Annotated in this window: 55 protein-coding genes and 3 pseudogenes (2 of these 58 running past the window's edge); 34 read left to right on the forward strand and 24 right to left on the reverse strand. The window is 73.0% G+C overall.

Annotated elements, in window-relative coordinates; translation table 11 throughout:
- Positions 1–35, forward strand: the 3' portion of a protein-coding gene (locus ACQP0N_RS14960; RefSeq protein ID WP_433120893.1) for an SDR family NAD(P)-dependent oxidoreductase. It extends 880 nt beyond the left edge of the window; the window shows 35 of its 915 coding nt (coding positions 881–915); the start codon falls outside the window, past its left edge; it ends in the stop codon at positions 33–35.
- 115 nt (positions 36–150) lie between these two features.
- Here ACQP0N_RS14960 and ACQP0N_RS14965 read toward each other — a convergent pair whose 3' ends face one another.
- Complete coding sequence (locus tag ACQP0N_RS14965; RefSeq protein WP_433120895.1) at positions 151–822, reverse strand: DUF4396 domain-containing protein; 672 nt, start codon at positions 820–822, stop codon at positions 151–153.
- A 253-nt stretch (positions 823–1,075) separates the two neighbouring features.
- Here ACQP0N_RS14965 and ACQP0N_RS14970 point away from each other — a divergent pair, with 253 nt between their 5' ends.
- Positions 1,076–1,645, forward strand: a complete 570-nt coding sequence (locus ACQP0N_RS14970; RefSeq protein WP_433120897.1) for a hypothetical protein — start codon at positions 1,076–1,078, stop codon at positions 1,643–1,645.
- Positions 1,646–1,657: 12 nt separating this feature from the next.
- Here the strand turns inward: ACQP0N_RS14970 and ACQP0N_RS14975 are convergent, their stop codons facing one another.
- Positions 1,658–2,749, reverse strand: a complete 1,092-nt coding sequence (locus tag ACQP0N_RS14975) for a winged helix DNA-binding domain-containing protein (RefSeq protein ID WP_433120899.1) — start codon at positions 2,747–2,749, stop codon at positions 1,658–1,660.
- A gap of 76 nt (positions 2,750–2,825) precedes the next feature.
- Here ACQP0N_RS14975 and ACQP0N_RS14980 point away from each other — a divergent pair, with 76 nt between their 5' ends.
- The gene (locus ACQP0N_RS14980) at positions 2,826–3,269 is read left to right on the forward strand and encodes a DUF5990 family protein (RefSeq protein ID WP_433120901.1); all 444 of its coding nucleotides are present in this window, start codon (positions 2,826–2,828) and stop codon (positions 3,267–3,269) included.
- Positions 3,270–3,311: 42 nt separating this feature from the next.
- Here ACQP0N_RS14980 and ACQP0N_RS14985 read toward each other — a convergent pair whose 3' ends face one another.
- The 3 genes from ACQP0N_RS14985 to ACQP0N_RS14995 all read right to left on the reverse strand — a co-directional run bounded on the left by ACQP0N_RS14985 (position 3,312) and on the right by ACQP0N_RS14995 (position 5,710).
- Entirely contained in the window at positions 3,312–4,031 is a 720-nt protein-coding gene (locus ACQP0N_RS14985) for a carbonic anhydrase (RefSeq protein ID WP_433120903.1), read from the reverse strand.
- Positions 4,032–4,161: 130 nt separating this feature from the next.
- Positions 4,162–4,980: an alpha/beta fold hydrolase gene (locus ACQP0N_RS14990; protein WP_433120905.1), complete on the reverse strand. Its 819-nt coding sequence runs from the start codon at positions 4,978–4,980 to the stop codon at positions 4,162–4,164.
- A gap of 28 nt (positions 4,981–5,008) precedes the next feature.
- Entirely contained in the window at positions 5,009–5,710 is a 702-nt protein-coding gene (locus tag ACQP0N_RS14995; RefSeq protein WP_433120907.1) for a DUF4097 family beta strand repeat-containing protein, read from the reverse strand.
- Between the two features lie 196 nt (positions 5,711–5,906).
- On the opposite strand from ACQP0N_RS14995, the gene ACQP0N_RS15000 reads away from it, so the two are divergent.
- A complete protein-coding gene (locus ACQP0N_RS15000) occupies positions 5,907–6,614 on the forward strand; it encodes a helix-turn-helix domain-containing protein (RefSeq protein ID WP_433121633.1) in 708 nt (235 codons plus the stop codon).
- Here the strand turns inward: ACQP0N_RS15000 and ACQP0N_RS15005 are convergent.
- Positions 6,611–8,653: an amylo-alpha-1,6-glucosidase gene (locus ACQP0N_RS15005; RefSeq protein ID WP_433121635.1), complete on the reverse strand. Its 2,043-nt coding sequence runs from the start codon at positions 8,651–8,653 to the stop codon at positions 6,611–6,613. The two genes, ACQP0N_RS15000 and ACQP0N_RS15005, sit on opposite strands and share 4 nt — an antisense overlap.
- Positions 8,654–8,658: 5 nt before the next feature.
- Positions 8,659–9,033 carry an SCP2 sterol-binding domain-containing protein gene (locus tag ACQP0N_RS15010; RefSeq protein WP_433120908.1) on the reverse strand — a complete coding sequence of 125 codons (375 nt, stop codon included), beginning with the start codon at positions 9,031–9,033 and terminating at the stop codon, positions 8,659–8,661.
- A gap of 117 nt (positions 9,034–9,150) precedes the next feature.
- Here ACQP0N_RS15010 and ACQP0N_RS15015 point away from each other — a divergent pair, with 117 nt between their 5' ends.
- On the forward strand, positions 9,151–9,651 hold the full coding sequence (locus ACQP0N_RS15015; protein ID WP_433120910.1) for a DUF6584 family protein: 501 nt from the start codon (positions 9,151–9,153) through the stop codon (positions 9,649–9,651).
- Here ACQP0N_RS15015 and ACQP0N_RS15020 read toward each other — a convergent pair.
- A complete protein-coding gene (locus tag ACQP0N_RS15020; RefSeq protein ID WP_433120912.1) occupies positions 9,648–10,661 on the reverse strand; it encodes a carboxypeptidase regulatory-like domain-containing protein in 1,014 nt (337 codons plus the stop codon). The genes ACQP0N_RS15015 and ACQP0N_RS15020 overlap by 4 nt on opposite strands.
- 224 nt (positions 10,662–10,885) lie before the next feature.
- On the opposite strand from ACQP0N_RS15020, the gene ACQP0N_RS15025 reads away from it, so the two are divergent.
- From ACQP0N_RS15025 to ACQP0N_RS15035, 3 genes are all read left to right on the forward strand, one after another.
- The gene (locus tag ACQP0N_RS15025; RefSeq protein WP_433120914.1) at positions 10,886–11,836 is read left to right on the forward strand and encodes an SRPBCC family protein; all 951 of its coding nucleotides are present in this window, start codon (positions 10,886–10,888) and stop codon (positions 11,834–11,836) included.
- Positions 11,837–11,861: 25 nt separating this feature from the next.
- On the forward strand, positions 11,862–13,034 hold the full coding sequence (locus tag ACQP0N_RS15030) for a zinc-dependent alcohol dehydrogenase (RefSeq protein WP_433120916.1): 1,173 nt from the start codon (positions 11,862–11,864) through the stop codon (positions 13,032–13,034).
- Between the two features lie 167 nt (positions 13,035–13,201).
- Complete coding sequence (locus ACQP0N_RS15035; RefSeq protein WP_355052410.1) at positions 13,202–13,588, forward strand: DUF2267 domain-containing protein; 387 nt, start codon at positions 13,202–13,204, stop codon at positions 13,586–13,588.
- Positions 13,589–13,602: 14 nt separating this feature from the next.
- Here the strand turns inward: ACQP0N_RS15035 and ACQP0N_RS15040 are convergent, their stop codons facing one another.
- On the reverse strand, positions 13,603–14,625 hold the full coding sequence (locus tag ACQP0N_RS15040) for a S66 peptidase family protein (protein ID WP_433120918.1): 1,023 nt from the start codon (positions 14,623–14,625) through the stop codon (positions 13,603–13,605).
- A gap of 164 nt (positions 14,626–14,789) precedes the next feature.
- Positions 14,790–16,268, reverse strand: a complete 1,479-nt coding sequence (locus tag ACQP0N_RS15045) for a glutamate--cysteine ligase (RefSeq protein ID WP_433120920.1) — start codon at positions 16,266–16,268, stop codon at positions 14,790–14,792.
- 163 nt (positions 16,269–16,431) lie between these two features.
- On the opposite strand from ACQP0N_RS15045, the gene ACQP0N_RS15050 reads away from it, so the two are divergent.
- Positions 16,432–16,770 (forward strand): DUF3817 domain-containing protein, encoded by a 339-nt coding sequence (locus ACQP0N_RS15050; protein ID WP_433120922.1) that lies wholly within the window; start codon positions 16,432–16,434, stop codon positions 16,768–16,770.
- A gap of 4 nt (positions 16,771–16,774) precedes the next feature.
- Here the strand turns inward: ACQP0N_RS15050 and ACQP0N_RS15055 are convergent, their stop codons facing one another.
- Both ACQP0N_RS15055 and ACQP0N_RS15060 read right to left on the reverse strand, forming a co-directional pair.
- The gene (locus tag ACQP0N_RS15055; protein WP_433120924.1) at positions 16,775–17,635 is read right to left on the reverse strand and encodes an alpha/beta fold hydrolase; all 861 of its coding nucleotides are present in this window, start codon (positions 17,633–17,635) and stop codon (positions 16,775–16,777) included.
- A 48-nt stretch (positions 17,636–17,683) separates the two neighbouring features.
- Positions 17,684–18,232 (reverse strand): hypothetical protein, encoded by a 549-nt coding sequence (locus ACQP0N_RS15060; protein WP_433121637.1) that lies wholly within the window; start codon positions 18,230–18,232, stop codon positions 17,684–17,686.
- A gap of 142 nt (positions 18,233–18,374) precedes the next feature.
- Between ACQP0N_RS15060 and ACQP0N_RS15065 the strand changes: the two genes are divergently transcribed.
- Genes ACQP0N_RS15065 through ACQP0N_RS15075 form a run of 3 tightly spaced genes read left to right on the forward strand, consistent with a single transcriptional unit; the run spans position 18,375 to position 22,435 of the window.
- Positions 18,375–19,499 carry a Vms1/Ankzf1 family peptidyl-tRNA hydrolase gene (locus ACQP0N_RS15065; protein WP_357122008.1) on the forward strand — a complete coding sequence of 375 codons (1,125 nt, stop codon included), beginning with the start codon at positions 18,375–18,377 and terminating at the stop codon, positions 19,497–19,499.
- The gene (locus ACQP0N_RS15070; RefSeq protein ID WP_433120926.1) at positions 19,492–21,246 is read left to right on the forward strand and encodes a thiamine pyrophosphate-binding protein; all 1,755 of its coding nucleotides are present in this window, start codon (positions 19,492–19,494) and stop codon (positions 21,244–21,246) included. Before ACQP0N_RS15065 ends, ACQP0N_RS15070 begins: the two co-directional genes overlap by 8 nt.
- 49 nt (positions 21,247–21,295) lie before the next feature.
- Positions 21,296–22,435 carry an iron-containing redox enzyme family protein gene (locus ACQP0N_RS15075; protein WP_433120928.1) on the forward strand — a complete coding sequence of 380 codons (1,140 nt, stop codon included), beginning with the start codon at positions 21,296–21,298 and terminating at the stop codon, positions 22,433–22,435.
- Positions 22,436–22,738: 303 nt separating this feature from the next.
- Here the strand turns inward: ACQP0N_RS15075 and ACQP0N_RS15080 are convergent, their stop codons facing one another.
- Positions 22,739–22,969, reverse strand: a complete 231-nt coding sequence (locus ACQP0N_RS15080) for a CDGSH iron-sulfur domain-containing protein (RefSeq protein ID WP_433120930.1) — start codon at positions 22,967–22,969, stop codon at positions 22,739–22,741.
- 176 nt (positions 22,970–23,145) lie between these two features.
- Between ACQP0N_RS15080 and ACQP0N_RS15085 the strand changes: the two are divergent.
- Positions 23,146–24,557: pseudogene (locus ACQP0N_RS15085) on the forward strand (hypothetical protein).
- A 222-nt stretch (positions 24,558–24,779) separates the two neighbouring features.
- Positions 24,780–25,922 carry a SigB/SigF/SigG family RNA polymerase sigma factor gene (locus ACQP0N_RS15090; RefSeq protein ID WP_355052419.1) on the forward strand — a complete coding sequence of 381 codons (1,143 nt, stop codon included), beginning with the start codon at positions 24,780–24,782 and terminating at the stop codon, positions 25,920–25,922.
- Positions 25,923–25,985: 63 nt separating this feature from the next.
- Here ACQP0N_RS15090 and ctaD read toward each other — a convergent pair whose 3' ends face one another.
- The 5 genes from ctaD to ACQP0N_RS15115 all read right to left on the reverse strand — a co-directional run bounded on the left by ctaD (position 25,986) and on the right by ACQP0N_RS15115 (position 31,659).
- Positions 25,986–27,977 carry an aa3-type cytochrome oxidase subunit I gene (gene ctaD / locus ACQP0N_RS15095; protein ID WP_433120933.1) on the reverse strand — a complete coding sequence of 664 codons (1,992 nt, stop codon included), beginning with the start codon at positions 27,975–27,977 and terminating at the stop codon, positions 25,986–25,988.
- Positions 27,978–28,101: 124 nt separating this feature from the next.
- Positions 28,102–28,830, reverse strand: a complete 729-nt coding sequence (locus ACQP0N_RS15100; protein ID WP_433120935.1) for an STAS domain-containing protein — start codon at positions 28,828–28,830, stop codon at positions 28,102–28,104.
- A 92-nt stretch (positions 28,831–28,922) separates the two neighbouring features.
- A complete protein-coding gene (locus tag ACQP0N_RS15105) occupies positions 28,923–29,384 on the reverse strand; it encodes a DUF4383 domain-containing protein (protein WP_396833310.1) in 462 nt (153 codons plus the stop codon).
- A gap of 84 nt (positions 29,385–29,468) precedes the next feature.
- Complete coding sequence (locus ACQP0N_RS15110) at positions 29,469–30,626, reverse strand: glycosyltransferase (RefSeq protein WP_433120937.1); 1,158 nt, start codon at positions 30,624–30,626, stop codon at positions 29,469–29,471.
- Positions 30,627–30,675: 49 nt separating this feature from the next.
- A complete protein-coding gene (locus tag ACQP0N_RS15115) occupies positions 30,676–31,659 on the reverse strand; it encodes a glucosyl-3-phosphoglycerate synthase (RefSeq protein WP_357122207.1) in 984 nt (327 codons plus the stop codon).
- Positions 31,660–31,881: 222 nt separating this feature from the next.
- Between ACQP0N_RS15115 and ACQP0N_RS15120 the strand changes: the two genes are divergently transcribed.
- From ACQP0N_RS15120 to ACQP0N_RS15155, 8 genes are all read left to right on the forward strand, one after another.
- Complete coding sequence (locus ACQP0N_RS15120) at positions 31,882–32,892, forward strand: Gfo/Idh/MocA family protein (RefSeq protein ID WP_433120939.1); 1,011 nt, start codon at positions 31,882–31,884, stop codon at positions 32,890–32,892.
- Complete coding sequence (locus tag ACQP0N_RS15125) at positions 32,885–33,973, forward strand: zinc-binding dehydrogenase (protein WP_433120941.1); 1,089 nt, start codon at positions 32,885–32,887, stop codon at positions 33,971–33,973. Before ACQP0N_RS15120 ends, ACQP0N_RS15125 begins: the two co-directional genes overlap by 8 nt.
- Positions 33,974–34,014: 41 nt before the next feature.
- Positions 34,015–35,628: an ABC transporter ATP-binding protein gene (locus ACQP0N_RS15130; protein ID WP_433120943.1), complete on the forward strand. Its 1,614-nt coding sequence runs from the start codon at positions 34,015–34,017 to the stop codon at positions 35,626–35,628.
- A 2-nt stretch (positions 35,629–35,630) separates the two neighbouring features.
- Positions 35,631–35,780 (forward strand): hypothetical protein, encoded by a 150-nt coding sequence (locus ACQP0N_RS15135; RefSeq protein WP_433120945.1) that lies wholly within the window; start codon positions 35,631–35,633, stop codon positions 35,778–35,780.
- Between the two features lie 66 nt (positions 35,781–35,846).
- Positions 35,847–38,138, forward strand: coding sequence for an accessory Sec system translocase SecA2 (secA2, locus tag ACQP0N_RS15140; RefSeq protein ID WP_433120947.1), 2,292 nt, complete (start codon positions 35,847–35,849; stop codon positions 38,136–38,138).
- Positions 38,139–38,317: 179 nt separating this feature from the next.
- On the forward strand, positions 38,318–39,058 hold the full coding sequence (locus ACQP0N_RS15145) for a GAF and ANTAR domain-containing protein (protein WP_433121640.1): 741 nt from the start codon (positions 38,318–38,320) through the stop codon (positions 39,056–39,058).
- Between the two features lie 128 nt (positions 39,059–39,186).
- A complete protein-coding gene (locus tag ACQP0N_RS15150; protein ID WP_433120949.1) occupies positions 39,187–39,678 on the forward strand; it encodes a DUF2231 domain-containing protein in 492 nt (163 codons plus the stop codon).
- A 147-nt stretch (positions 39,679–39,825) separates the two neighbouring features.
- Positions 39,826–40,584: a class I SAM-dependent methyltransferase gene (locus tag ACQP0N_RS15155; protein WP_433120951.1), complete on the forward strand. Its 759-nt coding sequence runs from the start codon at positions 39,826–39,828 to the stop codon at positions 40,582–40,584.
- Between the two features lie 267 nt (positions 40,585–40,851).
- Here ACQP0N_RS15155 and ACQP0N_RS15160 read toward each other — a convergent pair whose 3' ends face one another.
- Together ACQP0N_RS15160 and ACQP0N_RS15165 are read right to left on the reverse strand one after the other, a co-directional pair.
- Positions 40,852–41,802, reverse strand: a complete 951-nt coding sequence (locus tag ACQP0N_RS15160) for a DUF3500 domain-containing protein (protein WP_355052429.1) — start codon at positions 41,800–41,802, stop codon at positions 40,852–40,854.
- A 15-nt stretch (positions 41,803–41,817) separates the two neighbouring features.
- Entirely contained in the window at positions 41,818–42,210 is a 393-nt protein-coding gene (locus ACQP0N_RS15165) for an ankyrin repeat domain-containing protein (protein WP_355052430.1), read from the reverse strand.
- Positions 42,211–42,347: 137 nt separating this feature from the next.
- Between ACQP0N_RS15165 and ACQP0N_RS15170 the strand changes: the two genes are divergently transcribed.
- The 7 genes from ACQP0N_RS15170 (at position 42,348) to ACQP0N_RS15200 (ending at position 46,966) form a co-directional block, all read left to right on the forward strand.
- Positions 42,348–42,803: a cysteine dioxygenase gene (locus ACQP0N_RS15170; RefSeq protein ID WP_433120953.1), complete on the forward strand. Its 456-nt coding sequence runs from the start codon at positions 42,348–42,350 to the stop codon at positions 42,801–42,803.
- A gap of 37 nt (positions 42,804–42,840) precedes the next feature.
- Complete coding sequence (locus ACQP0N_RS15175) at positions 42,841–43,326, forward strand: rhodanese-like domain-containing protein (protein ID WP_433120955.1); 486 nt, start codon at positions 42,841–42,843, stop codon at positions 43,324–43,326.
- A 49-nt stretch (positions 43,327–43,375) separates the two neighbouring features.
- A complete protein-coding gene (locus ACQP0N_RS15180) occupies positions 43,376–43,942 on the forward strand; it encodes a winged helix-turn-helix domain-containing protein (protein ID WP_433120957.1) in 567 nt (188 codons plus the stop codon).
- A gap of 258 nt (positions 43,943–44,200) precedes the next feature.
- Positions 44,201–44,806, forward strand: a complete 606-nt coding sequence (locus ACQP0N_RS15185) for a winged helix-turn-helix domain-containing protein (RefSeq protein ID WP_357122068.1) — start codon at positions 44,201–44,203, stop codon at positions 44,804–44,806.
- 44 nt (positions 44,807–44,850) lie between these two features.
- Complete coding sequence (locus tag ACQP0N_RS15190; RefSeq protein WP_433120959.1) at positions 44,851–45,498, forward strand: uridine kinase; 648 nt, start codon at positions 44,851–44,853, stop codon at positions 45,496–45,498.
- Positions 45,499–45,649: 151 nt separating this feature from the next.
- Positions 45,650–46,048, forward strand: a complete 399-nt coding sequence (locus tag ACQP0N_RS15195) for a TraR/DksA family transcriptional regulator (protein ID WP_355052436.1) — start codon at positions 45,650–45,652, stop codon at positions 46,046–46,048.
- Positions 46,049–46,096: 48 nt separating this feature from the next.
- Positions 46,097–46,966, forward strand: coding sequence for a DUF72 domain-containing protein (locus ACQP0N_RS15200; protein WP_433120961.1), 870 nt, complete (start codon positions 46,097–46,099; stop codon positions 46,964–46,966).
- A gap of 38 nt (positions 46,967–47,004) precedes the next feature.
- Here the strand turns inward: ACQP0N_RS15200 and ACQP0N_RS15205 are convergent, their stop codons facing one another.
- Positions 47,005–47,808, reverse strand: a complete 804-nt coding sequence (locus ACQP0N_RS15205; protein ID WP_433120963.1) for an alpha/beta fold hydrolase — start codon at positions 47,806–47,808, stop codon at positions 47,005–47,007.
- 115 nt (positions 47,809–47,923) lie between these two features.
- On the opposite strand from ACQP0N_RS15205, the gene ACQP0N_RS15210 reads away from it, so the two are divergent.
- From ACQP0N_RS15210 to ACQP0N_RS15230, 5 genes are all read left to right on the forward strand, one after another.
- Complete coding sequence (locus ACQP0N_RS15210; protein ID WP_433120965.1) at positions 47,924–48,373, forward strand: MarR family winged helix-turn-helix transcriptional regulator; 450 nt, start codon at positions 47,924–47,926, stop codon at positions 48,371–48,373.
- 137 nt (positions 48,374–48,510) lie between these two features.
- Complete coding sequence (locus tag ACQP0N_RS15215; RefSeq protein ID WP_357398192.1) at positions 48,511–48,696, forward strand: hypothetical protein; 186 nt, start codon at positions 48,511–48,513, stop codon at positions 48,694–48,696.
- Positions 48,689–49,117 carry a DUF2267 domain-containing protein gene (locus ACQP0N_RS15220; RefSeq protein WP_357398195.1) on the forward strand — a complete coding sequence of 143 codons (429 nt, stop codon included), beginning with the start codon at positions 48,689–48,691 and terminating at the stop codon, positions 49,115–49,117. Before ACQP0N_RS15215 ends, ACQP0N_RS15220 begins: the two co-directional genes overlap by 8 nt.
- Positions 49,118–49,482: 365 nt before the next feature.
- On the forward strand, positions 49,483–49,788 hold the full coding sequence (locus tag ACQP0N_RS15225; RefSeq protein ID WP_396799393.1) for a hypothetical protein: 306 nt from the start codon (positions 49,483–49,485) through the stop codon (positions 49,786–49,788).
- Positions 49,789–49,797: 9 nt separating this feature from the next.
- Positions 49,798–51,084, forward strand: coding sequence for a cupin domain-containing protein (locus ACQP0N_RS15230; protein WP_433120968.1), 1,287 nt, complete (start codon positions 49,798–49,800; stop codon positions 51,082–51,084).
- Between the two features lie 95 nt (positions 51,085–51,179).
- Here ACQP0N_RS15230 and ACQP0N_RS15235 read toward each other — a convergent pair whose 3' ends face one another.
- From ACQP0N_RS15235 to ACQP0N_RS15245, 3 genes and pseudogenes are all read right to left on the reverse strand, one after another.
- Complete coding sequence (locus tag ACQP0N_RS15235; protein WP_433120970.1) at positions 51,180–51,842, reverse strand: hypothetical protein; 663 nt, start codon at positions 51,840–51,842, stop codon at positions 51,180–51,182.
- Positions 51,839–54,513 (reverse strand): annotated as a pseudogene (locus ACQP0N_RS15240) (FtsK/SpoIIIE domain-containing protein). The gene ACQP0N_RS15235 and the pseudogene ACQP0N_RS15240 overlap by 4 nt, the downstream one beginning before the upstream one ends.
- A 248-nt stretch (positions 54,514–54,761) precedes the next feature.
- Positions 54,762–54,824 (reverse strand): annotated as a pseudogene (locus ACQP0N_RS15245) (hypothetical protein) (its annotated part continues 778 nt past the right edge of the window); the annotation flags it as partial.

The raw sequence follows: 54,824 nt of genomic DNA on the forward strand, positions 1-54,824 counted from the left end.
GGTTCCCGGTTGGCCAGGCGGCCGCCGCGGCGTGACCGCGCCCACCAGGCAGGTGATCCGGTAGCGGCGGCGCCGCTACCGGACACCGTCGGCTACGGGTGGCGGCCCGGTTGTTTGAGTCCGCCACCAGCCCCGCCACCGTGCTGGAGGTCAGCGGGTCCCGCCGCTCAGCCCACGGCCGACCTGCCAGGAAGCGGCGGGCCAGGCCGTGACGAAGCCGGCGATCAGCCCGATCTGGCCGGCGAACCAGAACGTGGGGCTGTCGAGCCGCAGGGGTGACTCCGGGAAGACCATGTGGTGCGCCAGCGTCAGCCACACGAACAGCGCCGCCTCGAACGCGGTGATGGTCACCAGTTCCACCTTCACGACGGTCGCCAGCGCACGCCAGACCTCCGCGAGGCTGCGACGAGGGCCCTCGAAGAGCCGGAAGAGGACGGCGATCGTCACCGCCGCCAGATAGTCGCCCGCGTAGCCGATCCACAGCGCGCCCCGGGAGAGATCGAATCCGTACAGGGCGACCTCGGCGACGACGAAGCCGAGGGCGCAGTGCGCGCCACAACGGGACACCTGGGTCACGATGATGCCCCGGTGGGGTCGATCCGTCCGCGGCGACGGTGTGAGCGCCTCGGGCCGGCCCCAGTTCCAGTAGAGGCGGACGGCTGCCGGACCGACGTAGAGGACGGTCACCAGCCAGACGATCTCCATGACCCTGACCGGCTGACGGTGCCCGTAGAGGTACGTGTCGACGAGGACGACCGCGAAGCTGACGACACCGACCGCGAGTGAGACCCAGGAGAGCGTCGGGAGCCAGGTCGGCTGCATCCTCGCCCCCCTTTTCCACCCGACGCCCCGGCGCTTGGCGCGGCCGAACGTGGAGGGGGGTCAACTGATTGCCGACGGCAGCTCACAGTCTCCCAGCTCGCAGCCGCCCGCATCGGTGGATTGGGGCGTTCGTCGTGCGGGCCGCGCCCCCGGGCACGGGGACCCAGCTCCCTCTGCGCGGGGATCCGCCAGGCACGCCGGCAGCGCAGCGTGGGACCGGAGGAAACCCCCGCATCGATACGGAGTGACGATCGTGAACCAGAGCGCCGAAGCATCGAAGCTGCCGCCGTGGGCGCGCCGAGCCGGTCACGTGGCGTGGATCGCGCCCGTTCTGGGCTTCATCCCGCTGCACGTTCCCTGGATCCTCGGCATCCCGCTGTTCGCACACGCCGAACCGTTCGAGGAGTGGTACCACGGTCGCGGGCCCGGCGTCGGGGACCACCCCGTCGACGGGTTCCTGGGCCTGCCGGCCGGCGCGTTCTACCTGGGCCTGCTGTGCGTCCTCGCCGGGCTCGGGGGAGTGCTGGCGCTCGGCCTGATCAGCGACTGGGGGCGGACGTTTCCCCGGTGGGTGCCGTGGCTTCGCGGCCACCGGGTGCCGCCGTGGGTGCCGCTCACGCCGACGGTGCTGGGGTCCGCCCTGATGATCGGCTATGCGGCGACCCTGCCCTGGCAGTTCGCCACTGACCTCTCCGAATCCAGCGCGCAGGACATCTTCACCCCGACGGGTGTCCTGATCGGCCTTCCGCTGCTCCTGGCCTGGGCGATCGCGTTGCCGTTGGCCGGGTGGTCCTACTACCGGCGGACGCGGGCGCCGCGCTGACGGTGCGGGCCGCTAGCTGGCGAAGTCGACGGCGGCGAGCGTGGCGGAGCGGTGCGTGGCGAGGCGTTCGGCCTGCGCGGTGATGGCGTCGCGCGTGCCGGCGGACAGTTTGCGCCAGGGCTGGACCGCCACCGTGAACGACCTGCCGGACTTGCGGGGCCGCCAGGTGCCGACGATCTCGCCGTCGACCAGCACCGCGCCCGGGCGGCCCAGCACCGGCCACAACTCCTTCGCGTGGGCGGCGTCGGGCGCGAGTGTCGTCCGGTCCTTCGCCTGTAGGAACAGGTCGAACGGGCCGAGCAGGCGGGTCACGCTCACCTCGGCCGACGTCAGCGCCGCCTCGTCGGCGGCCAGCAGCGAGCGCGATTCGCCGTCGACCGTCACGTCGACCACGTCGTCGGGCCAGCGTGCCTTCACATCCTTGACCGGCGCGTCGAGATAGTCGGCGACCTGCTTCGCAGTAGCGGGGCCGAGCAGCCGAAGGTACGCGCGGACGATGTCGAACCGGTCGCCCGGTGCGGACGCCCGGCGGAAGCCGGTGATGCGCCGCAGGACCGGAGGTGAGGTGTCGAGCTGCAACTCCAGACCGGCCCGCGCGGCGGCCAGCCGGAAGGGCATCTCGTACAGGTGGGTGGCGTCGCACGGCCGGCAGAACCGCAGGTACGGCTCGGGCAGCATGGTCGCCAGGCGGCCGGAGACGTCGCCCTTGACCGTTGGCGCGGTGACGATCGCCCGCATGCTGGCGGCCACCTCGTCGAGGGCGGCGAGGTTGCCGATGCCGGCGGCCCTCAACGGCTTCGAGGCGTCGTAGATGCGCTTGCCCGCGTCGGCGTCGGAGAACGGCTCGACCGCGGCCACCACCTGCCCGACGTCGGCCCGGCGATAGAGGTGCGGAGCACCCCGTACGGTCCACAACAGGACCACGTCGGCGTCGGACAGCGCGGTCACGTCGACGCCACGCACCGCCAGGGCCCAGCGGGCGCCGTCCGGCCCGGTGTTCTGCACGCCGATGTCCAGGACGGCGGTGTCGGCCAGCGAGCCCTCGTCCCGGTCCAGCTGCTGCGCCCGCACGCGGTAGGCCATCACCTGACGCCGGTCAACCATGAACGCACCCTAGCCGCGAGCGGTCGGTCAGCGGCGACCATCGGGCGGTCGAGGCGGAGAAACTAGAGTTGGTGGGGTGCGGATCCGGATCGAGGGCAGTGACCTGCCGGGCCGGCGCGCGGGCGCGGAGGCCGACGCGCTGCGGCTCGGCAACGTACACGTCGGCATCCAGCGCAGAACCGAGGTGATCGATCGCGTACGGGTCGACGCGGCACGGGTGGTCTGGAACGTAGCGGTGTCCAGCCGGGAGATCGACGGGGTGCTGGACGTCGGCGGGCCGTTCGTGCATGGACGACCCGGAGGGCGTTTTCTCTACCTGAGCTGGGGCGCGGTGATCGATGACGGGTTCGTGATGTTCCGGCGAGCCAAGCTGATGTTCACCGACATCCCGACCACCCTGCTGCGCGCCGCGCACGAGAGCGGGGGGTTGCTGGTGAGCAGACTGGGGCTGACGGACGCGGCCGGCGGGCCGGTCTGCGCTCGGGTCCGCCCACCCGCCGTCACCTGGACGCTGGAGTAGCCCCGGCCGCCCGTACCGGACGGGCGACCGGGAAACACGTCGTCAGGCCACCAGGGAGACCCGTCCGTTGTCCAGGTCGTAGCGCGCGCCGACGACCCGCAGCGCGCCCTGACGCACCTTCTCGGCGATGATCGGGCTGCGCGCCGACAGTGCCCGAACCTGGGCGGCGATGTTGGCGCGGACGGCGTTCTCCACCGGGTCGCCGGGCTGGCTCAGCACCGGCTCGACCACCGGGCGGAGGCTGTCGACGATGGTGCCGATGTGTCCGGGAGCGGTGCCGCCGGTGTGGATGGCGTCGATGGTGGCCGTGATCGCGCCGCAGCGTTCGTGCCCGAGGACGACGATCAGCAGGCTGCCGAACTCCTCCACGGCGAACTCGACGCTGCCCAGCAGCAGGTCGTCGACGATGTTGCCGGCCACCCGGTTGTCGAACAGGTCACCGAGCCCCTGGTCGAACAGCACCTCGGGCGCGACCCGGGAGTCGGCGCAGCCGACCGTGATGGTGAACGGGTGCTGGCCGGCGGCGAGGCGGTGCAGGTCGTCGATGCCCTGGTGCGGGTGCCGACCGTGTCCGCTGGTGAATCGGTGGTTGCCGGCGAGCAGCCGACGCAGCGCCTCGGCCGGCGTGGCAACGGTGTCGTCGGCCGGCGGCGCGGCGGCGGCGCTCGCCCCGGACGGACCGGCGACGGCCGCGCCGAGCGCGACGGCCGTCGCGCCGCCGGCGGCCAGCAGGGAACGGCGAGACAGAGGGGTACGAGGCACAGTGATCTCCCGAGGGTGAGGCGGTTGCCTTCTTCCTACCAGGCGATCATCCACAGTGGTGCGCCGATTCCCCGCCGACGCCCGGCCACCCGGTCGCGCGCGGCGGCCGGGGGACCGGGGTCGGTGTGTGTCAGCGGTGCTCGCTGTCCAGGGCGGCGACCTCGCGTACGGCCTGGGCGGCGGCCGCGAAGTCCTTCTTCAGGATCGCGCCGTGGTTGCTGGCGACCTTCGCGTGGATTCGGATGTTCGGGTTGCGCGCGGTCACCGCGTCGAGGCTGGCGCGGATGCGTTCCTGCTCGTCTCCCTTGCTGCCGAGGGACGTTCCCGAGGCGACCACGTACCGCACCGGAACGGTGATGCCGTCCAGCACCGGACCCAGTTCGCGTTCCCGGGAGAGCCGGCCCAGCTCGATGTTGCTCTCCGCCTGCTGGGCGGCGCTCATGCGCGGGGTCAGGCCGGTCGGCCGCAGCAGCGGCGTGAACCAGCCCATCCGCCGGAACAGCTTACGGATCCGCTGCTCCATGGCGTCGTCGAGCCAGTCGTGCGGGAACGCTCCGTCGACCAGCACCGCGCCGATCGTGCGGTCCGGGTTGCGGTGGGCCCAGTGGGCGCCGACGACGGCCCCGTACGACCAGCCGACGACCACCGCCCGCTGGACGCCCCGGGCGGCGAGAACGGCGTCGACGTCCCGGACGGCCGCGGCGAAGGAGTAGTCCGCCGAGCGTCCCGACTTTCTGCCGCGGGCCCGCTCGTCGTAGGTGATGTGCCGCCATCGGGTGCCCAGGTCGGTGATGACGTTCCGCCAGTACCCCTGGGTGGCGAACTGGCCGTTGAGGAAGACCACCGGGACGCCCGTGCCGCCGGTGTCGGTGACGGCCAGGGCGGTGTCGTCGACCGGCACCATGCCGGTCCACGGCGAAGGGGTCGAGGAGGGGGTGTTCGTCGTCATTGTCGTACTCCTTTAAGGGGTTGGGTTGTCAGAGGCTGCGGGCGGTGATGTCGCCCGACGAGGTGGTGGCGTGGATGTCGAGGTCGGCGCTGCCGTGGTTGACCAGGGCGTTGCTGATGCGCCCGTGGCCGGTGCCGGCGTCCAGGGCGGCCGAGACGCCGCTGGCGGCGGCGACCGAGATGTCGCCGGACTGGGTACGCAGCACGAGCCGGCCTCGCGTTGCCTGCGCGACGCGGATGTCGCCCCGCGTGGTGCTGATCTCGGCGGGTCCGTTGAGCCGACCGACCTCGACGGTGCCGTCGACGGCGGTGAGGCGCATGCTGGCCGCCTCGTCGACCTTGATGTGGCGGTACGCGCCGTCCACGGTGACGTCACCGAGGCGTCCGACGCCGCGCAGCTCGGCGCTGGCGGCCCGGACCTCGACGCGGGAGTCGGCGGGCAGTTGGATGGTGACCTCCACCGAGCCGGTGGGGCCCAGGAGCTGGTTGTCGGGGGACGCGGTCGTGACCCGCAGGACGCCGTCGGCGTACGCGATGGTGGTCTGCTCGGCGGCCCGGGTGTCGCGGCCGCGGCCGGCGTCGGCGGGCCGGACCTCGACGGTGGTGTCCGCGCGGTCGGCGGCGATGAGTTGGACGCGCCCGGCGGGGATGTCCAGGACGGCGGCGATGGGGGCGGGGGTGGCGAAGCTCTGCACGGCGTTCTCCGATGCTCTCTCCGGTGTTTCTGACATTGGAAACGCTACGTTGCTTTCCAGTTTGCGGCAACAGCCATGTTGCGTAGATAGGCAGTAACAGCAGCTAAGAGCGTTGTAAACGTTGCAACCGATCTGTCGCTAAAGCAACGCCCGGCGTTGCCGCCATTGCAATCAACTGGTGGTGAACGCTATGGTGGCAATGCCGTTGAGGACGACCACCGAGGAGATCACCGTGCCGGGAGGCAGACTCACCCAGCAGGACCGTCAGCAGATCGCGTCCGGGCTGGCCGACAGCCTCCCGTACGCCGAGATCGCCCGACGCCTCGACCGTCCGACCTCGACCGTCACCCGCGAGGTGCTGCGCAACGGCGGCCCGAACGCCTACCGGGCCGACCTCGCCCACCGCGCCACCGAACGCCGCGCCCGCCGCCGCGTGCCGTCCGCCACCCGGACCGCCGAGGCGATCCCGCAGCCGCACGGCCGCGATGCCGAGGCCGTCGCCGGGTACGAGGAGGTGTTCACCACCGTCCTCATGGCGACGGGTCTGAACAAGATGGGGGCCCGGGTACTGACCTGCCTGTTCACCACCGACACAGGCAGCCTCACCGCGGCGGAGCTGGCCCAGCGTCTGCACGTCAGCCCGGCGTCCATCTCCAAGGCCATCAGCTTCCTGGAGAGTCAGAGTCTCGTACGCCGCGAGCGCGACGAGCGCCGCCGCGACCGCTACGTCATCGACACCGAACTCTTCTACCAGGCGACGATGGCCAGCGCCCGCGCCAACGACCAACTCATCGCGACAGCACGTGAGGGCGTCGCCGTCCTCGGCCCCGGCACCCCGGCCGCCGCCCGCCTGGAGAACATCGCCCGCTTCCTCGACTTCATCAGCGAGAGCATCACGCGCGCCGCCGAACAGGCCCGTGCCGTCCTGCACACGCGCTAGTTCCGGTCCGGGCGGTGCCGGGCGTACGCGTCGACGCGCCCCCAGCGTCCGGGAATGTCCAGCAGCGCGATCCGGTCGAAGGCGGACGGCAGCGCGGGATTCACGGCCAGGTGTTCCTCGTGCGGGTCGAGGCCGAGCATAGTGCGCAGCAGCAGCATCGGCGCACCGCTGGACCACGCCTGCGGGCTGCCGGCGGTGGGATACCGGACCGGGTACCGGGTGGTGCTGCGGTCGAAGCCTCCGAACGCCTCGGGCAGCCGCCCCTGGAAGTAGGTCGCGGCCGACAGGATGCCCTCGGCGATGCGGCCCGCCTCGCTCAGGAACCCGTAACGACGCAGGCCCCACGCGATGAACGAGTTGTCGAACGGCCAGACGGTGCCGTTGTGGTAGCCGAGCGGGTTGTAGCGGCTCTGCCCGGAGGCGAAGGTCCGCACGCCCCAGCCGGAGAAGAGCGCCGGACCCATCAGGTGCTCGACGACCCGCGCGGCCCGGTCGGGGGCCACGATGCCACTCCACAGCAGGTGGCCGATGTTCGAGGAGAGGCTGTCCACGGGAGTGCCGTCGTGGTCGAGCGCGAGGGCGTAGTAGCCGCGGTCCTCGAGCCAGAAGTCCCGGTTGAAGCGTTCGTACAGCGCCGCCGCCTCGCGCTCCAGGCGCTCGGCGTACTCGCGGTCGCCCCAGAACGTACGCGCGAGTCGAGCCCCGCGAAGCTTGGCGTCGTAGGCGTACCCCTGGACCTCACACGTCGCCCGCGGGAACCCGGGCAACCGGCCGTCGGCGTAGGAGATGCTGTCCCAGGAGTCCTTCCAGCACTGGTTGTCCAGGCCGGTGGCCCGGTTGCGCCGCTGGTACCAGACGTAGCCGGTCGACGTCAGGTCCGCGTACTCGTCGATCCAGGTCAGGGCCGCGCGCGCCTCCTGCTCCAACTCCATCACCAACGCGGTGTCGCCGCTCCACCTCTCGTACTCGTCGAGCAGCACCACGAACAGGGGCGACGCGTCGACGGTGCCGTAGTAGGGGGAGTGCGGCTGCTCCTCGAACGCGGCCGACTCCCCGTAGCGCAGCTCGTGCAGGATCCGTCCGGGATCCTCCTCCAGCACGTCGTCGGTCCGGGCGCCCTGGAGCGAGGCGAGGATCCGCAGTGTCGGCGGGGCCAGCGACGGCGTGACGGGCAGGGTCTGTAGGCAGGTCAGCAGGCTGTCGCGGCCGAACAGGGTCATGAACCAGGGGAGCCCGGCCGCGGGTACGGCAGCTCCACCGAGCGACAGCGGCGCGAAGCGCAGCGCCGCGAGGTCCACCAGGCTGCGATGGTAGACCTGTTGGAGGGTGGCGCTCTCGGTGTCCAACGTCGGCGCCTGCGCCACCCACTCGCGCACGCTGTCCGGCAGTGTCGACTCGTCCGGGCGGAGAGCGCGCAGGGCGGCGCGCAGGTCGACGCCGTCCGGTCGCAGCGCCCGCATGACCACCCGCAACCGGGTGTCCCACTGCTCCCCGGGCGGCAGCCGCACCGCGTACCGCAGACCGCGCGCGTCGATGGTGGCCGACTCGCTCGTCGACACGACGACCTCACGCCGGTACGTCCCGCGTCGATAACCGACCCGCAACTCGTTCGGCTCGACGTCGGTGTAGTAGCTGCCCGCCTTGTCCTGGATGTCGAACTTGATCTCGAAGATGTCGGCGAAGTCGGCCTCGACCTCCAGTCGCACGTCGAGGTCCACCACTCCCTGGCCGTAGTTGAAGATCGTCAGCGTCTCGGTCAGGTCCGGGCCGATGCGTCGCCGCCGGATCGCGGACACGTCCGCCTCCACGTAGTCGACGGCCCCGCCCGGCACCACGAAGAACGTGACCTCGTAGTACTGGCTGTCGTCCACCGACAGGGCGGCCAACCGCTCGCCGTTGACGGTGAGCACCCAGCGGGACAGGTAGCGCGTGTCGTTGGCGAACAGCCCCACCGGCGTTGCGGGCGACGACTCCACGTCTCCACTGGCGTCCGACACGATGAAGGTGTTGCCGTCGATGCACGACACCGTGCCCGGGATGTCCCTCACGGCGCGCTGGTCGCCGTCGGCTGGTCGGCTCCCGCGCCACCATCGGCCCCCCGGGGAAACAGTCGCCCGATGCGCAACGCCAGGGCGAGGTCGCCGTCGACCAGGATCTCGCCGCGCTCGATCGCCGCCAGCCCGTTCACCTCGCCGCGCGCCATCGACTCCGCCACCTGTGCCGGCACCCTGATGACGGTGTCGGCCGGGTCTCCGCTCTGCGACACCTGTAGCTTGCCGTGGTCGATGACCAGGAGCCACTGCTCCAGGGCGTCCCCGTCGGCGATGTCGAAGCGCACGCTCCCGCACACCTTGCTGAACCGCGGATCCCGACACGCGGCCGCCAGCCGCTCGAAGAAGTCGCTGGTCGCCGTCGTCATCCCACCTCCCGGCCCGAGAAAGAGCGGACGACGGCTACCCGCTGCGGCCCGTTGCTAACGCCCGACCGACGGAAATGAGCTGTCGGCGTGGCAGGCGCACCGCTCAGAATGTCCGCCGTGGCGAAGGAACAGGTGCTGGCGAGGGTGGCGGCGGATCTGGAGCGCGGGCACGTGCACCCGGCGATGCAACGCCTGGCGAGCCTGACCGCCGCGTACCCCGACGACCTGGAGGTGCGGGCGCGGCGTGCCGCGCTCTACCGGCAGGTGGGCAACGTGGCCGAGGCGGGGCGGTGGGGCTTCCTCGGCGAGGACGCCGACGCGCGGGAGGTCGCCGCGTTCGAGCGGGCCTACGGGAACGCCTGGCGGCGTCTGCGGGCGTTGCGGGTGACCGCCGACCCCAGCGCCAGACTCGGGCCGGTGGCGGGCGCGCGCTTCGCGCGACTGCTGGAGCAGGCCGGCCGGTACGGGCCCGTCACCTGGACCGATGACGGGCCACGTCCCGAGGAGCCGAGTTCGTGGCGGGAGGGGTTGGGCTGCCTGGTGGCGGCGGTGATCGGCGTGGTGCTGGTGGCGCTGTGCGTGGTCGGCCTGGTCACCGTGCTCCGGTGGGTGTTCTAGCCGAGGTCGAAGTCGACCACGACCGGCGTGTGCCGGACCCGCAGGGGAGTCGCGGTGTCGAAGCTGGCCGCGTCGCGGTGCCACACCGGCTGGGTGTACGCGCAGTCGCAGCGCAGCCGCACCCGTTGCCCGGGGAGCAGCCGCAGGGCGTAGCCGTCGCCCACGTCCGCCACGCCGGCCAGGTCCCCGGTCGCCGCGTCGAAGGCGAGCACCTGGGCGTAGGTGAGCAGCTCGTCGACGCGTACCGCCCCGCCGACCGGGGTGCCGGCGGGTAGCGCCTGGTCGAGGGTCGCCGTCCGCGCGGCGCGGACCCGTACTCCTCGCGCCTGCGCCCGGCTGCCCACCCCGCCGGACCAGACGCTGGCGTACCCGCCCGCCGCGAACTGCACCGGCCACTCGTACGGCCCGAGGCCCGTGATCGTGTAGCGGCCATTCTCATCGGTCGTGGGCCCGTGGTCGCCGTACTTGGGGTCCGGCACGTACGGCACCACCATCACCAGCGCTCGCGGGACCGGGGCACCGGTCGCCGCGTCGGTCACCACTCCGACGACCGTGCCGGGCGGATCGAGCCGGATGTCCGGCGCGCTGGTCACCGCGCCGGCCCGGACCCGGATGACATATGCGCGCTCGCGCTCGCCGGTGCCGCCGTGCCGGCCGACCCACTGCCAGCCGTGCCGGGTCGTGTCGTAGGGCCGCACGAGCAACCGGTAGTCCCCGGGGGCGACGTCACCGGTCACCAGGCTGCCCTGCTCGTCGGCGCAGCCGCCGTACCGGCCGAGCTGGTCCTCTCCGAGGGTGACTGCCGCGAGCGCCGCGGCGTCGACGGGCACGAGCGCGGCGCAGGCGCGGGGGACCGGCACGCCGGTGGCCGCGTCGCGCACGACGGCGCGGACGCCGCCGGGCGCGGGCGCGGACTCGGCGGTACGCGCCAGAGCCGGCGCGGCGGCCTCCGCGACGAGCAACGCGACGGTGATGGCGGTGGTCAGTCTGCGCAGGAGGGTAGGGCTCACAGGCGTGCTCCTCGCGGCGACGGAACGGGGGTGAGCCGACCGTAACGGCCTGCGGTTGATCCAAATCGGTCAATGTCGTGATGCTGACTGAAGGTGCCGGGCGCGCGGCGGATGCCGCCTTCTGCCCGAACCAGGCGCACAGTCCACAAATACCGCATAGCGTCACCGGAGCGGATACCGCTGCCCGCCGGACCGGCGGCGACGCCTACCGGAAGGGACCGGACATGAGCCGTGTCGAGACCGTGCTCCTGCCGGAGCTGGAGGGACCGGTGTCGCCGACCCTGCCGCGGGCTCTGGGCCTGCTGAGCCTGGCCCTGGGCATGAGCGCGCTGGCCGCGCCCCGACCGCTCGCGCGACTGACCGGGGTGGACGACTCCCCGGCGGCGCCGGCCGTCATCGGGGCCGTCGGCGCCCGCGAACTGGCGCACGCCGTCGGTCTGCTCGCCGGCCGCCGCCCGGTCGGCTGGGCGTGGACCCGGGTCGCTGGTGACGCCCTCGACCTGGCCCTGCTGGGCCGGGCCATGGCCGACCGGCGGGGTGAGCGACGCCGTCGCCTGGCCCTGACCACGGCCACGATCGCCGGCATCACCGCCCTGGACGTCGCCATCGCGATCGCCGCCGGGCGTGCCCGCCGGGCCCGGGCGCGGATGATCCGGATGGAGATCGCGGTGACGGTCAACCGGTCGCCCGCCGAGGCGTACCGGTTCTGGCGTGACATGGAGAACCTGCCCCGGTTCATGGCGCACCTGGAGTCGGTACGCGCCGACGACCTGCGTCTCTCGCACTGGGTCGCCCGTGGACCGGCCGGCCGCCGCGTCGAGTGGGACGCCGAGATCATCGACGATCAGCCGAACAGGTCGATCACCTGGCGGTCGCTGCCCGGCAGCCGGGTGGCGAACGCCGGTCGGGTCGCGTTCGTGCCCGCTCCGGGCGACCGCGGCACCGAGGTCCGGGTGCAACTGCGCTACGCGCCACCGGCGGGCGCGCTCGGCCGGGCCGTGGCGAAGCTCTTCGGCGAGGAGCCCGAGCAGCAGGTCCGCGACGACCTGCGCCGGTTCAAGCAGGTGCTGGAGGCCGGCGAGGTGGTCCGCTCCGAGGGCAGCCCGAACGGCATCTCCGTACGCCAGCAGGCCATGCAGCGGCCCGCGCAGCCGCTCCCGGCGTCCCGTCGCTGACCACCGGATCCGAAGGGACCGCGACATGAAGGCCACCGCCTGGATGGGCACCGACACCGTCAAGGTGATCGACGTGCCCGATCCGACGATCATGAACGCCCGGGACGCCATCGTGCGGGTCAGCACCACCGCGATCTGCGGCTCCGACCTGCACCTCTACCACGGCTACATCCCCGCGATGCGCAAGGGCGACATCCTCGGCCACGAGTTCATGGGCGAGGTGGTGGAGGTCGGGCCGCAGGTCCGCAACCTCAAGCCCGGCGACCGGGTGGTGGTGCCGTTCCCGATCGCCTGCGGGCACTGCTCCTCCTGTCAGCGCGGCCTCTACTCGGTGTGCGAGAACTCCAACCCCAACGCCGGCATCGCCGAGAAGGTCATGGGCCACTCGCCGGCCGGCATCTTCGGCTACTCCCACCTGCTCGGCGGGTACGCGGGCGGCCAGGCCGAGTACGCGCGGGTGCCGTTCGCCGATGTCGGCCCGCTCAAGGTGCCCGACGAGATCCCCGACGACCAGGCCGTCCTGCTCGCCGACGTCTTCCCGACCGGCTACATGGGCGCCGAGATGTGCGACATCAAACCCGGGCAGGTCATCGCGATCTGGGGCGCGGGACCGGTGGGGCTGCTCGCGGCGGCCAGCGCCCGGCTGCTCGGCGCGGAGCGGGTGATCGTCATCGACCGTTTCCCGTACCGGCTGCGGCTCGCCGCCGAGCACGCCGACGCCGAGACGATCAACTACGAGGACGTCGACGTACTGGACACCCTCAACGAGATGACCGCCGGTCGGGGGCCCGACGCGTGCATCGACGCGGTCGGTCTGGAGGGCCACCACGGCAACTCCGCCAGGTACGCGTACGACCGGGCCAAACAGGCCACCCGGACCGAGACGGAACGGCCGTTCGCGTTGCGGGAGGCGATCCTGGCGTGCCGATCCGGGGGAGTGGTGTCGGTCGTCGGCGCGTACGGCGGCTTCGTCGACAAGTTCCCGATGGGCGCGTTCATGAACCGGTCACTGATCATGCGGACCGGCCAGTGTCATGTGCAGCGCTACACCCGCCCCCTGCTGGAACGCATCCAACGCGGCGAGATCGACCCGAGCTTCATCGTCAGCCACCGCATGCCGCTGCGCGACGCCCCCAAGGGCTACAAGATCTTCCAGAAGAAGCAGGACGACTGCACCAAGGTGCTCCTCAAGGTCTGACCGCCCCCACCCCCCTCGCGCCGATCTTGCACTTTCTGTGGCGACACAAGGGGCATACCGCCCCATGTCGACAACCGAAACCGCAAGATCGGCGCGAGGGGGGTGGCGCGTTTGTGGTCCGTGGGCTCGGGAACGCCGTCCGTTCCGGAGACGGGAGGGAGCGGGTCATGGAGTACGAGCAGATGATCGCGACCGTACGACAGCGCGGAGGGCTCGGGGAGAACGAGGCCGTGCGCTCGGTGCAGGCCGTCCTGTCGGTGCTCGGCGAACGGCTCGCCGGACAGGAGGCCGACAACCTGGCGGCACAGCTGCCCGATCGGCTGAACGATTCTGTCACCCGAAACCCGCAGGGACGCCGGTGGGACGTCGAGGAGTTCCTGAAGAAGGTCGGCGACCGTGAGCAGGTGTCGAACGGGGACCAGGTGCGTCAACACGCCCAGGTGGTGCTGAACACCGTCGCCGAGGCGCTCGACGACGACGACCGGCACGACCTGCTGGCGCAGTTGCCCGGCGGCATCACCGACCTCTTCGGTGTCCCCACCCCACGCGGCTGAGGGCGGTCACGCTCTCAACGGGCGCGGACCCCGGCCTCCACGGTCAGGGTCCCCGCCTCGGCGTCGATCGTGGCCCGTGCGCCGAGTGGGACGGTGAGCTGCCCGGGGCCGTGCCCCAGGCGGAGCCCGCCCAGGACGGGCACGCCCAGGTCGTACAGGCGGTCCTTGAGCACCGCAGCCGCGTCCCACTCGCCAGCGCCGCCAACGCTGTTGGTGATCTGACCGATGACCACCCCGGCAACCCGGGACAGCACGCCCACCCGGCGCAGCTCGGTCACCATCCGGTCGATGCGGTACGGAGCCTCGTCCACGTCCTCGAAGAACAGGATCGCGTCGTCGAACCGCGGAGCGTCCGCCGCGCCGAGCGACGTGGAGAGCATCGTCAGGGTCCCGCCGAGCAGCGGGCCCGACGCGAGCCCCGGAACCACCACCGGGGCGGCCGTCTCGGCCGGGTCCCTGGTGACCGTGACGGGCGCGGTGGTCATCACCGCGCTCCGCAACGCCTCTGCCGACTCGGGGCCGGTGCGGCTGTCGCTCCAATTGACCATCGGCCCGTAGAAGGTGACCAGCCCGGTCTCCCGCCAGAGCCGGCCATGGATGCTGGTGATGTCGCTGAAGCCCACGACCACCCGGGGGTCGCGGCGCAGGCCGGACACGTCGATCTCGTCGACGATCCGCTGCGTGCCGTAACCGCCACGGGCGGCGAAGACGGCGCGTACGCCGGGGTCGTTGAGCGCGGCGTTCAGGTCCGCCAGTCGCTGCGCGTCGGTGCCGGCCAGGTAGCCGTACTTCGCGTAGACATGCTCGCCCAGCTCCACCTCCAGACCCCAGCTCCGCAGGATCTCGATGCCGCGCGCCATGTTCGTCGGGTTGGGAGTGCCTCCGGGAGAGACGACCCGGACCCGGTCCCCGGGCGCCAGCGCCGGCGCCCGCAGCGCCGGCCGCGCCTTCGGCTCGGGCGCGCTGTGCGCGGATGCGGCGTCGGCATGGCCGGCGAGCACCACTGTGCCGGCGGCCGCCGTTCCCATGCCCAGCATGCGACGACGCGACAGGGCCAGCCGAGCGGATGTGCGGGTCGGGACGGGATCCGCGCCGGAACCGGCCACAGTTGCCTCCATCGTCATCGACGTGCGACGTCCGAGCCGCTACAGCCTATGACGATGGTCGATGTAATGGGGGGTCCACAAAGGACCGGCGATCGTCAGGGAATCGGCCACTCGTGTACCGGCCGGTTGCTGTGCATCAGCTCCACGTAGTGCCGCACCACCTCGCGCAGCGCCTCCGGCCGGTCCAGGTGATCGGCGGACTCCAACCGGTGCAGCGTCGCCACCTGCCAGGTCGCGCCGTTGCGGTTGGTCAGGCAGCGCTGCTCGATGACGCCCAGCAGGCGGTCCCGCTCGGTCGGGTCGAGGCCCCACCGGTCCAGGCCGTGGTGCGCCATCGGCAGCAGCCGACGCAGCACCAGTTCGGTGACCGGCAGGTAGCCGAGGCCGGGCCAGAAGACCTGCGCGTCGATGCCGTGCCGGGCACAACTGGTGAAGTTCTCCTCGGCGGCGCTGAACGACATCTGTGACCACAGGGGCCGGTCCGACTCGGCCAGGGCGCGAACCAGTCCGAAGTAGAACGCGCCGTTGGCGATGGTGTCCAGCACGGTCGGCCCGGCCGGCAGCACCCGGTTCTCCACGCGCAGGTGCGGCCGGCCGCGCGACACGTCGTACACCGGACGGTTCCAGCGGTAGATCGTGCCGTTGTGCAGCCGCAGTTCGGCGAGGTTCGGCACCTCGCCGGCCGCCAGGGTCTGCGCCGGGTCCTGCGGGTCGCACACCGGCAGCAGCGCCGGGAAGTAGCGGACGTTCTCCTCGAACAGGTCGAAGACGCTGGTGATCCATCGTTCGCCGAACCAGACTCTGGGGCGTACCCCCTGGGCTTTTATCTCTTCCGGCCGGGTGTCGGTGGCCTGCTGGAACAGCGGGATGCGGGTCTCGCGCCACAGCTCCCGACCGAACAGCAGCGGCGCGTTCGCCCCGAGGGCCACCTGGATGCCGGCGACCACCTGGGCGGCATTCCAGTAGTCGGCGAACTGCGCCGGGCTGACCTGGAGGTGGAACTGGGTGCTGGTGCAGGCCGCCTCCGGGGTGATCGTGTCGGCGGTGACCGCCAGGCGCTCCACCCCGGAGATGGCGATCGGCAGGTCCTCGCCCCGCGCCGCGAAGATCTGCTCGTTGAGCAGCTTGTAGCGCGGGTTGGCCGACAGCGTCTCGGCGGTGAGGTGCTCGGGGCGCAACGTCGGCAGGATGCCGATCATGACCATGTGCGCGCCGACCGTGCGGGCCTTCTCCTCGGCGGCGTTGAGGCTGGCCCGCACGTGCTCCTCGAAGTCGAGGGTTCCGGTGCCGGTCAGCCGGCGTGGCGGCACGTTGATCTCGATGTTGAACTGGCCCAGCTCGGTCTGGAAGCTCGGATCCTCGATGGCCGCCAACACGTCGGCGTTGCGCATGGCCGGATTCGACGCCTCGTCCACGAGGTTCAGCTCGATCTCCAGCCCCGTCATCGGCCGGTCGATGTCGAACCGCGACTCCCGCAGCATCTCGGCGAAGACATCCAGGCAGTTCCGCACCTTTTCCCGGTAGCGGGCCCGATCCTCCCGACTGAAGGTCCGTACGCCGACATCCTCGCCCATGGTCACCGCCCTGTCACCGCTGGTTCCCCCTAACCTCGCACGCGGCCGTGCGGGCGGGGAAGACCCGAGGGTTCTTTCCTACCCAGTGGCAAGCCCCGTGACCCCTGTCGCACGCTCTGTGGTCGGCGAGGGCGCGAACGGCCGGCGCCGCTAGGATTGCCGGATGCGCGAGAAGGTGACCCGGCTGTTCGTCGCGGCGGCGATCGCCGAGGCCTGCTCCTGGCTGGCCCTGCTGGCCGGGATGGCCGTCAAGTACGGTCCGCCCGACAATGAGCTGGGCGTCAAGGTCTTCGGTCCGATCCACGGCGGCCTGTTCATCGCGTACGGGTTGCTGGTGCTCGCGGTGGCGCGGCTGCGCCGCTGGAGCCTGCCGGTGACCCTCGTGGCGCTGGCGTGCGCCGTGCCGCCGTTCGCCACCGTGATCTTCGAACGCTGGGCCCGCCGCAGGGGAATCCTCGGCGTCGACCCCCGCCCGGCCCGCGAGCCCGCGCCCGTCGGCTGAGCGCTCAGGCGGTCAGGAAGTCGCTCAGCACGGCGGCCAGCGCCTCCGGCGCCTCCTCGGCCATGTGGTGACCCGAGTCGATCGACGCCGCCCGTACGTCGTCCGCCCACTCCCGCCAGACCGCCGCCGGGTCGCCGTGCAACTCCACCATGTCGTCGCGCTCGGACCAGACGAACAGCACCGGGCAGCCGATCCTCCGCCCGGCCGCCCGGTCCGCGTCGTCGGCGGCGCGGTCCGGCCCCAGACCCGCCCGGTAGTCCTCGCACATCGCGTGCACCGTCGCCGGGTCGTGGATGGCCCGGTGGTAATCCGCGTACGCCTCCTCGCCCATCTCGGCGGGGGAGCCGCCGTACCAGGCGTCCGGGTCGGCGTTGATCACCCGCTCCGCCGGCCTGTCGGTCTGACCCAGGAAGAACCAGTGCCACCAGCGGGCGGCGAACCGGGCGTCGCAGGTGGCCAGCGCCGCCCCGATCGGCACCCCGTCGAGCACGCCGAGACGACTGACCCGCTCCGGGTGGTCCAGGGCGGTACGCATAGCCGCGTACGACCCGCGGTCATGGCCGACCACGGCGGCGCGCTCGTGGCCGAGCGCGTCGAGCAGCGCGACCACGTCGCGGGCCATCGCCCGCTTGGCGTACGCGGCGTGGTCGGGCGTCTCCGCCGGCTTCGTTGAACCGCCGTACCCCCGCAGGTCCGGGCAGATCACCGTGTGCCGCTCGGCGAGCAGTGGCGCCACCCGGTGCCACGTCGCATGGGTACGGGGATGACCGTGCAGCAGCACCACGGGCGAGCCGGAGCCGCCGTGGCGCACCCGCAGGCGCACCGGGCCGACGTCGATCTCGTCGAGGGCGAATCCGGGAAACATGGCGTGCCGGTGCCCGCCGGAACGGGCCCGGAAACGCGCGCCGGCCGTTCAGGTCAGCGCGGAGCAGGCCACCACGCCGGCGAGCAGCAGCGCGCCCAGGGTCGCCTGCAACAGCAGTGGCGGGCCGAGATGCGACCAGAGCGTCGCGGTGCGCGGGGTGAGCAGCTGCCCGGTGGTCAGGTTGACGATCCGCTCGATCCGCGGCGGCAGCTCCGGGTCGCGCTGCGGGCGCAGGGTGAGCTGCACCTGGTCGGCCGGGTGCAGGGCGCTCTGCGGCAGGTGCCCGTGCAGCTCGACCTCGCAGAGCTGACCGGCGGTGTTCCGCAGGCGCACCGGGGTGACCAGGTACTCCGGGCCCTGCTTCAGCTCCTTCCAGCGCCGGCGGGCGCCACCGCCGCCGAAGGAGAACAGCGCGCGCAGCAGCAGGGCCGGCAGCCGGGCGAACGCCGCCGCGGCGAGCACCGCCACCAGCACCGGTTGGCCGACGCGTATCTCGCGGGTGTAGCCGTCCAGCAGGCGGACCAGCCGCCCGGTGACGATCCGCTCCGTCGGGTGCACGATCCGCCGGGTATCGAGTCCGCTGTCCATGTCCACCACCGAGAGTCCGCTTGTGTTCACTGATCGTATCGATGTCCCCGGTTGAACGACGTGAATGAAACCTGGTCACGGGCTCACGCCCGCGAGGTGACATCCCGGGCGACGGGGGTAAGCGGGCGGTCGAGCTGGAAAGGGGTCGAGCATGCAGCTGTCCTTCCTGCGCCCGCTCTACGACCGACCCGGGCCGTGGTGCTCGGTGTACCTGGACGCCTCCGCCGACACCGAGGACGCCCACCCGGCGCTGGACCTGCGCTGGCGCGCCCTGGAACGCCGCCTGGCCGAACAGGGGGCGGACGAGGCGAGCGTCGCCGCGCTGGACCGGGTGATCCGGGGTCACGACCCGATGGTCGGGGACTACGGCCTGGCGGTCTTCGCCAGCCACGGTCGGGTGGTGCTCTCCGAGTACCTGTCCGCGCCGCCGCTGCGCGATCTGGCGAGCTTCGGGCCGTTGCCGCACGTCATGCCGCTGCTCGCCCAGCGCGGCGAACAGGTGGCGTGGGTCCGGGTGGTCGCCGACCGGACCGGGGGCGACGCCGTCGCGGTCAGCGCGGGCGGTGTACCCCGGCGGGCGCACGTGGCCGGCCGGGAGAGCTTCCCGCTGCGTCGGGTCCAGCCCGGCGGGTGGTCGCAGTCGCGCTACCAGCGGGCCGCCATGGAGGCGTGGCACCAGAACGCCGGCGACGTCACCGCCGCGACCGTCGAGCTGGCCGACCGCGTCGGCGCGGACGTCGTGGTGGTGGCCGGTGACGTCCGGGCCACCGGGATGATCGCCGCGCAGATGCCGCCGCGCTGGCAGGACCTGGTCGTCCGTACCGACGCGGGCTCGCGGGCCGGCGGCGCCGACCAGAGCATGCTGGACGACCTCACGGTGCAGACCATCGCCGAGGTCGCCGACCAGCGGATCACCGCCGCGCTGGACAAGTTCGGCGTGCAGGAGGACGTCGGCGCGGGACTCGACGCGGTCGTGTCCGCCCTGCAACGCAACCAGGTCGACACGATGCTCATCGTCGACGACCCGTCCGCCAACGGCGAGCTGTGGATCGGCCCCGAGCCCACCGAGATCGCCGTCGACCCGTCCCAGTTGAGCGCGATGTCGGTCGGCGACCCGCAGCGGGTCCGCGCCGACGCGGCGCTGGTCCGGGCCCTGGTGGGCACCGACGCGGCGTTGACGGTGCTCGGCGCGGACGAGGCGCCGCAGCTCACCGACGGCGTCGGCGCGGTCCTGCGCTACGTCGACGAGGGCACCCCGGGACGCGGCAATGGCTGAGCGCCGGGTCGCGGACCTGGTGGTCGAGCGGATGCGGGCCTGGCGGGTACCGCGCGCCTTCGGTTACCCCGGAGCGGCGATCGCCCCGCTGGTCGAGGCACTGGAGGACGCCGGGGGCGACCCGGCGTTCATCCCGGCCCGGCACGAGGAGACCGCCTCGTTCATGGCCACCGGGCACGCCAAGTTCACCGGCGGCATCGGGGTCTGCCTCGCCACCCAGGGACCGAGCGCGGTGCAACTGCTCAATGGCCTGTACGACGCCAAGCTCGACAGCAAGCCGGTCGTGGCGATCGTCGGTGAGGACGTCACCGGGCCGCTGGGAGGCGCGCACCAGCAGATCGGGCTGAGCCGGCTTTTCGGCGACGTGTGCAACCAGTTCGTCCGGTACGGCCGCAGCCCGGCGTCCGTACCCGCGCTGCTGGACCAGGCGTTCCGCACCGCGGCGGCGACGCGGAGCCCGACGTGCGTGGTGCTGCCCCGGCACCTCCAGGAGGCCCTCGTGCCGGACCTGGGGACGCACGCGGCGGGCGTGATCACGGCGACTCCCGGTGAGCCGCTGGCCCGGGTGCTGCCGCACGAGGTGGACCTCGACGCCGCCGCGCAGGTGCTCGGCAACGGCCAGCGCACCGCGATCCTGGTGGGCCAGGGTGGCCGGGGCGCCGCCGCCGAGATCGTCGAGCTGGCCGACCGCCTCGGCGCCGGGGTGGCGACGTCGCTGCTGGGCAAGCCGATCCTGGACGAGCGCCTGCCCTTTCACGCCGGAGTGCTCGGGGAGGTCGGCACACCGGCCGCGGCCGAGCTGATGGGCGGCTGTGACACGCTGCTGCTGGTCGGCACGAACGACCCGTGGACCGACTACTTCCCGATGCCCGACCAGGCCCGCACGGTGCAGATCGACATCGACGGCACGCGCATCGGCAGCCGCTACCCGGCCGACGTCCCGCTGGTCGGCGACGCCACCGAGACGCTGCGGGCACTGCTGGAGCGGGTGCCCGCCCGGCCGCACCAACAGTGGCGCGCGACGGTGGAGAGCACCGTCGACCGCTGGCGCGCGACCGCCGCCGACCGGGCCGCCGCGCCGGCCGAACCGATCAACCCGCAGCTCGTCCTCCAGGAACTGTCCACGCGGGTGCCGCACGCCGGGTCGGTGGCGGTCGACGTCGGCTCGGTCCTCTACTGGTACGCCCGGCACCTCGTCCTGCCGCCCGGGGTCAACGCGCAACTCTGCGGCACCCTCGGTTCGATGGGCTGCGCCCTGCCGTACGCGGTGGCCGCCAAGCTCGCGGCCCCGGACGCGCCGGTGATCGCGCTGCTCGGCGACGGGGCCATGCAACTCAACGGCCTCGCCGAGATGATCACGGTGTCGCACCACTGGCAGGACTGGGCCGACCCGCGGTTGGTGGTGCTCGTGCTCAACAACCGCGACCACAACGGCATGGGCGGTGGACGGGAGTCGTCCAGGGACCCGATGGGCCGCCGCCCCGACGTCCCGTACGCGGGCTGGGCCCGGCTGCTCGGGCTGCACGGCGTCCGGGTGGACCGTCCGGAGCTGGTCGGCGCGGCCTGGGACGAGGCGCTCGCCGCGGACCGGCCCTGCGTCCTGGAGGCGGTCGTCGACGCGACGGTCTCGTTGGCGCCCCCGGAACCGGCCTTCGCCGACCTGCGTGGCCTGTACGACGAGGGGGAACCGGCCCGGCGGGTCCGCGAGCAGGTGGAGCAGGCCGTGGCCGTCGAGGATCTCGTTTAGGCGCACCCGACCAGGGCATCAGTAGCGGCCCGACGACCCTGGAGGTCCCATGCCGGAACCCGCCGACCGCCGTTATGGTCCCGCGCCCCTGCCGCAGCCGCGCGGCCCACTGTCGGCGGCGGTGACCGACGCGCTTCGCCGCGCGCCGTACGACCTGCCGGCGTACCTCGGCGTCGACCTCGACCCGGCGGACCCGGTGACCGACGAGGACCTGCAACTGACCCTGTTCCTCTGCTACGAGCTGCACTACCGGGGCTGGCAGGGCGTCGACGAGGGCTGGGAGTGGCAGCCCACGCTGCTGGCCCTGCGGGCCCGGGTCGAACGCCCCTTCGAGGCGGCGCTGCGCCGACTGGCCGGCGTACCGGCGATGCCCGCTGGCCGCCACGCGGCGGAGCTGGCGGGCCGGGTCGCGGCCGGGCTGGCCGAGCTGGTCGCGGCCGATGACGGGCCGTCGCTGGCCGCCGCGCTCCAACGGCGTGCCGACCTCACCCAGTTCCGCGAGTTCGTCGCCCACCGCTCGGTCTACCACCTGCGCGAGGCGGACCCGCACAGCTGGGCGTTGCCGCGCCTGGGCGGTCCCGCCAAGGCCGCCCTCGTGGAGATCCAGACTGACGAGTACGGCAACGGGCGGTTGGACCGGATGCACGCCGAGCTGTTCCGGCGCACCCTCGAACGGCTGGGTCTGGACATCAGCTACGGCGCTCACCTGGACGTGGTGCCCGCCGTGACCCTGGCGACCAACAACCTGATGTCCCTGTTCGGGCTGCACCGACGGCTGCGCGGGGCGCTGCTCGGGCACCTGGCGGCCTTCGAGATGACCTCGTCCCTGCCGAACCGCCGCTACGGCAACGGGCTGCGCCGCCTCGGTTTCGACGAGGTGGCGACCCGCTTCTACGACGAGCACGTGGAGGCGGACGCGGTGCACGAGCAGATCGCCGCGCACGACCTGTGCGGCGGCCTGGTCCGGACCGAGCCGGCGCTCGCCCCGGACGTGCTCTTCGGCGCGGCGGCGGCGCTCGCGGTGGACCGGCTCTTCGCGGCGCACCTGCTCGACAGTTGGGCGGCCGGCCGCAGCTCGCTGCGGTCACCCGCCCCGCCGACCCCGCCGCCGACCGTCCCGCTCGTCGGGTCGACCCCGGTGACTCCGGCGGCCTCGGGGGGCGCGCGGGAACAGATCGCGCTCGTCTGATCCGAAGGTCCGCCGCAGCCGCCGGACCGCTGGCTGTGCCGGCGGGTCGGCCCGGTCGACCGTCGCCCTGGCCGCCGGACCGCTGGCTGTGCCGGCGGGTCGGCCCGGTCCACCTTCGCCCTTTGCTCTGCTTCCACCGAGGCGACAGTGACGGGCCGTGGGTGTTGCGTCCGTGGAAGCAGAGCAAAGGAAGCGAACCTGGTGGCGCCCGGCGGAGCGAGCCTGGTGGCGTCCGCTGAAGCGAGCCTGGTGGCGCCCGGCGGAGGCGGCCGCGCCCGTCGTGAGGGCCGTGACGACGTCGGCTCACCCCTCGCGGGTGGTCCCCGCCCGGAAGTTGACCATCTTGTGGGTGCCGTCGCAGAACGGCTTGAGCGCCGACTTGCCGCAGCGGCACAGCGCCACCGTGCCCCGGTGGGCGTCGATCCGCTCGCCGTCCGGGGTCACCAGCGCGAAGTCGCCGCGGACGAGCAGTGGACCGTCCTCGTACGGGGTGATCGTGGCGGCGGCGGGCTCGCTGGTGTCGTCGGTGCGCATGGGCCCCGATGTGCCCGGCCCAGCCCCGGTGAAACCTGCGCGGCCGATCGCCGGTGATGACCGGCGCAACCCGCTGACCAGCGGATTGTGACTGCCGGGTGGGTGATGCCCCGTTTGAACCCCATCGGGACGGGAAGCCGGGCCGCGTGGTGAGCGAACGAGGCAAGGTGGGGCCGGTGCACAAGGTGCACAAGGGGCTCACGGCCGATGGCGCCGGTCTGGCCGGCGACCGGGTCGTGGCCCAGGGCAGCGCCGCCCGGGTGCTGGTCGCCGCCACCGCCCGGGCGCTGCGGGGCGCGGACTGCGCCGACCTCGGGCACACCGGGCCGATCTCGCGGTTCCCGACGGCGCCCGAGCCGGTGCGCCGGGCTGCGGCGACCCGGGCCGCCGGGCGGGTCGCCCTCACCGTCGACCAGATCGGTGAGGTGGACGCGGCCCGGGTGGCACGCTGGTTCGTCGACCAGTACCCGCGCCGCAGCTATCCCGGGGTGCTCATCGGCTCGCCGCACGGTGCGGCCGCCCACCTGGCGATCGCTCTCGGCGTGCCGTGGCTGCCCGCCGGCTTCGAGATGACCGTGCACTGGAGCGACGGGGCCGTGGACCGTCCCCGGGACGCGCTGGCGCACGGGGCGCGCTCGCCGAGCGGCTGGTCGGCGGCAACCCCGACGTGCACCTGCGCCAGGTGCACTGCCCGGCCAGTCGGGGAACCCTCACCGGCGTCACCGTGTCCCTGGCCGCCCGCTGGCGGTCGCTGCCGGCCGCGTACGCGCAGTTCCTGACCGACCGGCTGAGCGCCGACGCCCCGGTGCTGCTGGTGCGGGACGCGCGCACGTGGCCCGTGCTGGAACGCGGGCCCGGGTACAGCTTCCAGGTCGGCTGCCCGGCGAGCGGACTGGACCCGGTGGACTTCCATCCCGACAGCCACGCCCTGCGGCAGGTCCTGCGGGCGGTGGGCGGCGACGCCGCCCGGTGGGCGCCACCGGAGGTGTCGGTGCCGTCGGGCGACGCCGAGTACGGCATGGACCCCGGATTCGAGCTCGCCGCCCGGGACTTCGCGGGCCGTCACGGGCGCCCGCTGCATCGGGTGCTGGTGCCCCGGCCGGGAGCGTTGAGCGCCGCGGTGGCCGACCTCTACCGGCGCTGGTTGCGGGCCGCCGGCAAGACCGGTGACCGGTTGGTGGTGGAATGCGGTCGGCTGCTCGATCCGTGGCAGGTGGTGCGGGCGGGGCTGGTGCCGTACTGGTGCGAGAACGCGACCCGCCGCAGCGTGGACGAGGCCGAGTGGTGGCTGGCCGGCAGCGAGGAGTTCAGCTCGGTGGACGTCCTGCCCGAGCCGCCCGGTATGCGCTCGCCCGCCCTGGCCGGGCTCCCGCAGTGGTTGGCGGTGGCGGGCTTCGGCCGACGACGCCGGGCGCTGGACCGGACCTCCGCGCGGGGCTATCCGGTGACGTCCGTGCCAACGCGCCGGGCCACCGAGGTCATGCGCGCCCAGCCGTACGACCTGCCCGTCCCGCCCCCGCTGGGGGTCGCGGAGGCCCTGTCGGTGCTCCGTGACACCGGCGGCCACCAGGGGTTGCTCGTCTCCTGAAGGGGAGGACGCCGAAACTTCCTCGCGAACCCGGGGTCCCGTGATTGAGTACCTACGGAGCGGGAACATCGCTGGCTGCGACGACCTGATCGCGCTGCGTAGAGATGTTGTCGCCCGCTGGCATCCCAGTCACTGACCCACTTTCCGGCCCGGTGCGTGGCTCGACCACGCGCACGACCGGTTTCCCGATCCGGGCGGGGGACCTTCCTGAGGGAGGCGCGGATGTTCGGACAGACGAGCACGACCACGACCACACCACCACCCACCGAGCGTGGTCTGGAGGACCTGGACGCGGCGGCGCTGGCGTACGCGGCCCGGATCGAAGGGCTGCCGCCGGAGCGGCGACAGGAGGCGCGGGACGACCTGGTCCGCTTCGCGCTGCCGTTCGCCGGCCGGCTGGCCCGCCGTTACCGGGGGCGGGGCGAACCGCTGGAGGACCTGGAGCAGGTGGCCCGCCTGGGGCTGGTCAACGCCGTCGACCGGTACGACCCGGAGCGGGGTTCGTTCACGGCGTACGCGGCGATCACCATCGTGGGCGAGATCAAGCGCCACTTCCGGGACCGAACCTGGGGCGTGCACGTACCCCGGCGGCTGCGTGATCTGATCCTCGAGGTGGGGCAGGCCACCGCCGCGCTGACCAGCGAGTTGTCCCGCGCGCCATCGGTGGCCGAGCTGTCGGCCCGGCTGGAGACGCCGGAGGAGGAGATTCTCGCGGCGTTGGAGTCGGCAGCCGGCTACAGTCCGGCGTCGCTGAACGCGCCGGTCGGCGGGGAGAGCTCCGCGGAGTTCGGCGACCTGGTCGGCGAGTCGGACAACGCCCTCGAATCGGTCGACGACCGGGTGACGGTGAGCGGCCTGCTGCACCGGCTGCCCTGGCGTGAGCGCCGCATCCTCGCCATGCGCTTCTACGGCAACCAGACCCAGGCGGAGATCGCCGCCCGATTCGGCATCTCGCAGATGCACGTGTCCCGCCTGCTGTCGCGGGCGCTGACCTGGCTGCGGCAGGCCATGCTCGCCGACGCCCCACCGCCCTGGCAGAACGGCGCCGCCGAACCGGATCCGGGCAAGACCCGCATCTCGGTACGGCAGAACGGTGACCGGGTGGTTGTCGAGGTCGGCGGCGAGGTCGACCGCGACGGCGCGGACCAGCTACGCCGCGCGATGTTGGAGGCTGTCACCGGCCAGCCGAGCGAGGTCGTCGTCGACCTGGTCGGCGCGGGCGGGTTCGACGCCGGTGGGATCGCCGCGCTGGTGGCGGGTCGGGAGGCAGCCGAGCGTACCGGCGTGCCGTTGCGGCTGACCCGGGTGCAGCCGGCGGTGCGCCGCTCGCTCACCGCCGCCGGACTGCCGCCCGCCCGGGACTGATCCGCCGACGACAGCAGGGGCCCGACACCGCACAGGTGTCGGGCCCGTGGCGCGTACCGACTCTCAGCGGTCCTGGTCCTCGCCGTCGCTGTGCGGGTGCCGCCAGCGTTCGTGCGGCTTCGGCGCGTCCTGCGCGTCCTGCGGCGCGTCGCTCTGCTCGAAGCTGGGCCGGCGTACGCCCTCGGGCACCGGCACGTCCACCGGGCGGGCGCCGGACTCGGGGGCCGGGTGGTAGCGGGCCGCCTCCGGGGCGCCGTGCGCGCCCTCGGGGGCGGGCGACTCGGGCGCGTGGTGCTCGAGGTGTATCTCGTCGCCGAAGTGCTGCGGCGGCTTCGTGGTGCGCTGCGGCAGGTCCCGGCCCAGGTCGGCGACGAGCGGCCCGTACTTCAGGTCGAACGCCGGCCGCTCGGAGCGGATGCGGGGCATCTTGTCGAAGTTGCGCAGGGGCGGCGGGCAGGTGGTCGCCCACTCCAGCGAGTTGCCGAAGCCCCACGGGTCGTCCACCGTGACCATCGCCCCGTACCGCCAGGACTTCCAGGCGTTGTAGATGAAGAAGAGCGTGGACAGGCCGAGGATGAACGCGAAGATGCTGGAGATGGTGTTCAGCGTGGTGAAGCCGTCGCTGGGCAGGTAGTCGGCGTACCGGCGGGGCATGCCCTCCGCGCCCAGCCAGTGGTGCACCAGGAAGGTGCCGTGGAAGCCGATGAACATCGTCCAGAAGTGCGCCTTGCCGAGCCGCTCGTCGAGCAGCCGTCCGGTCATCTTCGGCCACCAGAAGTAGTAGCCACCGAAGAGCGCGAAGACCACCGTGCCGAACACGACGTAGTGGAAGTGCGCCACCACGAAGTAGCTGTCGTGGGTGTGCCAGTCGACCGGCGGGCTGGCCAGCAGCACCCCGGTGAGGCCGCCGAGAAGGAAGGTCACCAGGAAGCCGATGGCGAACAGCATCGGCGTCTCGAAGGTGAGCTGCCCCTTCCACATGGTGCCGATCCAGTTGAAGAACTTCACTCCGGTGGGCACCGCGATCAGGTAGCTCAGGATGCTGAAGAACGGCAGCAGCACCTGCCCGGTGGCGAACATGTGGTGCGCCCACACCGTCATGGACAGCACGGTGATCGCGATGGTGGCCAGCACGATCCCGGTGTAGCCGAACAGCGGCTTGCGGGAGAACACCGGGATGATCTCGGTGATGATGCCGAAGAACGGCAGCGCGATGATGTAGACCTCGGGATGGCCGAAGAACCAGAACAGGTGCTGCCAGAGCATCGGGCCGCCGGTGGCCGCGTCGTACACGTGCGCGTTGAGCAACCGGTCGGCGGAGAGCGCCAGTAGCGCGGCGGCCAGCAGTGGGAAGACGAGGATCACCAGCACGCTGGTGAACAGCATGTTCCAGGTGAAGATCGGCATCCGGAACAGGGTCATGCCGGGCGCGCGCAGGGTCAGGATCGTGGTGATCAGGTTGACCGCGCCCAGGATGGTTCCCAGGCCGGAGAGCACCAGGCCCACCACCCACATGTTCGCGCCCACGCCGGGGCTGTTCTCGACGCTGCTCAGCGGGTTGTAGGCGGTCCAACCGAAGTCCGCCGAACCGCCCGGCGCGGCGAACCCGCCGATCACCATCAGGCCGCCGAACAGGTACAGCCAGTACGCCAGCGCGTTGAGCCGGGGGAACGACACGTCCGGCGCGCCGATCTGGATCGGCACGATGAAGTTGGCGAATCCGAAGGCGGCGGGCGTGGCGAACAGCAGCAGCATCACCGCGCCGTGCGAGGTGAAGAGCTGGTTGTACTGCTCGGAGGAGAGGAACTGCAGGCCCGGCCGGGCCAGCTCGGCGCGCATCACCATCGCCTGCAGGCCCGCCACCAGGAAGAACCCGAAGGAGGTCAGCAGGTACAGCACGCCGATCTGTTTGTGGTCGGTGGTGGCGAGGAACTTGATCAGGGAGTTGCCGGGGACCGGCGTCCGCAGCGACCCGGGAAAGCCCCCGAAGCGGGCCGGTGCCAGGATCGCCGGCCCCCGATCGCGAACGGGTTCCGTGGTTACCCGCTTGGGCATGGCTGCTCACCCCGTCGTGACGGCAGAAAGGACGGGCGTGCCTACCCGACCCTTGCACCATGTAACCAGGCTTAAGCGGTGAATTCGGTCAGATCGCTGGTACCGGTCGAAGTGCCCCGCGGCCTCAGGCCGCCGGCACCATCGCCCAAACGGCCTTGCCCTCGCCCGCCGGCACGCTGCCCCACCGCTGCGCCAGCTCGCGGACCAGCAGCAGCCCTCGGCCACCCTCCGCCCGCAGGTCCAAACCGGCGGGTTGGGCCGCCGCCGGGCTGCCGTCCACCACGGCCAGGTGCAGGTACGGCCGCCGCAGCGTCACGGTCACCTGCATGGGGGTGCCCACGTGCCGGACGACGTTGCCGACCAGTTCGGTGAGCACGAGAGCCGCCGGGCCGGCCGCGTCGGGCAGGTTCCACCGGGCGCACGCGTCGCCGACCAGCTCCCGGGCTCGCCGGCACGCCTCCGCCACCGGCTCCAACCGGGCGCGGATCCGCAGCGCTCCCTGCGCGCCGGCCACCCTCGTCGCCTCCGCGCAGTCCTGCGAGACCGGAACCACCCGGCACGTCGTCGACTCGGCCAGCCACCGGGCGGCGGCCGGCGGCGGGGCGCAGAGCACCACCGGCACGGCCGGCCACTCCTCGGCACGCCGGGCCGTCGCCGCGAAGACCGACAGCGCCAACCGGTCCCGCACGGTCACGTGGGCGAGGTCGACCACCAGCGCCTCCGGCTGGGCCGCCAGCGCCCCGTTCAGCGCGTGGTGCACCGACCGCATGGTGCCCAGGTCGAGGGCGCCGGTGAGCCGGACGACCGCCACCGGTGCCGTGTCGCGCACCTCGCAGGTGATCCGGCTGGCCATCGGGGCGTCCTCGATTCGCTTGTGGGTCGGGATCTGCCCACTACCCGAGGTGCCGCGCCATCAAACCGGACCGGTCGCCACGGCGACGCGGCTCACGGTCGCCGGGGCCGCGCGGTCAGCAGACCCAGCGCGATCAGACCGAGGCCCAGGCCGAGGTGCAGCCAACCGTCGGCGGCGTTGACCGGCAGGACGTTCGCGCCGGTGTCGTGGTCCACCGCCAGTCCGTAGAGCCAGAGCACCAGGTAGACCGCGCCGCCGCCGACCAGGAAGGTCCGCGCGCCGCCGACCGTCCGCGCCAGCGCCAGGCCGACGACCCCGAACAGCAGGTGTACGAGGTTGTGCAGCACCGACACCTGGAAGGCGCCGAACAGGAACGCGCCCGAGGTGTGCCCCGCGAAGCGCAGGTTCTGCGTACCGCTGGTGATCCCCGGGACGAAGCCGAGCACACCGACCAGCAGGAACACGACGGACGCGGTGCTGGCCGCGCGGCGTACCGGCGGCTTGCCGTCGGCCGGGTTGGCCCGGGCCCGGGAGTGCGCCATCGGTCCGACCATCACCGGCTCCCTCGCTGCGCGGCAGGCGTACGGATGCGCCTACCCGTCGCCGCCGGGGGCAAACGCGCCGGCGGCGACCGCGGCTCAGACCGGTTGCAGGCGGGGCGTGGTCGCCAGCTCGCGGACCCGCTGGTACAGCTCGACGTAGCGCTGGGCCATCACCGCGGGCGTGAACCGCTGCGCCGCGACCCGGCGGCACTCGTGCGGGTCGAGCAGGTCCGCGGCCAGCACCAGATCGGCCAGCTCATCCTCATCGCCGGTGAGCAGGCCGGTGCGTCCGTGCTCGATCAACTCGGGCAGGCAGCCCCGGGCGGTGGCCACCACCGGCGTACCCAGGGCCAGCGACTCGACCACGGCCGTGCCCCCCGGCTCCTCCCAGCGCAGCGGGAACAGCGAGGCGCGGGCGCTGGCCAGCAGGTCGTCGCGCTCCTGCCCGGCCACGGTGCCGACCCAGCGGACCAGGTCGCCGTCGACGTGCGGCGCCACGTCGTCGAGGAAGAACCGCACGTCCGGGTTCTGCCGGGCCTCGTCGCCGGCCGCCGCCAGGTCCGCCGGGCGGTGGTACGGCCCGACGGGACCGGCCAGCACCAGCGGTACGCCGATCCGCCGCGCGAGCCGCGCGCCCACGTCCTGCCCCTTGCCCGGGTTGATCCGCCCGAGGATGAGCAGGTGATCGCCCTTGGGCGGACCGGGCCGACGGTCGGCGTCCACGGCCAGCGGGGTGGACAGGTGCACGTGACCCACCGAGTGCTCCCGCAGCGCCAGCGGCGCCCGGGCCAACTGCGACGCCGAGACGCCGTTGACCCGGACCCGGTCGCCGCCGTCGAGAGTGCCGTAGAGCGCGGGGTGCTTGGCCAGGTCCCAGTGCAGGGTGTGCAGCACCGGCGGCCCGGACGGTCCCATCGCGGTGAGCGTGGCCAGCCCGACCGCCTCCACGTGGTCGTGCACCAGGTCGATGTCGTCGCGGGAGTGCAGCTCGCGGACCACCCCGGCCAGGTGCGCCTGCGCGATGCCACAGACCTGGTTGTAGGGCCGTTGCAGCGCGCCGAACTGCCCGTCGGAGAAGACCGACACCTTCTCGTCCACCGGCAGAGCGCTGGACTCCACCGAGGCGAGCACCACGCGTACGCCGAGCCGCCGCAGCTCCGGCACCAGGGTCGCGATCACGTTCTCGATGCCGCCGTACCCGGGTGGGGGCACCGACAGCCACGGGCCGGCGTTCATCAGCACGGTGAGGCTCATCGGCGGTCCTTTCGTACCCGGGCGGTGGCCGGCCGCCGAAGCGGGGCGCTCACGCGGCCGCCACCCGTCGGCGGGGGAGCCGGTGGCGCAGCTCGGCCAGCGGCGGGCGCTCCTCGATGGACACGTCGCTGACCACGACCTCCCGGTCCAGGTTGGGCAGGGTGTCCGACCCGCCCCGGCGGAACTGGGTCAGCAGCGCCTCCGGCATCAGACCCGGGGTCGCCCAACCGCGTCGTTGCAGCCGGGACCACGCGGTCAGCATGATCTGCGCGGACATCCGGCCCAGCGCCGCCGTGTCCTGGTGACGGTGCTTGCGTTCGCCCAGGTCGACCTGCGCCAGCGCGTCCAGACCGACCAGGTCCAGCAGGTCGATCATCATGGCGGTCTCCACGCCGTACCCGGAGACGAACGGCACCCGGGCCAGCACGTCGCGGCGGCCGGCGTACTCACCGGCGAGCGGCTGCACGAAGCCGGCCAGTTCGGGCCAGAAGAGATTGAGCAGCGGTCGGGCCATCAGTTCGGTCACCCGCCCGCCGCCGTCCTGCTCCACCGTGGCGGATCCGACGAGCGGGCGGTGGTAGAAGCCCTTCACGAAGTCCACCGACGGGTCGGTGAGCAGCGGCCCGAGCAGGCCGGTGACGAAGTGCGGGCGGAACTCCCGCAGGTCGGCGTCGATGAACGCCACCACGTCGCCCCCGGCGGCGGCCAGCCCCGCCCAGAGCGCGTCGCCCTTGCCGGTGAGCCGCGGCAGGCCCCGGGTCATCGCGTCCTGGCTGACCACCTCCGCGCCGGCGGCCCGGGCCACCTGGGCGGTACGGTCGGTCGACCTCGAATCCACCACGATCAGCTCGTCGACGAGCGCGACCCGGTCCATCAGGTGCTCCCGGATGGTCGACACGATCGCGCCGACCGTCGCCTCCTCGTTCCGTGCCGGCAGCACCACGCTGACCCGGCTCTCACCCTTGGCACGAAGCAACCGGCGTGCCGGCCAGTCCGCCGCCGACGTGGTCCGGTACGTGGCCCACGCCTCCACCACCGGTGACACGGTCGTATCCCGCACGGGCACCCCCTCTTTTTCGTGCGTGGTACAAGCAGGGCTCTAGTTCCCACTTGCCGCCTCGCGCTAACCGTTCCCAGGGCAACAGCTTGATCACGACGTGGCATCGGCGCGTTCCCGGGGGATGAACGTTTGATTGCGCGCATGCCAGGGGACTGCTCCCGACGGAGCCGAAACGTTCTCGGGAGAGGTTGTCGGATGGTCAGCTGTCGGGTGGGCCTGGTCGGTGCCGGGGGAGTGGCGCAGCGTCATGCGCGGGTGCTGTCCGGATTCGACGACGTCGAGATCGTCGGGGTGACCGACGTGGTTCCGGAGGCGGCGGCGGAGCTGGCCGCGCGGCACGCTTCGCGGACCTTCACCGACGTGGCCGAGCTGCTGGCCGCCGGCCCCGACGCGGTGTACGTCTGCGTACCGCCCTTCGCGCACGGCCCCGCCGAGGAGGCGGTGATCGACGCCGGGGTGCCGATGTTCGTGGAGAAGCCGGTCGCCGTCGACCTGGGCACCGCCGAACGCATCGCCGACCTCGTCGCCCGGCGTGGACTGCGCACCGCCGTCGGGCACCACTGGCGTTACCTGAGCGTGCTCGACACGGCCCGTGAGCTGCTCGCCGACCGTCCGGTGCGGATGGTCAGCGGCACGTGGCTGGACAAGGTGCCGCCGGTGGCCTGGTGGTCGCGGCGCGACCGGTCCGGCGGCCCGGTCGTCGAGCAGGCAGCCCACGTGCTGGACCTGATCCGGGTGCTGGCCGGCGAGGTGACCGAGGTCACCGCGTACGGCAACGGCACGCCACCGCCTGTCGACGGCGCCGACATCGACTCGGTGACCACCGCCACGCTGCGCTTCGCCAGCGGCGCGGTCGGCACGCTCAGCGCCGCCTGCGTGCTGGGCTGGAAGCACCGCGCCGGCCTGGAGATCCTCGCCGACGGGCTGGCCCTGTCGCTGGGCGAGGACGGCCTGCTGATCCGTGACGCCGACGGCGAACGGCACGTCCCGGCCGATCCGGAGGCCGCCCGGGTGGCGGTGGACCGCGCGTTCGTCGACGCCGTCCGCGGTGTCGGCGACGACGTGCGGGTCCCGTACGCCGAGGCGTTGAAGACCCAGCGGCTCGCCCTCGCGGTGGCCGACTCGGCCCGCGGTGGCCGGATGATCCGACTCACCACGCCCGCCGATTCGGGCGTCGTGAGCACCGGGGTGACCGTCGATGCCTGATCGGGTCGTCGCGGTCACCGCCCCCGGTCGGGTGGAGATCGTCGAGCAGGAGGCCGCGCCGCTGCGGCCCGGCACGTTCCGCGTCGAGACGATGTTCAGCGGCGTCTCCGCGGGCACCGAGCTGAGCTACGTCAAGGGCACGAACCCCTACCTGAACGTCACCTGGGACGCCGACCTCGGGCTCTTCCAACCCGGCGCGGCCAGCACCCCGTACCCGGTGACCCGGCTGGGTTACATGCAGGTGGGCCGGGTGGTGGAGAGCGCGACCCCGGCGGTGGCGGTGGGCACGGTCGGCGCGATGACGTACGGGCACCGCACCGGCTGGCTGGCCGACCCGGTCGCCGAACGGTTCGTGCCGCTGCCCGACGACCTGGACCCGCTGCTCGGCGTCTACGTCGCGCACATGGGCCCGATCTGCGCCAACGGTCTGCTGCACGCCGCCGCCGATCTGCACGGCGCGGACGTCCGCTCGCTCGGCGACGGGGTACGCGGCCGGCGGGTCGCGGTGGTCGGCGCCGGAGTGGTGGGCCTGCTGACCGCCCTGCTGGCCCGCCGGCACGGCGCCGCGTCGGTGGTGGTGCTCGACCCGACCCCGCAGCGTCGTCGGGTCGCCGACGCGCTGGGCCTGGAATCGCTCGACCCGGAGGCGGACGACCCCGCCGTGGTGCTGAAGACCCGGTGGGCCCATGTCGCCGGCGACCGGGGCGCCGACGTGGTGTTCCAGTGCCGGGGACAGGCGTGGGCGTTGCACCTCGCGCTGCGGCTCCTGCGCCCGCAGGGCACCGTGATCGACCTGGCCTTCTACCAGGGCGGCGCGGATGCGGTGCGGCTCGGCGAGGAGTTCCACCACAACGGCCTGGCCCTGCGCTGCGCGCAGATCGGACGGGTGCCGCGCGGGCTCGCGCCCACCTGGGACCGGGAGCGGCTCTCCGCCGAGACCGTCGACCTGCTGCGGACGTACGGGGACGTCATCCGCAAGCACCTGGTCTCGGCGGTGGTCCCGTTCGACGAGGCGCCCACCCTGCTCACCGACCTGGCCGAGCGCCGCCGCCAGGAGCTACAGGTGGTCCTGGCCGGTTGAGGAGCCGTCGCGGGGTGAGCGGGCCGGCTACCGTTCGCCCCATGAGCACCTCGACGGACACGCCGGTCGACAGCCGCCCGATCGGTCTTCGCGCCCTGCTGCCGTACCTGCGCGAGCATCGGGGCACCCTCGTCGTGGTGGGCGTGTTGTCGCTGGCCGGTTCGGCGGCGTCACTGGCCCAACCGCTGCTCACCCGGTCGGTCCTGGACCGGATCGGCCGCGAGCACCCGGTCTGGTGGCTGGTGGCGGTGCTGGTGGGGCTCGTGGTGCTGGGCGCGGCGATCGGCGGCCTGCGCGACTACCTGTTGCAACGCACCGCCGAAGGGCTGGTGCTGGGCACCCGGCGACGGCTGGCGGCCCACCTGCTGCGGCTCCCCATCGCCGAGTACGACCAGCGGCGTATCGGCGACCTGCTCTCCCGGGTGGGCTCGGACACCACCCTGCTGCGGGCGGTGGTGACCTCCGGCCTGTTCGAGGTGGTCACCGGAGCGGTGATGGTGGTCGGGGCGGGCACCGCGATGGTGCTGCTCGACCCACTGCTGTTCGGCGTCACTCTGCTCGGGGTGGGCCTCGGGCTGGGCTTCGCGGCGACCTTTGCCCGGCGTGTCCGGGCGTTGGCCCGCGCCGCCCAGGAGCGGGTCGGCGAGATGACCTCGGCGGTGGAGCGGGCGATCTCGGCGGCCCGGACCATCCGGGCCAGCCGGGCCGAGGCGCGGGAGGCGGACACCGTCGCCGTGAGCGCCCGCGAGGCGTACGGGGCGGGGTTGCGGGTGGCCCGGGTGCAGGCGCTGATCGGCCCGATCGGCTCGGTCACCGTGCAGGGGGCGTTCCTGCTCGTGCTCGGCATCGGCGGGGCGCGGGTCGCCGCCGGGGCGATCTCCGTGGGCGATCTGGTCGCCTTCGTCATGTACCTGTTCCTCCTGGCGTTGCCGCTGGGCCAGGTGCTGCGCGCGTACACCCAGTTGCAGTCCGGTCTGGGCGCCCTGCAGCGGATCGAGGAGATCCTGGACGTGCCGGCGGAGGGCGCGGCGGACCGACCGACGGCCGGGCCCGCGACGACGACCCCGCGCCGGCCCGCACCCATGATCGAGTTCGACCGGGTCGGGTTCGGCTACCCGGGCGGCGCGTCGGTGCTGCACGACGTCAGCTTCGCGGTGCCGACCGGCACCCGTACCGCCCTGGTCGGCCCGTCGGGCGCCGGCAAGTCGACGCTGCTGGCCCTGGTCGAGCGCTTCTACGAGGTCAGCGCCGGCGCGGTCCGGGTCGACGGCGTGGACGTGCGGGAGCTGCCCCGCGACGCGCTGCGGGCCCGGCTCGGCTACGTGGAGCAGGAGGCGCCCGTGCTCGCCGGCACGCTGCGCGAGAACCTGCTGATCACCGCCCCCGACGCGACGGACGACCGGTTGCGCGAGGTCCTGGACGAGGTCAACCTCACCCACCTGGCCCAGCGCGCCCCGCAGGGCCTCGACGTGCAGGTGGGGGAGGGCGGGGTGCTGCTCTCCGGGGTGAGCGGCAGCGGCTGGCCATCGGGCGGGCCCTGCTGGCCGGCCCGCCGGTGCTGCTGCTCGACGAGCCGACCAGCAACCTCGACGCGCGCAACGAGGCCGCGCTGCGCCGCGCCATCGACGCGGTGGCCGTGCGCCGTACGCTGCTGATCGTGGCGCACCGACTCGCCACCGTGGTGGACGCCGACCAGATCGTCGTCCTCGACGGCGGCCGGGTGGTGGCCGTGGGCACCCATGCCGAACTGACCGCCACCGACCCGCTCTACCGGGAGTTGGCCACCCACCAACTGCTGGTCGCCTGAGGGGGCCCAACTTGCCGGGCGGCCGGGCCGCCCGTGTCGGTCGAGAATCGCGTACCGTTGCCGCTCATGGGTGTGTCGCAACGGTTCAAGAGCAAGTTCCGGCGTTTCCTCCAGCGCCCGGGATCAACCGTGGATCTTGCTCCGCTGGAGAAGCTGCTGCCGGCGATCGCGGCGCGCGAGGACGACCTCGCCGCGCTTGACGACGCCGAGTTGACCGAGGCCGCCGGTGCCGCCACCGGCTACGAGGAGATCTGCGCGGTCGGCCGCGAGGCCGCCCGCCGGGGCCTCGACCAGCGGCCGTACGACGTGCAGCTACTCGGCGCGATGGCGCTGCTCTCCGGCAAGGTCGCCGAGATGGCCACCGGTGAGGGCAAGACGCTGACCGCCACCATCGCCGCGTACGGGCACGTCCGGCTGGGCAACGGTCCGGTGCACGTGCTCACCGTCAACGACTACCTGGCCCGCCGGGACGCCCAGTGGATGGAGCCCGTCTACACGCTGCTCGGCCTGACCGTCGGCTGGGTCAACGAGGCGTCCACGCCCCAGGAGCGGCGCGACGCGTACTCCTGCGACGTCACCTACATCTCGGTCAGCGAGGCGGGCTTCGACTACCTGCGCGACCAGCTCGTCACCGACGTCGAAGACCGCGTGCAGCCGGTGCTGACCACGGCGATCATCGACGAGGCCGACTCGATCATGATCGACGAGGCCCGGGTGCCGATGGTGCTCGCCGGCGCGGTGCCGGGCGAGCAGGACCCGGTGCACGCCGCCGCCGCGCTGGTGCGCGGACTGCGCAAGGGCCGGCACTACACGATCGCCGAGGACGGCCGCAGCGTGGCGTTCACCTCCGCCGGCCTGGCCGCCGTCGAGGCCAAGCTCGGCATCGACCTGTACGACGAGGAGCACGTCGAGCAGCTCTCCGCCGTCCACGTGGCGCTGCACGCCCAGACCCTGCTGCACCGTGACGTGGACTACATCGTCCGGGACGGCTCGGTCGAGCTGATCGACGAGATGCGCGGCCGGGTGGCCCAGCGCCGCCGCTGGCCCGACGGGCTCCAGGCGGCGGTCGAGGCCAAGGAGGGGCTGGACGCCACCGCCGAGGGTGAGGTGCTCGGCACCATCGCCGTGCAGGCGTTCATCGCGCTCTACCCGAAGGTGTGCGGCATGACCGCCACCGCGGTGCTGGTCGGCGACCAGTTGCGGGAGTTCTTCGACCTCGAGGTCGCGGTGATCCCGCCGAACACGCCGTGCGTCCGCGAGGACGAGCCGGACCGGATCTACGCCACCCGCGCCGAGAAGGACGAGGCGCTGATCGACGAGATCCGCCGCTGCCACGACGCCGGGCGGCCGGTGCTCGTCGGCACCCTGGACGTCAAGGAGTCCGAGGCGCTGGCCGCCGGGCTCAACGCGGCCGGCGTGTCCTGCGTGGTGCTGAACGCCAAGAACGACGACGAGGAAGCGGCGATCATCGCCGAGGCCGGCGCGTACGGCGCGGTGACGGTCTCCACCCAGATGGCCGGCCGGGGCGTCGACATCCGCCTCGGCGGCAGCGACCAGGCCGACCGGGACCGGGTGGCCGAGCTGGGCGGCCTCTACGTGATCGGCAGCGGCCGGCACGACAGCCGCCGCGTCGACGACCAGCTGCGGGGCCGCGCCGGCCGACAGGGCGACCCGGGCGGCTCGGTCTTCTTCGTCAGCCTGGAGGACGACCTGGTCGTCCGGCACGCCGCCGACGCGGTGCCCCCGTCGCCGCGGATGAACGCGGACGGCCTGGTCACCGACGAGCAGGTCGACTACGCGGTCGAGCACGCCCAGCGGGTCGCCGAGGGCGTCAACCACGAGATCCACCGCAACACCTGGCGCTACAGCGTGGTGATCGAGCAGCAGCGCATCGCCCTGGCCGCCCGCCGCGAGCGCCTGCTGACCAGCGACGTGGCCGCCCTGATGCTGCTGGACAAGGAACCCGAGAAGGCCGGCGAGATGGACGAGGACCTGCTCGCCCGGGCGGCCCGGTCGATCGCGCTCTTCCACCTGGACCGGCTCTGGGCCGAGCACCTGGCCGAGCTGTCCGAGGTCCGTGAGGGCGTACACCTGCGTGCCCTGGGGCGGCTCGACCCGCTGGACGAGTTCCACCGGGCGGCGGTGCCGGCGTTCAACAACCTCGTCCCGGAGATCGAGGCGCGCACTATCGCCACGTTCAACGAGACCGAATTCGATGAGGACTGGGAGCCCGAGGACGGCACCCTGGTCCGGCCGACCGCCACCTGGACGTACCTGGTGCACGACAACCCGTTCGGCTCCGAGCTCGACCGGCTGATCGCCTCGATCGGTCGGCGGCTCAGCGGCGCGTCGCGCTGACCTGGCTCGCCGGGGTCTCTGCCGTACCTCCGGGTAGGGCGGAGACCCCTGCTCGCGCCGTTTCGATCCCGGTTTGCGAGGGTAGTAGGGCGGGTCGGTCAAGGCGGAAGAGAGCAGACGATGGCACACGTGACGACGTCGGCGGGATGGGCGCGAGGGCGTACGAGGGCAGTGCGACGGTGAACCTGGACACGCGGGAACCGGTGGTCGAACGACTCGGTGTGCTGGAGACAGCCGCGCTGCTGCGGGAGCTGACCGCCGGCCTGATTGGCCTGACCGATTTCGATGAGGCACTGCTGGCGCTGGTCCGGGTCACCCGGGACGCGGTGGCCGGGGTGCGCTGGTGCGGGTTCACCGCGCTGCGCGCCGGCGAGCCGGCCAGCCTGGCCGCCTCCGACGACCGGATGGCCGGCCTCGACGACCTGCGCCACGGGCCCGACACGCCGGCCATGAGCGCGATCCGACGCCGCGAGATGATCCTCGCTGTCGACCTGGCCGGCGAGCCACGGTGGCCGACCTGGACGCCGCGCGCCCGTGACCTCGGCGTCCGAGGGGTGATCTCCGCGCCGGTGGACATCGACGACCAGGTGATCGGGGCGATCAACCTGTACGCCGCCGCGCCCGACGTGCTCACCCCGCAGCACCAACTCACCGCGATGCTGCTCGCCGAACACGCCGGTCTGCTGCTGGCCGCCGTCCGGGACCGGGGCCGCCAGCAGGCGCTCGCCGGGGAGCGGGACGCCGCGCTCCTGCACGAGGGTGTCGTCGGCCAGGCGATCGGGGTGATCATGACGCAGCGGGGGTGCCCGGCCGCCGAGGCCCTGGACGTGCTGCGTACCGCCGCCTCGTCGCTGGACATACCGCTGCGCGAGGTCGCCGAACGCCTCGTACGGACGGTCTCCCGCCCCCGCGAGACCTGACCGTCGAACGGTGCGGGTGGATGCCCGTTCTCCCGGTCGGCGGCGAGTCGGGCGGCGTCGTTTCACCTCTCGGGCGCTCGGGTAGCACTCTGGTACCGATGGACTGCGCCTGACCCTGGGGAGGCCCCATGCAGAGCCGGCTGCGGGTGCAGGGGCACCCCATCCAACCGATGTTGGTGACGTTCCCGCTCGGGCTCTTCGTCAGCGCCACGGTCTTCGACCTCACCGATGTCGCCGGGGGGCCGGTCTTCCTCGGCGAGGTCGGCTACTGGACCGGCGTCGCCGCCCTCTTCGCCGCCGCCATGACGGCCATCGCGGGCATGGTCGACCTGTGGGACGTGCCGGTCGACGGCACCCGCCGTACCGCCATCGCCTTCAACCTGGTGAACGCCGCCATGGCAGGGCTGTTCCTGATCACCAGCCTGGTCCGCGCCCACTCGCCGGATCGCGGCGCGACGGCCGCGACCCTGTTCACCGAGCTGCTGGCGCTGACGGCCGGCGGGGTCGGGGTGTACCTGGGCGCGCGGCTCATGCGCCAGTTCGACGGGGGTCGCGTCGAGACCGGCAGCCTGGACACCCTCGCCGGTGGCACGGTCGAGGTCGTCCGCCCCCGCCCGTGACCGACCCGGTTTTGCTTGATCGACTCGGTTTCTGGAAAGACGGGGCGTCGGCGGCTCGGTGACAGGACGGCTTCCAGGAACGCGAGTCGATCGAGCGCCGGGTAAATGGATTGCCGCTCGGGTGGCGGGCCGGCGAGGCTGATCGCCGTGACTGACGCGCCTACCGCCGAGGACCTGATCGCGGAGGCCGCCGCCGCGCCCGTCGACGGCTGGGGTTTCGACTGGCTGGCCGGCCGGGCCACCGAGGAGCGTCCACCCTGGGGGTACGCCCACCTCGTCGCCGACCGGATGGGTCGCGCCGCCGCCGCGCTGGACGTGGACACCGGCGGGGGCGAGGTGCTGGCGGAGGTCCCGCGCCCGCCGAAGGTGCTGGTGGCCACGGAGGCGTGGCCGCCGAACGTCCTGGTGGCACGACGGAACCTGCGCCCGCTCGACGCGACGGTGGTGGCGGTCGCGCCGGACTCGGCGCTGCCGTTCCGGGACGGCTCCTTCGACCTGGTGGTGAGCCGGCACCCGGTACGCACCGACTGGGCGGACACGGCCCGGGTGCTGCGCCCCGGGGGGACGTACCTGTCGCAGCAGATCGGGCCGGGCACCATGCGGGAGCTGAGCGAGGCGATCCTCGGCCCGCTGCCACCCCCGGACGGCCGGCACCCAGAGGAGGCGGTCGCTTCCGCTGAGTCGGCGGGCCTGCGCGTGGTCGACCTGCGCCGGGCCACGCTGCGCGCGACGTTTCACGACATCGGCGCGGTGGTCTGGTTCCTGCGCAAGGTGGTCTGGACCGTGCCGGGCTTCGACGTGGACCGCCACCGCGCGCCGCTACTCGCCCTACACCGCCGCATCGTCGAGCAGGGCCCCTTCGTAGCCCACGCCCAACGCTTCCTCATCGAAGCAACCCACCCCTAACCCCCTCCCACCCCCGCGCCCCGCCCCCCGCGCCGATCTTGCACTTACTGTTGGCGTTTTGCACCATTGACGCCTTTAGTCGCCACAGAAATCGCAAGATCGACGAGAAGAGGGCTGGGGGAGGCGGGGGCGGCATCGCGTGGACGGCGCCTCTCCGCCGCCAGCCGATCATGGACTTGTGGTGGGCGTTATGCGCCCGCTCGCGTCCTTCGTTCCCACCACGACTCCATGATCGCCAAGGGCGGGGCGGGGCGGGGCGGGGGCGGGTTAGTGGGGGTGGGAGTTGTGGTGGGCGGCCAGGATGTCGGCGCCGAAGTCGCTGGCGGGGCGGCGGAGCACGGTGTGCGCGTGGTTGCCGTCGTCGCTGGTGTTGTCGTACTCGATCAGCAGGTCGTCGCCCTGCACCCGGTAGTAGTGGCGCTGCCCCGGGTTGGTCGGCCCGGCCCAGGCGAAGTGCAGTGGGCCGCCGGCTAGGCGGGTCGCCTCGCGTACGGCCAGCTCGGGTGGCAGCCGGTCCAGGTAGAGCGCGACGATCTGGTCGAGCAGCGCCCGGCCGGTGGGGCCGAGTCGGTCGGCCGGTACGCCGAGAGGTTCGAGTGGCCCGTCGACCCGGGGACGGGTGGCGCTGATGATGTCCGTCGGGGCCTCGTCGGCGATGATCGCGGCGGCCCGTCCGGCGGGGCCCAGCGCGTCCAGCAGGGCGCGGCCCAGATCCTCCTCCACGCCGAGCGGTCGGGAGACGGGCCGCCCGGCGTACCGCACCGCGGCCGGGTTGGCGCCGAAGAAGACCGGCGCGGGGGAGACCTGGTCGTCCACGATGGTCATGGTCACCGACAGGTGGTGCCCCTCGAGCCGCCACGCCCAGCGGTCGTCGCGCGCCGGGTCGCCGAACACGGCGATCCAGTAGTCGCCGCTGTGCCGCCCGCGACGCCACCCCTCGGCCCGGTCCAGGACCTCCTCCAGGGCGATGATCGCCATCGCCTGGGCGTACGCCGACGGGCTGAGCGCGGTGGCCAGCAGCCGATGCGCGGCCTTGCGCCCGGCGATGTCCAGCCCGGCGAGGCAGACGCCGGGGCGTGGGCGCGGCCGGTACTCCAGCCAGCGCCGGGCGGGCTCGTCGTCGAACGGGTACACGACGTCGACGCGGGTCGCGGGGTCGAGCGCGGTCAGCAGCGCGCTGCCGGCGGCACGCATCTGTTCGGGCAGAGGATCTTCCACCGCCCCTGTATACCGTCAGTCGGCCCGCAGCAGCCGCACCATGTCCGGCAGGTCGAAGAACTGCGCGGTTTCCAGGGCGGAGGGGTTGCCGTACGCCGGGTCGGCTCCGGCGGCGAGGAGCGCGCGGACGGCGTCGGCGCTGCTCCGAAAGACCGCGGCGGCCAGGGCGCTCTGACCTCGGTCGTTGGTACGCGTGTGGTCCGCGCCCCGGGCCAGCAACGCGGCCACCGTGTCGGGGTGGGAGTGGTAGGCGGCCAGGATCAGCAGGGTGTCGCCCTTGTCGTTGGTCAGGTTGACCGGCAGACCGGCGTCGACCTGGGCGGCCAGTTCGTCGGCGGCGCCCGCGCGGGCCAGGTCGAACATCCGGTGCGCGAACGCCAGGGTCTCGGCGTCGAGGTCGTCGGTCACCGGTCCAGGCTAGGGCGCGGCGGAGGACTCCGCACCCGGGCCGGTCATCTCGGCATGTGGAATTACCTACTAAACCTATAGGCTTTGCCGTCTAGAGTACGGGGGCACCCCACGCACCGACCCGCGAGGAACCACCGATGACCCACGATCGCCCGGCCACCGACCTGCTCGCCGTCGCCGCCCGCTGGGCCGACCCGGCCGGCTGGCCGGTGACGCTGCGCTTCGATCCCAGCGAACGCTGGTACGCCCGGCTCGCCACCGCCGACGACCACGAGGTGTGGGCGCTGAGCTGGCTGCCCGGCCAGGGCACCGACCTGCACGACCACGGCGGCTCCGCCGGCGCGTTCCGGGTGGTGGCCGGCGCCCTCACCGAGGAGACGGTCAGCCGGGGACGGCTGCTGCCCCGCGTGCTGCCCGCCGGTGCCGGCCGCCGTTTCGGCGCTCACCACGTCCACCAGGTCACCAACCGCGGCGCGGACCCGGCGGTCAGTGTGCACGTCTACCGGCCCGCGCTGCGCCGGATGACCCGCTACGACCTCGTGGACGGTCGGCTGCGCACCGCCGAGGTCGCCGAGGCCGGCCGGTCCTGGTGAACCGCCCCGACCCCCTCTCTCCCGGAAGGAATCGATAATGCAGCTCACCGCCGAGCACTGTCCGGCGCCCGTGCCACCGCCGGGCTCCCGGGGCATCGACGAGATCCTGGCGGCCGCGCGTGCCCGGCTCGACCGGCTGGACCCGGAGCGGGCGCACCTCGCGTACCGGGCCGGGGCTCTGCTGGTCGACATCCGGCCGGCGGCCCAGCGCGCCGCGCACGGCGTCGTGCCCGGCGCGCTCACGGTCGAGCGCAACGTGCTGGAGTGGCGCTTCGACCCGCGCTGCCCGGCCCGGCTGCCCGAAGCCGTCGACTACGACGTGCCGGTGGTGATCCTCTGCCAGGAGGGCTACACCTCGTCACTGGCCGCCGCCGCGTTGCAGGACATCGGCCTGCGCCGGGCCACCGACGTCGACGGCGGGTTCGCCGCCTGGCGCATCGCCGGCCTGCCGGCGCTCGGTCCGACCCCTGCACCGCGCAACCCCCTCGCACCCCCGGTCACCGCCGGTTGGGCGCGCCGCTGACCCCCACGCCGCACCGGGCGTGGCGGGCGTACCGCCATCAGGAGGCACGATGTCCGTCGTCGCGATCCCCACCCGTCCCTACTCGCCGGGTCACCCGGGACGGGCCGTCGGCCGCCCGCGCACCGGACCGACCCTGACCATCACCCTCGACCTGGCTCCCGGGCCGATGAGCCCCCGGCTGGCCCGGCTGGTGCAGTTGCTCGGCGAGCTGGCCGAGGCCGGCGAGGGTCGGCTGGGCCCCGTCGACGACGTACCGCAGACGCCGCGCCCGCTCGCGCGCCCGACCGTCGTCGACGCGTCCGCGGTGGCCGACGCCGCCGACGTCCGCATCCTGGCCGGGTCGCGGACCGTCCGGCACGGCGACCGGGTGGTCGCGCTCACCCGCATCGAGTACGACCTGCTGCTCTTTCTCGCCGAGCGTCCGCACCGGGTCTTCACCCGCCTGCAGCTGCTGTCGAACGTCTGGGGCTACGAGCACGCCGTGGCCCGGACCGTGGACGTGCACGTCCGGCGGCTGCGCGCCAAGCTCGACGGCGCGGAGGTGGTCACCACCGTCTACGGGGTGGGTTACCGCCTCGGCGACGAGGCGCGGATCAGCGTGGACCACACCCGCTGAGCGGGCCGGGTGGCCGGCCGGGGCGCGGCGGCATCCGCATGGTGAACAGGACGGGGACCCCCGCAACGGGGCATCCGGGTGGCTCTGCTGTAATCATCTGGCTTCGTACGCAGAGCGAGCGTCTGGCTCCGATGCGTTCGTCAATTGTCACATTCATGCAACGCAGCCGCCTCTTGACCCTCGCCCGGACGCCGGGAAGCATCGATGAAGCGGCGTCCCGGGCCGTGGGGAGATACCCGGACCAGCCCAAGGAGGACCATGTCGGTCAGCCCCGCCTCGTCGCGCGCCGGATGGCATACGTCCCAACCCGCGGTGCCCGGTCGACCTCCCGGCGGTCAACGCCGCCCGGCGAACACCGCCGCGCCCGTGCTCACCGTGACGCTGTCGATCCCGCTGACCTGCGAGGAGTCGCTGACGCCGCCGGCCCTGCGGCTGCTCGAAGCCGCCCGTGAGCTGCTCGAACGTGGCGAAGGCGTGGTCACCAGCTCCGCTCCGGCCGAGCGCCGCGCCGACGGTGTGCCGGCCAACCGGTCACCCGTGCGGGCCCTCACCCCGACGATCCCCGCCCTGCACATCCTCGCGTCGTCCCGGTCGGTGCTGCGCGACGACGAGCCGCTGCCCCTGACCCGGTTGGAGTTCGACCTGCTGCTGCACCTCGTCGCACACCCCCGCCGCGTCTTCACCCGGCTGCAACTGCTCAACGCCGTGTGGGGCTACGAGCACGCCGGGGTCCGCACCGTCGACGTGCACGTGCGCCGGCTGCGCGGCAAGGTCGGCGTCGACGTGCCCCTGGTCACCACGGTCTACGGCGTGGGCTACCGGTTGGCCGACGACGCGCGCGTCACCGTCGACCGCACCGGCTGACCGCCACCACCGCCCGCCGCTTTCCGGCGGGGCAGGATGGACCGGTGCGCATCCGTCCCATCTCGCCCGACCTGCTCGTCGCCGAACTGACCGGCCGCCTCGCCGAGGCCTCGGCCACCGTCGAGCCCGCCCGGCTGCGCGTCGCGGTCGACGGCGCTCCCGCCGCCGGCCCGGACGAGCTGGCCGCCGCGCTGGTCGACCCGCTGCGCGCACGGGGTCGTCCGGTCCTGCACGTACGCGCCGACGACTTCCTCCGGCCCGCGTCGCTGCGCTTCGAACTCGGCCGGACCAACCCGGACGCCTACTACGAGGGCTGGCTCGACGAGGCCGGCCTGCGCCGTGAGGTGCTCGAACCGGCCGGCCCCGGCGGCGACGGGCGGGTGCTGCCGTCGCTGTGGGACCCGGTCGCCGACCGGGCCAGCCGCGCCGCGTACCTCGATCTGCCGCCGGGCGGCGTGGTCCTGGTCAGCGGCGCGCTCCTGCTCGGCGGAGCGCTGCCGTTCGACGTGACCGTCCATCTTCAGGTGTCCACGGCGGCCCTGCGTCGCCGCACCGATCCGGCCCGGGGGTGGACCCTGCCGGCCTTCGACCGTTACGCCGACGAGGTGGTTCCCGCCAGCTTCGCCGACGTGGTCGTACGCGCCGACGACCCCCGCCATCCCGCGCTCGTCGAGGCTGGCGGCGAGGGCTGAAATTGGCTCGTTTGCGGGCCGGGTCCGGCGGGTACTCGCCCGGCTCACAGAGCGTGGGTGATCGCCCGCGTACCGCATGCGACCGCTACCCGGGGCACCACGCCGCCGGACCCGGTTCACGGGAACCACAGGCCAGGAAAGGCAGGCAGCGATGCTCGTCCACGACACGGTCGACACCGGCCGCTCCCAGACGGAGATCGACCAGATCCGGCAGTCCCTGCAGGCGCGCTACGACGACCTGACGGCGGAGTACGACCAGGCCGTCCTGCAGAGTCAGGTGCTGCGTCTGGTGGAGGTCGGTGACACCGCCGGCGACGACCAGGCCGACAGCGGCACCAAGACGGCCGAGCGGGACACCGCCCAGTCCCTCCTGCGCACGATCCTCGACCGACGCGCCCAGTACGAGCACGCCCTGGGCCGCCTCGCCGAGGGCACGTACGGCTGGTGCGAGGGCTGCAAGGCGGCGATCCCGGTCGAGCGGCTGGAGATCTTCCCGGCCGCCACCACGTGTGTCACCTGCAAGCAGACCCGCGAACGGCGGGCGGCCTGAGCGACGGCAGCGGTTGCCGGTCGGTCCGCGACACGATGGACTCCACCCATGGGTGACATTCTGGTGGGCACCGCGTCCTGGACCGACCGCACGCTGCTCGACTCGGGTTGGTATCCCCAGACGGCGGACAACCCCGAGAAACGCCTCGCGTACTACGCCCGGCAGTTCCGACTGGTCGAGGTGGACGCGACCTACTACTCGCCGCCGGCCGAGTCGACCGCGCGGCTGTGGGTCGACCGCACGCCCGCCGGGTTCACGTTCAACATCAAGGCGTTCAGCCTGTTGACCGGCCATCCCACCCGGGTCAACGCGCTCTACAAGGACCTGCGACCGGAGACCGACAAGAAGAACGTCTACCCCGACGACCTGCCCGCGCAGGCGTACGAGGAGGTGTGGACGCGCTTTTTGTCCGCGCTGGACCCCCTCGTGGAGGCGGGCAAGCTGGGCGCGCTGCTGTTCCAGTTCCCGCCCTGGTTCACGATCAAGCGGGCGAACAAGCAGTACCTGCTGGAGGTGGCGAAGCGCTGCGCCCCGCTGCGACCGGTCTACGAGTTCCGGCACGCCTCCTGGTTCGACGGCGACAACGCCGACGAGACGCTGACGTTCCTGCGCGAGCACGACCTGTCGTACGTCTGCGTGGACATGCCGCAGGGTCACCGCTCGTCGGTGCCCCCGGTGCTGGCCGCCACCGGTGACCTGGCCGTGATGCGCTTTCACGGCCACAGTGACAAGTGGACCAGCAAGGACATCCACGAGAAGTTCGGCTACCACTACTCCAAGCGGGAGCTCAAGGACTGGGCACCCAAGCTGCGGGAGTTGGCCGACTCCGCCGGCCAGACCCACGTGCTCATGAACAACTGCTACCGCGACTACGCACAGACCAACGCCACGACGCTGATCGGGCTGCTGGACACCTGACCGCCCCGCCCGCTGAGTCGCCGAATGGCGGGTGCCTCCTACCGGGGTGGGCGGTTGCGGGCGTGCGCGTCCGCGAAGTCCCAGACTGCCGGGACGAGGCGCTTCGGGGTTTCCAGCTGTGGCAGGTGGCCGGTCTCGGTGAGCAGGACGAACTCGGCGCCCGGGATGGCGGCGGCGTAGGCGCGGCCGTAGTCCGGGTCGGCGATGCGGTCGTGGTCTCCCCAGATCACACGGGTCGGGAGAGCCGCCGCGGACAGGCGTTGGCGCAGGGTCGGGTCACTCATGGACGTGTCGCCGGTGTAGACGGACAGCGCGGCCCGGTTCCCGGCCAGCACCGCCTGCTGCTGTGGGTTCATCGTGCTCGGGTCGATCAGAAACCTACCGGGCTCGTAGTAGCTGTGTTGGGCGATCTCCGGCAAGGTCAGCGCGAAGAAGTCCACCACGGGGTGGCCGGGGACCTCGATGCCGACCGCGTCGACCAGCTCGATGCCGCTGATCCTGGTGGTGTCGAGCAGGGCCATCTCAGCGGCGATCCAGCCGCCGATCGAGTTGCCGACGACCGTCACGTCGTCGAGGTTCAACCGATCGAGTAGGGCGACGTAGAGCTGGGCGAGCTGGCCGATCGTGGTGAGCGGGTCGGGGCGCTGAGTGCCGCCGAAACCGGGGTGGGTCGGGGTGATCACGTGGGCGTGGCACTCGGCGGCCAGCAGGTCGGCGAACTCCGTGACGGTCTGCGGGCCGCCGCCGCCGTGCAGGACGAGGAACGGATGGCCGTCGCCGCGTTCGGTGTAGGAGACGGGCGTGGTTGTACCGGCGATGTCCAGGTCGTGGATCTGCATCATGCGGTCCTTCCTAGGGCCGAGCGGCTGGGCGACAGATACGGCCCGTTCTCGTTCTCGGCTATATCAGTAACCTTATATCAGGGTGCTTATATAAGCAAGCTGGTACTCTGGCCTCATGCCCAGAGACATCGGGGAGATCGGACTGTCCGTCAAGCGCCTGCAGGTGCGCCACCATCGCACCGCCAACGATCGGCTGGCCCCGCTCGGCCTCTCGATCGTGCAATGGGACGCGCTACGCCACCTGCACGAGAGACCGGACGCGTCGCTGCACGACCTCGCGCAGCTCACCTTCCAGACCGATCAGTCATTCGGCTCGCTGGCCGCACGCATGATCGACCGCGGTCTCATCGAGCGGGTGCCCGGGCCGGGCCGGGCCGTGCGCCACCGGCTCACGGGCAAGGGCGAGGAACTGCGCAAACAAGCAGGCCAGATCGTGCACGGAGTTTTGGCCGAATCATTCTCAGCACTCAGCGAACAGGAACTGCAGACGTTCGGTGACCTGCTCGCCCGGATCCTGACCGTGAGCCCGGTGAGCCGGCCGGCCGGCAGCAGCCGTCAAGGCTGAATCCACAACGGGCGACCTTTCGACCCCGTGCCGGTCTCACCCGATCCGGGTGGGGCCGGCTCACCCGCTCGCCCGGCAGGGTGGGCACGGTGGTGACGGCCGCCCGACGGCCGGAGACGACACGGAGGTGACGGGGGATGACGGTTCGACTGGTGACGGATCGACGGCGCGGTGCCGTCCTGCACGTGGTCGGCACGGCGGACAACGCCCGACGTGCCCCCCAGGGCAGCCCGGTACGCGCCCGGCGCGGTCCCGTGGGGCCGCCGCGACGTACCGACGAGCGACGCTGGGAAACCACGGAACGGGGGTCGGCCGATGCCTGACTCGATGATCTCCGCCTTCGAGAGTTCGCTGGACAAGACCAACCTGATCCTCAAGGACATCGAGGACGCCTACGGGTGGCCGAAGGAGCGGCGCAACCAGTCGTACGCGGCGCTGCGCACGGTGCTGCACCTGCTGCGGGACCGGTTGGCGGTCAACGAGAGCGTCGAGTTCGCCCAGCAGTTGCCTGTGCTGGTCCGGGGGATCTACTTCGACGGTTGGAACCCGTCCGACGTGCCGATCAAGCTCAACCGCGACGACTTCCTCTACGAGGTCCGCCAGGGCTTCCCGTACGACGCCGAGGGCGGCGCGGAGCGGGTGACGCAGGTGGTGCTCGACACCCTGCGTCGGCACGTCACCCAGGGCGAGTGGCAGGACGTGAAGGACACCATGCCCAAGGACCTCGCCATGATGCTGCCCTGAGACCGGCCTATCGAGCGGCGCTGTCCGGACCCCCGGCCAGCGCCGCGAAGGGCCCGTAGCACCCTCAAGATCACGCCTGACACTCCAAGGTCACGCTTGAACCTGGATGTAGTGGCCTCCTCGACGCGCCGACACCACTACATCCTGGATGCAGCACGATCATGCGAGGGCCGACGACCCGTCAGCCCGACGTGCCCACCAGGATCACCGCCTCATCCTGGCACTCTCCGCCGCCGCCCGCGAACCGACCGTGTCGTCCCGGTTCGGCGTCTACGGTGTGGGTTAGAGAAGATCGCGCGTGGGGTACCACCCGCAGCACGACGGACCCCGGCGTACGGCGGGGCGGCACACCCGAGGGAGTACCGATGGCACTCAACGACGATGACATGCAGACCACGGGCGGCAGCGGCCTGGAGGGTCCGGCCGACGGCGGTGCGACCCCGGGTCACCAGGACGGTGGCGCGGACGGTGGCGCGGAGGGTCCGGCCGATGGTGGCGCGACCCCGGGTCACCAGGACGGTGGCGCCGATGGTGGCGCGGAGGGTCCGGCCGATGGTGGCGCGACCCCGGGTCACCAGGACGGTGGCGCGGACGGTGGCGCGGAGGGTCCGGCCGATGGTGGCGCGACCCCGGGTCACCAGGACGGTGGCGCCGACGGCAGCGCCCGGTAGCGGCACGTCATGACATACCTCGACCCGCCGGGCGGCCACGGCCGCCCGGCGGTTCCGTCCGTGGCCCCCGACGGCGCGGCCGCCGCCGCGCTGGCGCGCTGCGTGTCGGTCGAGCCCGCCAAGTTCGCCGCCGCGCACTGGGGCCACACCCCGCTGCTGTCTCGCGCCGCCGAGCTGCCCGACCCGGCCGGGTTCACCGACCTCTTCAGCCCGGACGACGCCGACGAGTTGCTCAGCCGGCGCGGTCTGCGTACCCCTTTCCTTCGGGTCGCCAAGGACGGCCAGCTCGTGCCGGCGGCCCGCTGGACCGGCGGCGGCGGGGCCGGCGCCGAGATTGGCGACCAGGTGCTCGACGAGCGGATCCTGGAGCAGTACGCCGGCGGTGCCACCCTGGTGTTGCAGGGCCTGCACCGGATCTGGCCGCCGCTGGTGGACTTCGCCCGCGACCTGGGCCTTGCGCTGCGTCAGCCGTTGCAGGTCAACGCCTACCTCACCCCGGCGGGCAGCCAGGGCTTCGCCACCCACTACGACACCCACGACGTGTTCGTGCTCCAGGTGGACGGTCGCAAACACTGGCGGATCCACCCGCCGGTGCTGCCCGACCCGCTGGAGAAGCAGCCGTGGGGCGGCCGCGCCGACGAGGTCGGCGCCACCGCGCAGGGTCCCGCCGCGCTGGACGTGGTGCTCGCGCCCGGCGACGCCCTCTACCTGCCGCGCGGGTGGCTGCACAGCGCCCAGGCGCAGGAGGCCAGCTCGCTACACCTGACCGTGGGCATCCGCGCGTTGACCCGCTACGCGCTCGTCGAGGAACTGCTCGCCCTGGCCGCCGAGGACCAGCGGCTACGGGCCAGCCTGCCGTTCGGCACCGACGTCGCCGACCCGGACGCCATCGAGCCGGAGCTGACCGAGACGGTGGAGGCGCTGCGCGACTGGCTGCTGCGGGCCGACCCGGGCGCGGTCGCCGCGCGGCTGCGCCAGCGCGCCTGGCCGGCGGCCCGCCCGGCGCCGATCCGCCCGCTCGCCCAGGCTGGCGCGTTGGCCACGCTGGACGCCGACTCCCGGCTCGTCCTGCGACCGGGCCTGCGGTGGCAGCTCGCGCCGCACGGGGACGGCCAGGTGGCGCTCCGGCTGTTCGACCGCACGATCACGCTGCCCGCCGACTGTGAGCCAGCCACCCGCACGCTGCTCAGCGGCACCGCGACCCGCGTCGGTGACCTACCGGGCCTGCCGGACGACGCCGACCGGGTCACCCTGGCCCGCCGCCTCCTGCGCGAGGCCGTCCTGGTGCCGGCCTGACCCTCTCCAGCCGGTTGATCAAGAGGTTCGCGTCACGACACGCCGGGTCGATGACGCAAACCTCTTGATCAACCGGAGAGCAGGGGGGCGGTCGGTCAGCGGGCTAGCGCCAGGAGCAGCACCGTTGTTACCAGGCCGGCGCCGAGTACCACCATGATCGGTTGGGGGCCGAGCATCGCGTGTCGGCGGTCGGCCAGCGCCCGCGCCGGCGCGAGCCCCATCAGCGGCCCGAGCAGCGTCACCACCAGCGCCAGCACCGGCAGGCCGACCGCCAGGTCGCCGCCGTACCCGACGCCGAGCGCCCGCGCGGCAACGCCCAGCGCGTAACCGAGCACCGCGCCGCCCACCCCGCACAGCGCCAGCAACGGGTTGACCGAGCCCGGCAGCTCACCCGGCTGCCCGGCCCGGTTCAGCAGGTCACGGACCCGGCCGAGCAGCACCGCCGGGTCGGCGGGGGCGCTGCCGTTGGCCGGCACGGGCGGTCCGCCGATGCGACGGGCGCCCAGCCGGGCGCGGGCCTGCTGCCACAGGTGCGCCACCTCGGCGTCGATGAGTTCCTGCTCCTCGCGGGCGTCGACCAGTTCCTGCTCGGCACGTCGCACCTCGGCGACGGCCTCGTCGACCGCGCGTTCGGCCGCCGCGCACTGCCGCTCGTACCAGGTGTGCGCCTCGGCGCGTTGCTCGCGTACCCGAGCGGTCAGCTCGGCGAGCCGTCGTAGCTGCGCCGTGTACGTCTCACTGGCCACCGGCTCGTTCATCGTGACGGTCCATAGGGGATGATCACGTGACCGGTGCGGTGCACGGCCCGGTCGAAGAAGAGCCCCCGCCACGGGCGGGGATACCAGTCCGGGCCGCCGGTGCCCGGATAGAGCGACGCCCCCAGCTCGCCGCCGTGCGCGTCCAACGCCACCCAGGCCCCGATCTGGTCGGTACGGGCGGCGGGACCACCCAGGTCGGCGCGCATCCGCGCCACGCCACGCCACCAGGCCAGCACGTGGGTACGCCGCTCCGGCCCGTCGTGCAGGATCCGGCGCAACTGCTCCAGGCCGGTGCGCCGGCCCGTCCGCGCCGCGAGGGCGCCGGCCGCCGCGTCGACCGCGAACAGCAGCAGGTAGTGCGGACTGCCCGTGCTGGACAACCCGTCGGCCGTCTCGGACATCAACTCGCCGACGGTCTCCTCGTCGTACCAGGCGGCGTCGTCGGCCAGGTCGTCGTAGAGCGTGCGGGCGATGCCGTCGGCGTCCGGGTCGAGGCAGGCGATGGAGAAGCGGGCGGTGCCCGGCGGGTGCTGGCGGGCCAACGACCGGGCCGCCGCGTCCAGCACCGCGCACGCCTCGTCCACCCGCGTGCCGAGCACTGCCAGGTTGCGTCCGGGCGCGCGGGGCAGCCGCAGCGCCGCCGAACGCGCCTGCACGTCGATGATCTCGCCGAGCAGGGCCACCGGGTTGCGCGGGGCGCGGCCGTCCGCCGGGGCTTCGAGGGCCCGGAAGTCGGGGGCCTCGGTGAGCCGGGGGATCGCGTCACCGTCGAAGAGCCGGGCCGGCGCCGCGTCCGGCGGGCGCATCCGCCACAGGCGGTGTTGCAGGCCGCTCCACGTCTCCCAGTCGCTGGCGGCCGGGATCCGGGCGACCTCGTTGCCCTCGACCATGCCTGACTCGGCGTTGACCACCGCGTGCCAGCGTGGCAGTGACTGCGCCGCGTCGTTGCGTTCGGCGAGGATCCGCAACGCCTTGGGCAGCGCGATCCGCAGGGCGAACTGCGCCACCAGCGCGGGACGCCCCCACAGCGCCTCGATGCCCCGGACGTCCTGGGAGGCGAGCACCAGGTGGATGCCCTGCGACCGGCCGCGGCGGGCCAGGTCCTCCAGCAGGTCGGCGGCCTCCCGGGCCACCACGTCACGGCCCGCCAGCAGCATCTGGAACTCGTCGACCACCGCGACGATCCGCGGCCAGTGCCCGGTCGGGTCCACCGCGCGCAGCTCGGCGAGCTTGGTGACCTCGTGTTTCTTGGCCGCGTCGGCCCGCCGCCGCAGCTCCTCGGCGAGGAAGCGCAGCAGCGCCAGCCCGAACTCCCGGTCAGTGTTGACGTTGATCCCCACCAGGCGCATGTGCGGCAGCCAGCTCGGGTCACGCCGGCCCTGCGCGAACCGGGCGAAGGACACGCCCTCCTTGAAGTCCAGCAGATAGAACTCCAGCTCGGCGGGGGAGTAGCGGGCCGCCAGCGCGCCGATCCACGCGAAGATCAGGTTCGTCTTGCCGGTGCCGGACGGACCTCCGATGAGGGCGTGCGGCGGATAGTCGGCGAGCGTCAGGCGTACCGGCCGACCCTGCGGTCCCTCGCCGATCGGCACGGTCAGGCCGTCCGCCGAGTTCTCCCGCCACATCAGCTCCGGCGGCGGCAACAGGTCGCCGAACGGCGTCGGCGGCGGGCCGGCGTTCACCTGGGCGGCGACCTCGCGGCAGGTCTCGGTGACCAGCGTCGCCGGCGGCGGCGGGTCCAGCCGCACCGACAGGCCCGACGGGCCGCCGATGCGGGCGCCCGACGCGTCCGCCACCACCCGGGTCACCGTCGGGTCGTCGGGCAGCGAGACGCCACGGACCACCAGGTGCACCCCGCAGGCCGCGCCGGCGCGGACCACCCGGTCGAGCTGCCCGCGCTCGTGCCGGTTCAACTCGTCGCCGCCGAGCAGCACCGCCACCCGCCACGGCTCGGGGCGGCGGCCGGTCGCCGAGGCCAGCTCCCGCAGGGACCCGTACTCGCCGGCCAGCACCGTCTCGTTGATCCGCCGGATCTGTTCGACCAGGTCGTCCAGGAGCGGGCCCAGTCCGCCCGGCCCGACGAAGGTGAGCAGCCCCGCCGTGACCAGGGGCGCGAACCCGGCCAGGCCGCCGCCGAGGTGCTCCGGGTCGTACCCGATCAGTCGTACCCCACTGGGGTCGGCGCGGCCGACGGCCCGCAGCAGCAGCGCGGACACCACGGCGTCGCAGCCGGCGCGGTCGTCGCCGGACAGGTGGACGTGCCCGGCGTCGAGCAGCGGCACCAGCGCGGGCACCGGCTCGACGTCGTCGAGCCGGACCGTGCCGACCCGCAGCGCGCCGGGTGGCTCGGCCCGGCGCAGGGGCGTGGGGGTCCAGCCCGGCCAGTCGGCGCCGGCGCAGCCGGGCGCCTCCTGGCGGGCGGCGTCGGCGGCGTGGCGGGCCAGCTCCGCGATGCGGGTGGCGTGCCGGGCGTCGATCTCGGCGAGGCGGCGGTCGCGTTGGCTGCCCACCCGCTCGGGTACGGCGGCGGCGGCCCGGCGGACCCGGGCGAGCCGCTCGCGACCGGCGCTCAGGTCGGCCTGCGCGGCCGACAGCCGGGTACGGGTGGCGCCCAGCGCCTCGGCGAGGAGTCCCGGACCCGCGCGGCGAGCTGCCCGCGCCGGTCAGCCATCGGAGCTCCGGCGAGCCGGCGCGTCCCGCCACGGGCTGCCCGTGCGCGGCGGCACGACCCCACCCGACGCCTGCCCGCCCGCCGCGCCGGAAGGCGGACCACCGGCGCGCGGGATGCTCGGGCGTGGGCCCGCGCCGCCGTCGGGTGGACCGCCGGATCGGGGGCGCCGGCGCGCTTGTCGTCGCGGTGTGGAGTCGGGTCGTCGCGGCGTGGAGTCGGGCCGGCGTCCGGCTCGGCGGCGGCCCGCGGCGTTCCCGTGGGCAGGTCCCGGCCCAGCCGGGCGAGCAGCAGCCCGGCCGTCACCCCGGCGG

It is taken from the genome of Micromonospora sp. CA-246542 (assembly GCF_050942905.1).
In the GTDB taxonomy this organism is placed as follows: Bacteria; Actinomycetota; Actinomycetes; order Mycobacteriales; family Micromonosporaceae; genus Micromonospora.

What these genes read in the sequence shown, in the direction of transcription:
- ACQP0N_RS15030 (WP_433120916.1), top strand. Translation starts at nt 11,862, where the DNA reads ATGAAGGCCACCGCCTGGATGGGCACCGACACCGTCAAGGTGATCGAC.
- ACQP0N_RS15035 (WP_355052410.1), top strand. Translation starts at nt 13,202, where the DNA reads ATGGAGTACGAGCAGATGATCGCGACCGTACGACAGCGCGGAGGGCTC.
- ACQP0N_RS15050 (WP_433120922.1), top strand. Translation starts at nt 16,432, where the DNA reads ATGCGCGAGAAGGTGACCCGGCTGTTCGTCGCGGCGGCGATCGCCGAG.
- ACQP0N_RS14975 (WP_433120899.1), bottom strand. Translation starts at nt 2,749, where the DNA reads ATGGTTGACCGGCGTCAGGTGATGGCCTACCGCGTGCGGGCGCAGCAG.
- ACQP0N_RS15065 (WP_357122008.1), top strand. Translation starts at nt 18,375, where the DNA reads ATGCAGCTGTCCTTCCTGCGCCCGCTCTACGACCGACCCGGGCCGTGG.
- ACQP0N_RS15125 (WP_433120941.1), top strand. Translation starts at nt 32,885, where the DNA reads ATGCCTGATCGGGTCGTCGCGGTCACCGCCCCCGGTCGGGTGGAGATC.
- ACQP0N_RS15075 (WP_433120928.1), top strand. Translation starts at nt 21,296, where the DNA reads ATGCCGGAACCCGCCGACCGCCGTTATGGTCCCGCGCCCCTGCCGCAG.
- ACQP0N_RS15105 (WP_396833310.1), bottom strand. Translation starts at nt 29,384, where the DNA reads ATGGTCGGACCGATGGCGCACTCCCGGGCCCGGGCCAACCCGGCCGAC.
- ACQP0N_RS15185 (WP_357122068.1), top strand. Translation starts at nt 44,201, where the DNA reads ATGTCGGTCAGCCCCGCCTCGTCGCGCGCCGGATGGCATACGTCCCAA.
- ctaD (WP_433120933.1), bottom strand. Translation starts at nt 27,977, where the DNA reads ATGCCCAAGCGGGTAACCACGGAACCCGTTCGCGATCGGGGGCCGGCG.
- ACQP0N_RS15080 (WP_433120930.1), bottom strand. Translation starts at nt 22,969, where the DNA reads ATGCGCACCGACGACACCAGCGAGCCCGCCGCCGCCACGATCACCCCG.
- ACQP0N_RS15170 (WP_433120953.1), top strand. Translation starts at nt 42,348, where the DNA reads ATGACCCACGATCGCCCGGCCACCGACCTGCTCGCCGTCGCCGCCCGC.
- secA2 (WP_433120947.1), top strand. Translation starts at nt 35,847, where the DNA reads ATGGGTGTGTCGCAACGGTTCAAGAGCAAGTTCCGGCGTTTCCTCCAG.
- ACQP0N_RS15175 (WP_433120955.1), top strand. Translation starts at nt 42,841, where the DNA reads ATGCAGCTCACCGCCGAGCACTGTCCGGCGCCCGTGCCACCGCCGGGC.
- ACQP0N_RS15100 (WP_433120935.1), bottom strand. Translation starts at nt 28,830, where the DNA reads ATGGCCAGCCGGATCACCTGCGAGGTGCGCGACACGGCACCGGTGGCG.
- ACQP0N_RS15025 (WP_433120914.1), top strand. Translation starts at nt 10,886, where the DNA reads ATGAGCCGTGTCGAGACCGTGCTCCTGCCGGAGCTGGAGGGACCGGTG.
- ACQP0N_RS15220 (WP_357398195.1), top strand. Translation starts at nt 48,689, where the DNA reads ATGCCTGACTCGATGATCTCCGCCTTCGAGAGTTCGCTGGACAAGACC.
- ACQP0N_RS15205 (WP_433120963.1), bottom strand. Translation starts at nt 47,808, where the DNA reads ATGATGCAGATCCACGACCTGGACATCGCCGGTACAACCACGCCCGTC.
- ACQP0N_RS15130 (WP_433120943.1), top strand. Translation starts at nt 34,015, where the DNA reads ATGAGCACCTCGACGGACACGCCGGTCGACAGCCGCCCGATCGGTCTT.
- ACQP0N_RS15215 (WP_357398192.1), top strand. Translation starts at nt 48,511, where the DNA reads ATGACGGTTCGACTGGTGACGGATCGACGGCGCGGTGCCGTCCTGCAC.
- ACQP0N_RS15210 (WP_433120965.1), top strand. Translation starts at nt 47,924, where the DNA reads ATGCCCAGAGACATCGGGGAGATCGGACTGTCCGTCAAGCGCCTGCAG.
- ACQP0N_RS15045 (WP_433120920.1), bottom strand. Translation starts at nt 16,268, where the DNA reads ATGGGCGAGGATGTCGGCGTACGGACCTTCAGTCGGGAGGATCGGGCC.
- ACQP0N_RS15180 (WP_433120957.1), top strand. Translation starts at nt 43,376, where the DNA reads ATGTCCGTCGTCGCGATCCCCACCCGTCCCTACTCGCCGGGTCACCCG.
- ACQP0N_RS14965 (WP_433120895.1), bottom strand. Translation starts at nt 822, where the DNA reads ATGCAGCCGACCTGGCTCCCGACGCTCTCCTGGGTCTCACTCGCGGTC.
- ACQP0N_RS15090 (WP_355052419.1), top strand. Translation starts at nt 24,780, where the DNA reads ATGTTCGGACAGACGAGCACGACCACGACCACACCACCACCCACCGAG.
- ACQP0N_RS15120 (WP_433120939.1), top strand. Translation starts at nt 31,882, where the DNA reads ATGGTCAGCTGTCGGGTGGGCCTGGTCGGTGCCGGGGGAGTGGCGCAG.
- ACQP0N_RS15225 (WP_396799393.1), top strand. Translation starts at nt 49,483, where the DNA reads ATGGCACTCAACGACGATGACATGCAGACCACGGGCGGCAGCGGCCTG.
- ACQP0N_RS15235 (WP_433120970.1), bottom strand. Translation starts at nt 51,842, where the DNA reads ATGAACGAGCCGGTGGCCAGTGAGACGTACACGGCGCAGCTACGACGG.
- ACQP0N_RS15010 (WP_433120908.1), bottom strand. Translation starts at nt 9,033, where the DNA reads ATGACGACGGCGACCAGCGACTTCTTCGAGCGGCTGGCGGCCGCGTGT.
- ACQP0N_RS15055 (WP_433120924.1), bottom strand. Translation starts at nt 17,635, where the DNA reads ATGTTTCCCGGATTCGCCCTCGACGAGATCGACGTCGGCCCGGTGCGC.
- ACQP0N_RS15110 (WP_433120937.1), bottom strand. Translation starts at nt 30,626, where the DNA reads ATGAGCCTCACCGTGCTGATGAACGCCGGCCCGTGGCTGTCGGTGCCC.
- ACQP0N_RS15040 (WP_433120918.1), bottom strand. Translation starts at nt 14,625, where the DNA reads ATGCTGGGCATGGGAACGGCGGCCGCCGGCACAGTGGTGCTCGCCGGC.
- ACQP0N_RS15195 (WP_355052436.1), top strand. Translation starts at nt 45,650, where the DNA reads ATGCTCGTCCACGACACGGTCGACACCGGCCGCTCCCAGACGGAGATC.
- ACQP0N_RS14995 (WP_433120907.1), bottom strand. Translation starts at nt 5,710, where the DNA reads ATGTCAGAAACACCGGAGAGAGCATCGGAGAACGCCGTGCAGAGCTTC.
- ACQP0N_RS15070 (WP_433120926.1), top strand. Translation starts at nt 19,492, where the DNA reads ATGGCTGAGCGCCGGGTCGCGGACCTGGTGGTCGAGCGGATGCGGGCC.
- ACQP0N_RS14990 (WP_433120905.1), bottom strand. Translation starts at nt 4,980, where the DNA reads ATGACGACGAACACCCCCTCCTCGACCCCTTCGCCGTGGACCGGCATG.
- ACQP0N_RS15230 (WP_433120968.1), top strand. Translation starts at nt 49,798, where the DNA reads ATGACATACCTCGACCCGCCGGGCGGCCACGGCCGCCCGGCGGTTCCG.
- ACQP0N_RS15200 (WP_433120961.1), top strand. Translation starts at nt 46,097, where the DNA reads ATGGGTGACATTCTGGTGGGCACCGCGTCCTGGACCGACCGCACGCTG.
- ACQP0N_RS15150 (WP_433120949.1), top strand. Translation starts at nt 39,187, where the DNA reads ATGCAGAGCCGGCTGCGGGTGCAGGGGCACCCCATCCAACCGATGTTG.